This window comes from Arsukibacterium sp. (assembly GCF_033721375.1).
GTDB lineage: Bacteria > Pseudomonadota > Gammaproteobacteria > Enterobacterales > Alteromonadaceae > Alishewanella.
In genome coordinates this window covers 518,038-575,363 of sequence record NZ_JAWWAP010000001.1, presented here as the reverse complement: position 1 = coordinate 575,363, position 57,326 = coordinate 518,038, and the positions used below count along the sequence as shown (strand labels likewise).

The following is a 57,326-nucleotide window of genomic DNA, read 5'->3' as shown; positions in this document are numbered from 1 at the left end:
AAAACTGGCCAATAAATAAATTGGCGACATGTATCTCATCAATAATCAGCGGGCTTGAGCAATCTGTTAAGCCATTTCGGCATTTATATAAAGCATAATTGCTGCCTTGTTGCAGCTGGCTTGCCAGGTCGGTATCACTTTCAAGACAACGTTGCCGGCTGCTTTCATTTGCCCGGTGAAACTGGATACAGGCACGCTGCCATTTAGAAGAGGCGAGGATTTTGCCGTCCAGCCCAACCAGCGCAATAGCAATGCCCATGGCCTGCAAAAAGTGATCAAACAGGCTGTTTAAACGGGAAAAGTCAATTTCTGCCGCCAGAGTGTGTGCGGTATTGTCGGGGCCTGAACGCTGCGAGTTATTCCAGTCAGCGGACAGAGGATCAAGCATTTGAATTAAGCTGGATTCTTTTTGCAAATACTTACTGTGTTTGGCCATGGCACTTTAACTTTAGCCCGCGCTGTCAGACTTCACCAGTTTTCAGTATTTTTTAATGAAAAAAACCTCTGCCAGGCAGAGGTTTTCCAAAAGATGCTACAAATACAGCTAAGCATCAGCAGCAGTTAGTTAACACCGATTTCCTGCAACAACGCCTTCGCGTTATCCACCTGCTGCATTTGCCATAGCATAAAGCGCAAATCCACCTGAATAGAACGGGTATTAGCCGGATTGTAGTCCCAGTCTGAGATAATAGAGTCGAGTGTGCCATCAAAAGCCAGACCGACAAACTCAGCCTTACTGTTTAAAATGGCAGAGCCGGAATTACCACCGGTAATGTCCAGGGTAGCAAGGTAATTAACGGGTACTGAATTTAGCTCAGGTGCCAGATAGGGGCCGTAGTTTTTCGCTTTTATTGCCGCAAGTTGCTCCGCTGGCGCGTTGAATTCACCTTCACCCGTTGCCTTGGCGGTAATCCCGCGGAGCGTGGTGAACGGGGCCCAGGCGTTGCCATCTTCATTGCCATGGGCCCGACCTTTGACATTGCCGTAGGTAACCCGAAGCGTGCTGTTAGCATCAGGGTAAACTGCCTGACCTTTATTCTGCATAAAAGCAATTTTCGCTCGCATATAGCTGGCATAGGCCTGTTGAATTTTGCCGGCAAGTTCCTCTTCTGCCGCTTCCTGTTTTAAGTCAGATTTGTAAAGGGCAACTGCCGCCATCACAAACGGATCAGCGTTCTGGCTGAACTCAGCCGGGCTGGCATCGATCAACGCTTGCCGGCTGCTCAGGTCAGTTAAGCGGGTATCGGCATACCAGCTGTCAATCAGTGCTGTCAGTTCGCTCTGACTCATATTGCCTTTAATGCCAAGGGCGCTGTCAAACTCCGCATTACGTTGTTTTTTGGGCAGGGCAACGTATTTAGTCAGATTATGTAAGTCCAGCGCTTTTTCCACGCTGACATCAAAGTTTCGCTCCATGCCGGCAACAAAGGCTTTGTAACGTGGAATATCCCGTTGCTGATAGCCAGCTTTACGCTCTGGATCAGGTTTGGTGCTTTCCTGGGCTAACCGGTACAACGAGCGCGCCACATTTAACAGGCGCGGGGTGGCATTATTCAGAGCGTAATCTGCTCTTGATTGGCGATGTTGTTCAGCCAGCAGTTTCTCAATAGTGGCTAAATCTTTGGCATAGGCTTTTTTGTTTTCCCTGCTGCTGTTTACCCAGCTGGTCAGTGCCTGGTGCTCTGCTGTTTTGCGTTGTAAAAAGTCACTCTGAGCATAACTGTCCAGCATACCCTGACGGTTTTTCATATAGTTATTCAGTCCGGCAACCCGGCTGGCATATTTCAGCTCGGCGTCTTTATTGGTGGCCGTTACCCGGTCAATAATCGCCAGGGTATCTTTGAACTGTTGTACTGTATTCGGGTAGCTCCATTCGAAAGTTTCACTGACTTCAGAAGGTAGCCGGTGCCGGTTAGTGCGGCCCGGGTAACCCAATGCCATAACAAAATCACCTTCCTGCAAGCCTTCATTGGCCAGCTTCAGATAATGGTCCGGCTGATAAGGCACGTTATCAGCATGGTAGTCGGCAGATTTACCCTCCGGACTGACATAGGCCCGTAAAAAACCGTAATCGCCGGTATGGCGAGGCCACATCCAGTTATCGGTATCACCGCCAAATTTGCCTACACCCTCAGCAGGGGCATGGACCAGCCGGACGTCTTTTATTTCAAGTTGTTTTATCAGGTAATATTCCAGGCTGCCATAGTATGCGGCTACCCGGCAACGATGGCCTTCATCCTGCTCACATTCGGCGATTAATTTTTTCTGATTTGCTTCAATCGCATCAATTCGCAATTTGCCGCTTAATCTGGCCGTTGCTGCATCAATAATCTGTGGCGTAACGTTATCAACCGCTTTGGTCACATATACCCGGCTGCCTGGCGCCGCGGCAACCTCGTCAGCTTTAGTCGACGCCAGAAAACCGTTGGCAAGCAAATCGTTTTCCGGGGTAGAGTTGTGGGCGACGCTGTTATATATGCAATGGTGGTTAGTGACCACCAGGCCATCAGGGGAAATAAACGAGGCAGAACATCCGCCCAGACTGACAATAGCCGCCATCGGAAATTCAGTGAGTTTGGTCAGGTTAGCCGGGTCCAGTTCTAAACCGGCAGCTTTTAATTCGCTGGCAATGTCGGGCAGCTGTTGCGGCATCCACATGCCCTCGTCAGCCATAGCAAAACTGCTGGTCAGGGCCAGTATTAACAGAGATTTTTTCATAATTGCTCTTACTTTTTAGTTATAGCGCACCATACGCAGATCATCGTTATACTCGACGCCTGCCAGCAGCTTGTCAAGATGCCGGTCAGCACTGTTGTCTTATTATCAGTTAAGCATCCGGTTTTGCACGTCAGGTTGTCATCTTTAGGAAGGGGCATAATTACTTGCTCTAATTAAGTAGTATCTTAATTAATTTCAGTCTGGTTTGCGCTGGAACAAATAAATTTAATCAAAAGATATGCCTATTTTGCCGGTTATAGCCTAAGCTAGGTTTAGCAAGTACTGAAAATAGCCAGTTGTTTCATACTGGTAATGTCGACATCTGTTGCTGATGATGTTTGAAATCAGGCGTAAGTCCCGTTCAGTGAGGTAATAATGAGAAAAAGTTTGTTAGCCCTGTCCCTTGCAGTTGCTCTAATCCCCGCCACTGCGTATGCCAACACAACAATTAACGGTTTCGCTTCTATTAAAGCAGGTATGACTACCGGCAGTGATGAGCGATTGTATGGTTATGATGATACCCTTGATTTTAAAAACGAAAGCCTGATTGCGCTGCAGGTTAAATCCGATCTTGGTGACAAGTTATCGGTTACTGCGCAGCTACTGGGCAGGGGCCGGGACGACTTTGATGTCGGCTTTGAATGGGCTTTTATCAGTTATCAGCTCAGTGACAATATGACGATTAATGCCGGCCGGCTGCGTACCCCTTTTTATAAATACTCTGACTTTAAAGATGTTGGCTATGCCTACGACTGGTTACGGGTTCCGCAAGGGGTTTATGGGCTGGGGTTTGACACCATAGAGGGGCTGACCTTTTATCGCACTGCTCAGATCGGTAGTGTCGACTCGACCCTGCAACTGATTTTCGGTGGTTACGATGGTAATGCCAGTCTAAGCGGCGTCCAGGTCAGTGCTCAGATTGACAACGTAGCCGGGGTTACCTGGGAGCTGGCAAAAGATGCGTTCAGTGCCCGCTTTGCCTATTTAACCGGTAAAACCAGTATTGATACCTTACCTGTCACCCTGGCTCCGGGTTTTACTGTCGGCAATCTGTATCAGGCGCTGACGGCTAATGGCCTGACGCCGTTGGTTACCGCCATTGATATTGATGACGAGAGTTCAAATTTTATTGGGGTTGGCCTGACATACGATGACAGTGACTGGATCGCCGTCGCTGAATATACCCGGGTTGAAGTTGAGGACAGTTTTATCTCAATTCAGAAAAACTGGTATGCATCACTCGGTAAACGGTTTGATAGTTTTACCCCTTATATTTCCTATGAGCGCGAAAATAATGATGCCGTAGTCAGCATCTATCAGCCCTATACCACCGTATTACCACCACAGCTGCTGATGCCGGTGCAAGGTTTGGTGGCAACTCAGGAGCGGGATGCCAGCACCTGGAACCTTGGTGTTCGCTACGACTTTCACCCTTCTGCCGCGTTTAAAGCGCAATTCAGTTCAGAAGATAATGAGACAACCGGCCAGCGTAATGGCGTATTGGCATTTGGTGTTGATTTGGTTTTTTAAGGAGCCTATATGTTAAGCAGATTCTTAGCCATTGTTTTACTCCTTGCGGCTTCAGGCACGGTATTGCCGCTTAATGCTGACATCGCTGTTATCGTTAATCCGGCCAACGCTGTGACCGTTACGCCTGATGAACTGACCCGACTTTATACCGGTCGTTCCTCGGCACTTGCTGCAGTTAATATTGCCGAAAGTTCACCGCTGCGTGGTCAGTTTGATGAAAAAGGCGTCGGTCGTTCTTCCGCTCAGTTAAAAGCCCATTGGTCGAAACTGGTTTTCACCGGTAAGGGAACCCCGCCGCTGGAGCTGGCAACAGAAGCAGCAGTAATTGATTACGTAGCCCAAAACCCCAATGCGGTGGGCTATGTTGATGCCGCCAGCGTGACAGATGCTGTCAAAGTAGTCCTTACCCTTAACTGACAGCGGTTTTCCAGGCAGTTAGCTGGTGGGCATAAAAGAGTATTGTTATGAAAAATATGTCGATAGTAATGAAGATCTGGTTGGTTATCGGGCTGGCAGTTATCGCATTCTCAACGGTAGTGGCGGTCAGTGTTTATTTTACCGCTAAGAATAACGCAACCACTCAAAGTATGCGGGATTACATGTATGAAACATCAAAACTGGCTTCACAGGTGCATTCAGGGTTTAATTCGCTGGATGAGTTTTTTACCCAGGCAGTAACCTTATCAGATCCTGATTTGCTGGCGACTGCGCAACAACATAGTGCCAAGCTGCAGCAAAACCTGAACCGGCTGAAAACCCTGAATCCTTCTCAGCAGAGTTTACTTGATGAATTGCAGCGGGATGCAGCCGCCTATGCCGCGCTGGCCGGTGGTATCGCCCAGCAATTTATTGACGGTAATGTTGATTTCGCCAAAATTCAGGCCAGTGTGGCGACCAAAACTGAACAGTTTGAACGTCTGAACAGTCGGTTTGCTGAGTTTGAACAGCAGGCTGATGCGCGTTTTTCCCAGGCAATTGAAGATATGTCGGGCAATATGGATTTGGCTTTAACAGTTATTCTGGCACTGGGCAGCGTACTGATCCTGTTAACTGCAGGGTTGGGGCATTTTATTGCCAGCCGGATCAGCAATTCCGCCAAAACACTTGGGGTATCGCTGGCAGAACTTGCCAGTGGTAAAGGCAATCTGGGCAGCCGCTTGCCGGTAACCGGCAACGATGAGCTCGGGGTAGTAGCGAAACAATTTAATTTGTTTATCCAGATGCTGCAAACGTCGTTTAACGATCTGGCGAAAACGATAGAGCCGCTTAACCGCAGTGCTAAAGACCTGGCTTCAGGCATGAATAACATGGAGAAAATGACTCTGGAACAATCTGATAACTCTGAGACCGTCAGCCACAGCATGGCGGAGATGCAGTTATCGGTGCAGGATATCAGTCAGTCGGCCAACGATGCGGCCAGCGGCGCCGGCAAAGCTAACGAACTGGCGAAGCTGGGATTGGATAAAACCAGTCATGCCGTGAAATACTCGCAGGGTTTATCTGATGAAATAAAGCACGCGCAGGACGTTATTACTGAGCTGGCGGAGAAAACCAAAAACGTTACGGACATTCTGAAAAGTATTAATGATATTGCTGATCAAACCAATTTACTGGCATTGAATGCCGCCATTGAAGCTGCCAGGGCTGGTGAACACGGCAGGGGGTTTTCAGTGGTAGCAGATGAAGTGCGCAACTTATCGTCAAAAACAGCGAAATCAGTCACCATGGTGCAGGAAGTATTGCGCCAACTGAACGATAATGTCAGTGGTGCGGTCAGTATTATGAGTCAGGCGGTAAGTAATGCCGAACATTCAGCCAGTCTGGCTGCCGACGCAGGCAGCTCGATTGAGCAAATTAATCATGAAGTGCAGCAAATCAGCATGTTAAATGCGCAGATTGCTGCAGCGACGGAACAACAAACCATGGTTGCCGAGCAAATAGCCAGTAATACCGCTAAAATGATAGGATCATTTGCCCAAACCAAGAGCTTGCAGTTAAGTGTCCATGGTATATCAGACGACTTACGGGTACTGTCCGAATCGCTGGTAACGGTAAGTTCAAAATTTGAGACCTGATTTTAACGCAACCCAGGTTGCAGTGAGGAAGCACCATGAGTTCATTAATGAGTTCGGTCGACCAGAGAACCAATATTGTGGGTCAGAACCGTCTGGAATTACTGATTTTCCGCTTAACCGGTCAGCAACCCTATGGCATTAACGTATTTAAGGTGCGGGAGGTTATTCAGTGCCCGCAACTGACCGATATGCCCGGTGCAAATGCTCATGTCCGGGGTATTGCCCATTTGCGTGGTACACCGGTTACTGTTATCGATTTAAGTAAAGCCACGGGTGGCAAATCGATTGAAGATCTGAGCAAAGCTTATATTCTGGTGACTGAGTATAACCGTACCACTCAGGGCTTTCTGGTTGGTGGTATTGATCGCATCGTTAATATTAACTGGGAGCAGATACTGCCTCCACCAAAAGGGGCAGGGCGCAGTCACTATCTGACCGCGGTAACCCAGCTGGACGATAAACTTGTGCAGATATTGGATGTGGAAAAGGTATTTGCAGAAATATCTCCCCCCGATGAGGAAGTCAGTGAAACCATTAAGCAGCGCAAATCAGAGCGTGATTTATCTAAACTGACAGTACTGGTTGCAGATGACTCAGCTGTAGCGCGCAATCAGGTGAAACGGGCGCTCAGTTCAATTGGTATAAACGTTGAGCTGGTGAATGATGGCCGGCTGGCACTGGACTGGTTAACAGCCAAAGCAGAGGAAGTGGGCGGCGACATTTCCGACCAGGTACCGCTACTGATTTCTGATATTGAAATGCCGGAAATGGATGGGTACACCCTGACCGCGGAAGTTAAAGCGCATGAACATCTGAAAAATGTCCATATTGTGCTGCATTCATCACTGAGCGGTGTATTTAACGAAGCAATGGTGAAAAAAGTCGGCGCCGACCAGTTTATTGCCAAGTTTCACCCGGATGAGCTGGCTTCAGCAGTACAGCACTGGATGTCGATAGATTAAGTTAAGTTAGCAGGGTAGTGCTATTCAAGCGCTACCCTGCAGCGGCTTATTTATGCCGTTGTTGTAATACCTGGATGACATCATTCAGTTCTAATTTCTGGCTGCGCAACAATACCAGCAGGTGAAAGATTAGATCGGCCGCTTCATTGGCCAGCTCTTCCCGGTCACCGGCCATTGCCGCCAGCGCCGATTCCACGCCTTCTTCGCCGACTTTCTGGGCGATTCGTTTTACCCCTTTAGCAAACAGGCTGGCCGTGTAACTGCTGGCCGGATCCGCACCTTCGCGGCTTTGAATAACATGCTCTAAATCATACAAAAAACTCAGCTGCGGGCTGTTTGCTGCATTGTCATGCCAGCAGGTTTCAGTACCAACATGGCAGGTAGGGCCGTTGGGCTGAGCCAGCACTAAAATGCTGTCGGCATCGCAATCACTGGCAATGCTGACCAATTGCAACGTATTGCCGGAACTTTCGCCTTTGGTCCACAGCCGCTGTTTGCTGCGACTGAAAAAGGTCACCTGGCCGCTTTGCAGGGTATGTTCAAGTGCTTGCGGGTTCATATAGCCCTGCATCAGCACTTTACCGGAAACGGCGTGCTGCACTATTGCCGGCAGTAACTGGTTTTCGGGCCAGCTAAGCTGGCTGATTTGTTCTTGGTTCATAGGTAACCTTATATTTATTTTTTTGCCAATGTACAGCTGTTCTGGCTCTGAGGCTTAGTTGCACACAGAGACGCCGTAAATACATCCTTGTAGGCTCCTCTGTGGCATCCCTGCCACAGACGCTCTGTTTAGCAGCTAAGCCTCGACGCTGGAGACATTCGCTTTGCGGCTGGCACAAGCAAAGCAAGCGCGGATGTACTTTTTTCAGCGACCGTTGCAGGCCATGGATGGCCGGAACCGAGCTCCATGGACGGTTTATGGCGTGTCGCAGAAAAAATGTACGCAGCGATTGCGTTTTCGAAGCGCTTGCCTCAGTCCGCATCAGAGTCGTGTCAGAGAGCTTCAGCGTAAAACAAGGCGCTATGGCCTGATACTTACTCCATCGGCAATCAGTTTCGCTTTCAGCGCGGCAATCTCAATAATCGCTTTGTGAAATACACTGGCCGCCAACGCGCCGTCGACATCAGCTTGCTGAAACACCTGAGTAAAATGTTCCATAGTACCGGCACCGCCACTGGCAATTAACGGTACCCGGCAGACATCACGAATGCTTTTCAGCTGGGCAATATCATAACCCTGGCGCACGCCATCCTGATTCATGCAATTTAGCACAATTTCTCCGGCGCCCCGTGCCTGCACCTCAGCCACCCAGTCGCGGGTAAGCCAGCGGGTTTTCTGGGTACGGCTTTCATCACCGGTAAACTGGTATACCTGATACTGGCCCGAAGCGACATCAAAAAAGCTGTCGATGCCAACCACCACACACTGCTGGCCAAACACATGATTAAGCTCGCTGATAAGTTCAGGCCGCGCCAGGGCAGGGCTGTTAATCGAGACTTTATCAGCGCCCATTTCCAGGATTTTGCCGGCATCGACCACACTTTTAATGCCACCTGCGACACAAAACGGGATATCAATTACTTCAGCAATCCGCCGTACCCAGCTTTTATCCACCACCCGGCCATCGCTCGAGGCAGTAATATCGTAAAACACCAACTCATCAGCGCCGGCTTCGGCGTAGCGCTGGGCTAAGGGGACAATATCGCCGATAATTTCATGGTTACGGAACTGGACGCCTTTAACCACCTTGCCATCGCGCACATCTAAACAGGGAATTAACCGTTTTGCCAGCATGCAATGGCCTCCTTCAGGGTAAACTTACCTTCCAGTAACGAGCGGCCGAGGATAACGCCAGCCACGCCACTACCTGTTAACGCTTTAATATCATCCAGCGAGCCAATACCGCCGGATGCCTGCCACTGAATTTGCGGGTAATGGGCGGTAAGCTCACGGTAAAGCGCCACGTTTGAACCACTCAAGGTACCATCGCGGCTGATATCCGTGCATAGCACATGTTTTGCGCCAGCTCCGATGTAATCGTCCAGCACTTGCTCTAAGGTAATGTTAGATTGCTCAATCCAGCCGTGGGAGGGCAGGGTTTTCTGCCCTTTATCATTAATCGCTACATCAAGTGCCAGTACAATCTGCTCGCCACCGTATTTACCGATCCAGCTCTGCACCAGCTCTGGCTCACGAATAGCCAGGCTGCCAATGACTACCCGGCCGGCACCGGCGTCGAGTAAATCAATAACATCCTGCTCAGAGCGAACGCCGCCGCCAACCTGAATATGCAGCGGAGATGCTGTCATCAGCTCTGTTAACAGTGCCAGCTGTCGCTTGCTGGCATCTTTAGCACCGGATAAGTCGACAATATGCAGCCAGTCACTGCCATCCTGGGCATACTGGTTGCGTAAGCTAAGCGGGCTGAACTGGTATTCAGTGGTGCTGTCGTAACGCCCCTGATACAGGCGTACCACAGTACCGTCTATTAAATCTATTGCCGGGATAATCACAATTGCCACTCCAGAAAATTCTGTAATAAGCGGGCGCCCGTTTTACCGGAGCGCTCCGGGTGAAACTGCGCACCTGCAACGTTATCTTTGCCAATAACTGCGGCAAAATCGCTACCATAGTTACACAGTGCCAGCGCATGCTCACCCGGCGCGACCGCAAAACTATGGACAAAATACAGATAATCAATGCTGGTAAAACCCTTCATCAGTGGATGACTGCTGATATTATGCAGAGTATTCCAGCCCATATGCGGTAAGCGTAGACCGGCACTTTCCATTGGCAGTACCCGTCCCGGGATCAGGTTTAAACACGGCACGTCACCTTCCATACTGTGGCTGGTTAACATTTGCATACCTAAGCAAATCCCCAGCAGCGGTTGTTGTAAGCCCTGCAAAGTCTCGATAAGTTCGCCATGCTGCAGTTGCGCCATAGCATTGTGGGCGGTGCCGACACCCGGCAATACCACTTTATCGGCGGCTTTAATTACCGCCGCATCACGGCTGATCGTTGCCTCAACCGCAAGTCGTTTAAAGGCAAAATAAACCGAGCTGATATTGGCGCAGCCGGTATCAACAATCACCAACTGCATTACAGTACTCCTTTGGAGCTTGGCAATGCTTCACCAGAGATAGTAATGGCCTGGCGCAATGCCCGGCCAAAGGCTTTAAACAGGCCTTCTACCATGTGGTGTTTATTGCCGTCAGTAATAGACAAGTGCAGGCTGATTAACATGGCATCGCTGAGTGAACGGAAAAAGTGCGGCACCATTTCCAGATTAAGGCCACCGACACTGCCTTCGCCTAAGTTGGCATCGAATTTAAACAACGGCCGGCCCGATAAATCCAGCACGCACTCGGCCCGGCACTCATCCATTGGCAGCACAAAACCAAAGCGGTTAATACCACGCTTATTGCCAAGCGCCTGTTTCAGCGCCTGTCCCAGCGCCAGTGCAGTATCTTCGACACTGTGGTGATCATCAATATGCAGATCGCCCTCAACCTTTACCTGCAGCGAAAAGCCGCCATGAGTGGCAATTTGCTCCAGCATATGGTCAAAAAAGCCGACACCGGTATTAAAACTGTTGTTGCCGCTGCTATCCAGATCAACGCTGATTTCAATATCGGTTTCGCGGGTTGTCCGGCGCACGGTGGCCTGGCGGCCGCGGCTGAGCAGCCGTTTTGTTATCTCAGGCCAGCCCAGGGTATCACGGTTGTACAAAAATGATGGCAGCCCCATATTGTCAGCCAGTTGCACATCGGTTTGCCGGTCACCAATAACAAATGAATTGGTAAAGTCGATTTTTCCTTGCTGCAGGTAGTCTTTTACCAGCCCCAGCTTGGGTTTGCGACAGCTGCAGTTGTCCTGTTCAAAGTGCGGACAAATCAATACATCATCAAACTGAATGCCTTGCGAGGTTAACAGCTGCATCATTTTGTCGTGCGGCGCATCAAAGGTGTCGCGCGGGAAGCTACTGGTTCCCAGACCATCCTGATTGGTTACCATCACCAGGCGGTAGCCGGCGGCCTGCAGTTTGAGTAATGCAGGCACCAGACCGGGCTCGTAAGCCAGCTTTTCCAGGCTGTCGAGCTGCTTGTCTACCGGCGGCTCTTCCACCATGGTGCCATCGCGGTCAATAAATAAAATAGGCTGGCCACTCATGCATGTTCTCTCTTTGGTTGATTGTTTAAAGCGGTGTTGTCAGCTGAAAAATACTGTTGCATTGCCACTGTCAGGCGCTGCATCTCAGCGGCGTTGCCAACAGACACCCGCACTACCTGCGATAGCCCCAGCTGACTGGACTGATTGCGGATTAAAATGTCAGCCTTAATCAGCGCAGCGACACAGTCTGCCGCATCGGCCACCTGCAGCAATATGTAGTTGGCATTACTGGGCCATATTTTCTGCACGCCCGGCATCTGCCTGGCAGCGGTGATAAAGTCGGTTCGCAGCTGATTAATAGTGGTGACACTTTGCTGCATCTGCCGGATGCCAGCAGCTGATAACGCCTGAGCGGCAATTTGTGCCACCGGCTCAGCAATCGGGTAGGGCGCGATCATTTTTTTCAGCGCATTAATTATCTGAGGTGCGGCCAGGGTAAAGCCACAGCGCAGCCCGGCCAGGCCAAAGGCTTTAGACAGCGTCCTCAGCACCACTAAATGCGGGTAGCGACTAAGCAGTGGCACTACCGACGCTTCGGGGGCAAACTCAATATAAGCTTCGTCGACGACTACCAGTGCTTTGTCTTTAAAATGCTCCAGCACCGCGATAATCTGCTGGTGTGGAATCAGATCACCGGTCGGATTATTCGGGCTGCAGATAAACACCAGCTTAGGCCGGGTGGCAAAAATGCCGTCCAGATCGAGCTGCTCATTATCAAGCAGCACTTTATTCACCGCAGTCTGATTACTCTCGGCACTTATTGCATACATACCATAAGTGGGCGGGCAAATGGTAATGCTGTCGGTTTTTGGCTCGCAAAAGCTGCGGATTAACAGCTCAATGCCTTCATCGGCGCCGCGGCTGACCAGCACCTGGTCGGAGCTTACGCCGGCATAAGCCGCATAAGCGTTAATGACGGCTTTGGGCTGGCATGACGGATAGCGGTTAAAGGTGCCATCCAGCTGATAAGCCGGTGCCAGCGCATTTTCGTTGGCATTAAGCCAGACAGCGCCACCACTCATGCTGCTGCGGGCTGAAGCATACGGCACCAGATCTTTTACTAATTGCCGGGCCAGGCTGTTTACCTCAGAAGCGGTTACCTCAGAAGCGGTTACCTCAGAAACGGTTAGCTCAGACATGCTTTATCTCCGCCTTTGTTGTGTCCTGTGAATTGTTGTTGTCTGTAGTCTGGTTATCTGCAGTCAGGTTAGCAAGCGCCGCCAGGCGCAGCCGTACTGCATTAGCATGGGCTTGCAGACTTTCGGCCTCAGCCAGCGTTACAATAGCCGGGCCAATATTGCGCATACCTGTGGCTGATAATGTTTGTACCGTGTAACGCCGGTAGAAGTCAGTTAATGACAAACTGGATACCGTTTTGCTGTAGCCATAAGTTGGCAGCACATGGTTAGTACCACTGGCATAATCACCGGCCGATTCGGGGGTCCACTGGCCAACAAAAATGCTGGCGGCACTGCTGAACTGGTCAATAAGCTCTGCATCAATCGCTGTTTGCACAATTAAATGCTCCGGTGCATAGGCGTTGGTGACAGCGACAGCCTGCTCCAGATCGGCTGTTAAAATATAGCGGCTGTGACTGAGCGCCGCTGCGGCAATAGCCTGGCGCGGTAATTCAGCCAGTTGTCTGGCAACTTCCTGCTGCACGGCGTCAATTAACACGGCACTGTCACTGACTAAAATGACCTGGGAGTCGGGGCCATGTTCGGCCTGAGAGAGCAAGTCTGCAGCAACAAAAGCCGGATTTGCGGTATTATCAGCCAGCACCAGCACTTCAGATGGGCCGGCTGGCATATCAATCATGGCGCCTTTGACATCCTGACTTACCTGTTGCTTTGCCTCGGTGACAAAACGGTTGCCGGGGCCAAAAATTTTATCTACTTTGCCAATCGTTTCGGTGCCATAGGCCAGTGCGGCAATCGCCTGGGCGCCACCAATGGTATAAATTTCTGTAATACCGCATAGCTCTGCCGCATACAGAATTTCCGGTGCAATATCATCAGCGGCTGGTTTGCCAGGCGGTGTAACCAATACAGGGCGCGGGCAACCTGCCAGCTGCGCTGGTACGCCCAGCATCAGTACTGTAGACGGTAATGGCGCACTGCCACCCGGGATATAAAGACCAACAGCATTAATTGCCCGGCTTTTTAACTGACAAATCACACCGCTGCTGGTTTCCACTTCAATATCGCGGGGCAGCTGGGCCGCATGAAACTTGCGGATATTATCATACGCCAGCTCAATGGCGGCTTTGCGCTCCGGTAATAAGGTTGCCAGCACACTACGTTTTTTGCTGTCGCTTAACCGTAGCGGATTATCAGCCAAGCCATCAAACTGCCGGCTATACGCCCGAAGCGCGCTGTCGCCCTGCTGTTTAACGGTACCGATAATAGCGCGGACCTGGTCGGATAAACCCGCTGTGTCAGGCAGTTCAGGCCGGGCCAGCGCAGCGAGTCGCTGCTCAGCAGTAAGCTGTGGCCAGTTAAACAGGGACGCCGACGTTTTCGCCATGGTATCAGCCATCGTTACTCCATCATTTTTTCGATTGGCAACACTAAAATAGAGCTGGCACCCAGTGCCTTTAATTGCTCCATGGTTTCCCAGAACAGGGTTTCGCTGCTAACCACGTGAATGGCTACCATATTGTCATTGCCTGCCAGTGGCAGCATGGTCGGGTTTTCGGCGCCGGGCAGTAACGCAATCACCTCGTCCAGTTTGGCGCGTGGCGCATGCAGCATAATGTATTTACTTTCATTGGCCTGCATAACCCCGTTAATCCGCGGCATTAGTTTGTTTATCAGTTTAAGCTGTTTGCTGTCAGTTAAACCTTTACGTTGAATAAGCACGGCCTTGCTGCGATAAATCACATCCACTTCTTTTAAGCCGTTGGCTTCCAGCGTGGCACCGGTTGAAACCAGATCGCAGATGGCATCGGCCAGGCCGGCACGTGGCGCAACTTCAACCGAGCCTTTTAAATTGACCACCCGGGCATTCACACCCTGCTGCTTTAAGTAGCGGCCCAGCAACCTTGGGTAGGTTGTAGCAATGGTCTTGCCGTCTAATGAAGCAGGGCCCTGATATTCATCTTCCTGTGGCACGGCAATTGATAAGCGGCAGCCGCCAAAATCAAGCCGTTTTAATACGGTATAGTCATAGCTGTCGTTATCCAGTTGCCGTTGCAGTGATTCTTCTTCCAGCACGTTTTCGCCGACAATGCCCAGGTCACAAACCCCATCCATTACCAGACCCGGAATATCATCATCGCGCACCCGCAGAATATCAATGTCCATATTCTCGACATGGGCAATCAGTCGCTGCTCACGTAAGTTAATTTTTAAACCACAGCTGGTAAAAAGGGCCTGCGAATCAATCGATAACCGACCTGATTTCTGCATTGCAATACGTAAGCGTTTACTTTCTGTTGCCGGACTCATAACGGTCTCCAAGACGATAACTAAAATTGGTGAATATATTTTTAAATACATTAAACAAAAACCCCGGGCCTGGGCTCGGGGTTTTTGATACGTTACCACCGGAGCGCCAGACTGCAGCCCTCCGAAATATCGGACGGCTAGTGCCTATGATGGTGCTGCAGGGGGGTAACGTTAAACATATGCTGATTCTTGCTTATTAAGATGCTATACAAGTTACCGCTACAACAACGAAAGTGCAAGCATGTTATCTTTAGCGCTAAGCAATGAGTTAAGCATTAAGTGATTGAATATAATCATTTATAATTATGATGCTACTGTTTGCCGCTAATTTATTTTTTTGCAGCTGAACTGGTCAACTGAATTTATCGCTTTAAAAGTGGTCAACTTGTATAGTCAATAGTTGCCGGGTTCAAGGTTTTCGGCTTCAGGCCGATAACAACTTAATCAGTCTTGTAGGGGATTATGATGGACGCATTTATGCCATTTATGCCTAGGGTGCCCGGCACGCCGGTAGATCCTGATCCAAAGCAGGTGGTACCGGTATTTAAAGAAGCCAGGTTAAGCCCGTTGAAACAGCATGAGCAGAAGTTTCTTATTCTGCGCCCGCCTGTATCCCGCAAGAACGGGCGCAACGAGCAGTATCCTGAGCCACCTTACACTACCCCGGAAGAAGACCAGCACGTTGATAAAGACGGCCATCTGGATATTTTTGTCTGAATTTTTCTGCTGATAAAGGCATAATAACGCTCTTTTAACGAGCAGGTGCCGTCGTGACCCGTTTAAACTCCAGCCTGAACCAACAAAACCATGACCAATAGTCTCGCCAGACAGGTGCTGGCCGCCTTTGCGGTAAAGGGCAAACTGGCCAGTAATATAGCCGGTTTCAATCCGCGCCAGGCCCAGTTGCAAATGGCTGAAGCCGTGGCCGGCGCTATTACGGATAATACGGCGCTGGTCGTAGAAGCCGGTACCGGCACCGGTAAAACCTATGCTTATCTGGTACCGGCGTTACTGGCGGGCAAGAAGGTTATTCTGTCCACCGGTACTAAAAATCTGCAGGAACAGTTGTTTCTGCGTGATTTACCCAAAGTACAGCAGGCGCTGGCCAGTCCGCTGCATACAGCGCTGTTAAAAGGCCGGGCTAATTACCTTTGTCTGTTCCGGCTGGAGCAGCATTATAATCATGTGCCGCTGCAGGATGATCAGCTGATCCAGGATTTAAGCCTGATTAAAAAGTGGTCATCAGAAACCCAGTCTGGTGATATTGGCGAACTGAGTTATATTGCCGAAGACTCTAAAGCCCTGCCATATGTAACCAGCACCACCGATAATTGCCTGGGCAAAGACTGCCCGGTATATGAAGACTGCCATCTGCTGAAAGCCCGCAAAAATGCCCAGGCTGCTGATTTAGTGGTAGTGAACCATCATTTATTTTTCGCCGATTTAGCGTTAAAAGACACCGGCTTTGGTGAGCTGCTGCCGCAAATGGATGTGATTATTTTCGATGAAGCTCATCAATTACCTGATATTGCCAGTGATTATTTTGGCGAGCAGGTATCCAGCCGCTTATTGCTGGATTTATGCCGTGATTTGGAACTGGCTTGTAAGACCGAGCTTCGGGATCATCCGCAATTAGTCAAAGTTGCTGAAAAGCTGGCCAGTTTAGTCCGTGACTGGCGCCTGCAGTTTGCTGCCGACCCCGCTCGTGGTAACTGGCGTGATTTAGCGCAGCAGGCACCGATGCAAACTGCGCTTACCCGGGTAAACGATGCGATTGATATGCTGTATCAGGTATTAAAAAGCAGCCTGGGCCGCAGTGACACTGTTGACAGTGTGTTTGAGCGTCTGGCGCAATTAAAAAACCGCTTGCTGAAAATGCAGGATTTAACTCAGACCGGGGTAAGTCTGTGGTATGAAACCAGTCGTTTGCATGTCAGTTTGCATTTAACGCCGCTGAGTATTGCACAGCGGTTTAAAGCAATAGTAGCTGCGGAGCAGCGCAGCTGGATTTTTACCTCAGCTACTTTGTCGGTGAACGAGGGCTTCAGCCATTATACTGCGCAGATGGGGCTGGATGATGCCCAGACCCTGCTGCTCGAAAGCCCGTTCGATTACGCCAGCCAGGCAATGTTATGCCTGCCACGCTATTTACCAGAGCCGCATCAGCAGCAAATGGGGCCGGCGTTATTAGCACTGGCGGTAAAGCTGATTAAAGCCAACAACGGTCGTTGCTTCTTTTTATTTACCAGTCATCGGATGTTGCAGTGGATGGCGAATGCACTACCTGAGCAAATCAGTCAACCGGTGCTGGTGCAGGGGAGTACCGGCAAACGCCTGCTGCTGGAGCAGTTTGTTACCCTGGACAACGCGGTATTGCTCGGGACCGGTAGCTTCTGGGAAGGGGTTGATGTGCGTGGCGATACCCTGAGCTGTGTGATTATTGATAAACTGCCGTTCGCGTCGCCTGACGACCCTTTGCTGCAGGCACGCAGTGAAGATTGTCAGCGCCGCGGCCTTGACCCGTTCAGTACCGTGCAGTTACCGCAAGCGGTCATTACCTTAAAGCAAGGGGTAGGCCGGCTTATCCGTGATGTCACCGACCGCGGCGTGCTGGTGATTTGTGATAACCGCTTGGTCACCCGGCCTTACGGCAGCGTGTTTCTGAAGAGTCTGCCACCGATGCGGCGCACCCGCTCTCTGGACGATGCCGTGGCGTTTTTACAACAAACAAGACAGGAAAAGTAAGGTGAAGTTACTGGCATTAGATACCTCAACTGAAGCATGTTCAGTGGCCCTGCTATACCAGGGCAGTATTATTGCGCTGGACGAAGTGTGTCCGCAGCAGCACAGCAAAAGAGTGCTGCCAATGATTGATGGTTTACTGGCCGAAGCCGGGCTGAATTTAACCAGTCTGGACGGCATCGTGTTTGGCCGCGGTCCGGGCAGTTTTACCGGGGTAAGAATTGGCGTGTCAGTGGCACAAGGTCTGGCATTTGGTGCTGATTTGCCGGTATATGGTGTCTCTACATTAGCAGCAATGTCCCAGGCAGCGGTGCGCTTGCATCAGGCCAGTCAGATCGTCGCCGCTATTGATGCCCGGATGGCCGAAGTGTATCTGGCAAGCTATCGCTGCGACAGCGACGGTGTGGTGCAGCAATTGACTGCTGAGCAGGCGATTAAACCACACTTGCTGCCACCAATGGCGTTAAGTGGCCCGGTTATGGCGGTAGGAACCGGCTGGCAAACGTATGCCAGTGAATTACTGGCAGCTCAGCATGCTGAAATTGCCAGTGATATTCTTTATCCGTCGGCGCAGGATATGCTAACGCTGGCCCGGCCGGCGTTCTTTGAAGGACATTTTGTCAGCGCAGAGCAAGCCGAGCCCAGCTACGTGCGGGACGAGGTCAGTTGGAAAAAACTACCGGGCAGATAAAATACTTGGATAAAGTAGTAAAGCGGTTATAATTACACCAGTTTGCTTACTATGAAGATGTTATGAGCCTGACTGTAAACCAAAGCCTGAATGCCCCCGCTAACGTTGCCAGCGTATTTGCCGGCACTGAGCAGCGTCGTGTGCCGCAGGCTGAAGATAATCGATTGTCAGGTTTGGCAGGCGGCAATACCGGCACCGGTATCCGCGCCAGTCAGCAGGTGATTAATCAGCTGGATAACGAACGCAATCAGCGCAGTAACTTTCAGAACTTTAACACCAATAACAACAGCAACCGCGGCCAGCAAGCGGTTGCCGCCTACCAGAGCCAGCAAAACGAGCAGCGCCGGGCTGAAGTTCAGTCTTTATTGGGCGTTGATCTTTACGCCTGAACTAATCCAGTTATCGTCACTTTACGTACACACGTCATAATGAAGTCGTTATAAACTGCAACGCAGTTTCGATATAAGGATATATTATGACCAAAACCTGTTTGATCACCGGTGCCAGCTCTGGCATGGGTAAGGCAACTGCTTTACATTACGCGGCAAATGGCTGGCTGGTATATGCACTTGCCCGCTCCGCAGATAAGCTGGCTGAACTTGCCAGTCAGAACGACAATATTAAACCGGTCAGTTTAGATGTGACTGACAGCGTTGCTCTGGCAAGCTGGGCAGCCGCTTTACCCGCCGACCAGAAATTTGATGTGGCAATACTTAACGCCGGCACCTGTGAGTATGTTGATGTGGCAGATCTTGATCTGGCCGCCTTTGAACGTACCTTTGCGGTTAACGTGCAGGGAGTGGTTTGCTGCACCCGCTACCTGCTGCCTCTGCTGAACAAAGGAAATCATCCGTCTCTGGCTATTGTCAGTTCCATGTCGCATTTTTTTCCGTTTACCCGGGCCGAGGCGTATGGCGCCAGTAAGGCTGCAGTTGCATATTTTGCCGACAGTTTGCGGGTCGATTTAGCCGACACCGATATCAATGTCTGTTTAATTGAACCCGGTTTTATTGATACTCCACTGACCCGGAAAAACGATTTTGAGATGCCATTTCTGATGGCGCCTGAAAAAGCCGCCAGCCGGATTTTTGATGGTATTAACGCCGGCAAAAGCCGCTTACGTTTTCCGCGACGGTTAAGTTTTAGTTTGAAATTGCTGGGATTATTGCCCTATAACCTGCGCAATAAGCTAGCCAGCAAAATGAGGCAGCAATGAGTAGTATCGACACCAGCACCGACACCGCTACCGTAGCAGGATACTTATCGCCTCAGCGTGGCATCCACTGGCGGTCAATTATCGGCTTTGAGCTGGCCTGGCTGGCGCTGGTTTATTTTCAGAGCCTGGCGATAGTGCCGGCACTAGCCTATTTATTGTATGGCCTTTACAGACTGCCCAACCGGCCCCGACTGGCGGTAATGATTATTGCCGCAACCGGCATTGTGACCGATACCCTGCTGGTGTCGTTGCAGGTTATCTCGTTTAGCGAAACCATGCTGTTGCCCGGCTGGTTTTTATTAATCTGGCTACTGTTCGCGCTGGCTGCAGTGGAAACAATGGCAGGTTTTCTGCGCCCCTGGTGGCTGGGCATGCTGCTTGGCGCGACGGGCGGCCCGCTGTCTTATCTGGGGGGGGCTGCACTAAGCGGTGGGATATTGCAGTTTCCGTTGGCCAGCTGGTCATTTGTCGTGCTGGTTGCGGTATGGGGCGTTATTGGTGTGATACTGGGATACAGCAGGAGGTTTTATGCACAAACTGTTAAGTAGTGTTTTCGCTCTTGGCTTTGCCGGCATGGTGGCAGCGACACCGGATCTGACGACAGTGGGCGAGGGCAGTCACCGTTACTTATTCTGGCAGCTTTATGATGCCAGACTTGCCAGCGCAGATGGTACTTTTCGTGATTACCAGCAAAGTCGTCCATTGTTGCTGGAATTAACCTATAAACGCGACATCAGCAAACAAGAGTTTATCGAAGCTACAGTAGAGCAATGGCAAAGGCTGGATAACAGCACAGCGCAACAGCATCAGCAGTGGGCAGAAAGACTGAAAGTGTTATGGCGCGATGTCAAAGAGGGTGACCGGTTAGCGGCAGTGTTAACTGAGCAGGGCCAGGTACAGTTTTATTTTAACGACACCGATATCGGTGTGGTGGAAGATAAAGCATTTGCGTCGGCGTTCTTCGATATCTGGTTACACCCGGATACGATGGCGCCGAAATTACGGCGCCAATTGATTGCGGCAGAGTAGAGTTAAGTTAAAATATCGAATCTATTTGTTCACGCTAACACGCCGTAAACCCATCCCTGGGGGCTCGTTTCCGCCCGTCCGGGGCTTCAACGGTTAGCTTAGAACAAATTGATTCTCACTTCTGAGTTTTGACAAAATTACTTAGTCTGCTGAATATACTGGAACAGCTTTTTGGCGATAGCCGTGTTATCCATAAAACCGTTAAATTCGCCGGCATTTTTACCATAGGCCATTACCGGGACATCAGCCGCCGTGTGGCCGCCGCTGGTCCAGCCGGTTTGCGAGGCGTCGCTGATAAACTGCAGTATCTGATTGCGGCCTGCCTTTTCGTCAGCATCTTTCAGTGCCGTTAGCAGTAATTGTAATTGCGCTTCATCCAGACTTATTCCGGTAAGTTCAGTATAACGTTGGCTGATTTGCTGCGGGCTTTGCAGTTGCTGCAACTGGCGGGCGATTTCCCTGCCGGTTGCTTTAACTTGTTTGATGACATCTGTCCGCCATTCGTAAACACCGTTGGCGCCTAATGATAAACCACCGGTTTCATGGTCTGCAGTTATAACCAGTAAGGTATCCGGGTTAGCATCGACATAAGCTTTAGCAACACTGATGGCTTTGGCAAAGTCATTCATTTCAGCCATGGCACAGGCAATATCATTATCATGACCACACCAGTCAATCTGGCTGCCTTCGACCATTAATACAAAGCCCTTGTCGGCAGCTGATAATAACTGCAGCGCTTTTTCCGTTAACGGCGCCAGCATGCCGCCACCGGCCGAATTCAGTGCTGCAGGCAGGGCAGTCTCAGCCAGTAACGCCATTGCCGGTAACCGGGTTAAATTATCAAGCTGGTTATAGTCATCAGTATACTGGTAACCCAATTCAGTAAAGCCATCTACCAGGTTACGATCTTCACGGACAAAATACCTGGTGCCACCCCCGATAATTAAATCGGCAACCGGCTTGCCGTCAATCCGGTAGTCCAGATACATATCAGCAATATCATCCATATTGCGCCGGCTGCTGTTGTGGGCCAGAAATGAAGCCGGGGTAGCATGGTTAACCTGCGAGCTGGCGACAATACCATTGGCTTTGCCAAGGCGTTTGGCCAGCTGCATCATGGTGCCAATTGGGATATGTTGCCGGTTGACTGAAATAGCGCCATTGTAGCTTTTTACTCCGGTAGCCAGCGCCGTTGCGCCGGCCGCAGAATCTGTTACCAGGGTATCATCATCAGGATAAGTACTGGCCATTCCGGTTAGCAAGTCATCAAAAACGGTACTGGCTACCGTTGCTGATACCGGGTCATGCTGATAATAACGATAACCTGCGACATAAGCCGGCCCCATTCCATCACCTATCATATAGATAATATTTTTCGGCGCGGCAACGCTGACCACGGGGAATAAACTGACAACGGCCAGAGATAAGATGGCTGTACGCATTGGTGAAACCTGTACTTTAACTAATTTTGATTAGTGTACGTTAACTTCTCAGGCCAACCAAGCGCCATGCGACAGGCAGACTTTTTTTCAGGCAGATGATCAATGAAGTGTTTTGCTGGACAATTTTCAGCCTGACAGGCTATCTTAGAACGAATATCTTGTACCGTGGTCGTACAAGTATGATGTTTAGCATACTGAATTGTTGTAAAAGGAAGCTATGAAAAAAATAATAACAAACATAGTACTGACTGTTGGGCTTACTTTAGCCTGGCAATTACCGGCTACAGAGCCTGACCCACGCCAGAAAATTAGCGAGCTGGCGCTCAGTAGTGCCCGCACAGCCGAGCACATTAGTCGCAACCAGTATCGTCACCCGGCTGACACCCTGCACTTTTTTGGTATAGAGCCCGACATGGCAGTGCTGGAAGTCTGGCCTGGTCGCGGTTGGTATACTGAAATTCTGGCTCCCTACTTAAAAGATCAAGGTCATTTTACTATTGCCCAGTTCCGCCAGGACGATGGCACCTTAAAAGACGAGCGGGCAAAGTTCTGGGCCCGGCTTAGTGCAACATTGTCGGACAAAATATCTGAACAGGAAGATTATTTTGGTACCGTGCATCAGATTGAGCTTGAGCCCCCCTATTTTGAACCTGCTCTAGCGTCAGAGCAATTTGACATGGTGTTGTCATTTCGCAATGCCCACATCTGGGATGAAAGTGGCCATTTATCGGCTACCCTGCAAAGCTTGTATGATCTGCTTAAACCCGGCGGCGTATTGGGTTTAGTTGAACACCGGGCGGCGACCTTGTCTGATACAACGAGTGTGGCAGTGGAAGGGTATCTTGATGAAGCTTATGTGATTGCAGCAGCGGAACAAGTCGGCTTTGAGCTGGTTGCGCGCAGTGAAATTAATGCCAACCTGCTGGATAGTAAAGACCACCCGAAAGGCGTTTATACACTACCCCCCACTCTGGCATTAGGTAACTACAACCGGGACATGTATCTGGCAATTGGCGAAAGTGACCGGATGACCCTGAAGTTTATTAAACCCGTTGCGCAGCCCTGATAGCGCGCAACTGCTGTAAGTTAATTGTGCGGGACGGCTAATTATGGGATGATTAGCGCTAGAGTAAATACTCAATATTCGGCTTATTATCCGGCAGTAATGTATAGCCAGTTATTGCAGGCAGCCATATTTATAACTATAAAATAATAACCTTAACAGAAAGGAGAGGACGGTGGATAAAGTTTGGTTAAAACGTTACCCGTCAGGTGTGCCCGCAGAAATTGATGCTGATCATTACCCTTCGCTGCTCGATATCTTTTCCCAGAGCATTAGCCAGTTTGCCGACAAAACCGCTTTTATCAATATGGGTAAAAGTATCAGCTACCGGGAGCTGGACAAATTAAGTAAAGCATTTGCCGCCTATTTACAAAAAGATCTTGGCCTGAAAAAAGGTGATGCAGTCGCCATTATGATGCCGAATTTACTGCAATACCCGGTCGTATTAATGGGTGTACTGCGGGCTGGTTGTACTGTTGTTAATGTTAACCCGCTTTATACACCGCGCGAATTACAACACCAGCTGTCCGACTCTAAAGCAAAAGCGATTGTTATTGTTGATAACTTTGCCCATACCCTGGCTGCAGTAGAAAAGCAGCTTAACCTGGACCACATTATTCTGACCCGGATGGGTGACATGCTGGGTATGGTAAAAGGCACTGTTGTCAATCTGGTGGTTAAGCATATTAAAAAGCTGGTGCCCGCCTATTCGTTGAGCAAGTTTGTGATGTTTAATGCGGTACTGGAAAAAGGTCAGCATTTAAAATATCAGAAGCCAGAGGTAAGCGGCGATGATATTGCCTTTTTGCAATATACCGGTGGTACCACCGGGGTATCGAAAGGTGCCATGTTAACGCATCGCAATATGGTGGCTAACCTGGAGCAATGCAGTGCTTTTCTTGACTGCTTTCTCGACAAAGGTAAAGAGCATGTGGTTACCGCATTGCCGCTGTATCATATCTTTGCCTTAACCGCTAATTTCTTTACCTTTTTCAAGTACGGTGGCACTAATTTATTGATTACGAATCCACGGGATATGCCCGGTTTTGTTAAAGAACTGGCTAAATTTCCGTTTACTGCTATTACCGGCGTTAATACCCTGTTTAATGGCTTACTGAACACGTCAGGTTTTGCTGAGTTAGATTTCAGTCGCTTAAAGCTGTCATTAGGTGGCGGTATGGCAGTGCAGCGGCCGGTAGCAGAACGCTGGAAAAAAGTAACGAAAACCCGCCTGCTTGAAGGCTATGGTTTAACAGAATGCTGTCCGCTGGTTACTTTAAGCCCGTTTGATCTGGACGATTTTAACGGCAGTATTGGTTTACCGGCACCGTCGACGTTAATTCGTTTAGTCGATGAGGACGGTAATGATGTTGCAGCCGGGGAGCCGGGTGAAATGCTGGTTAAGGGCCCACAAGTAATGCTGGGCTATTTAAACCGGCCGGAAGAAACCGCCAAAACCCTGAAAGACGGTTGGTTGTACACCGGTGACATTGCCACTATGGATGACGAAGGCTTTTTCTATATTGTTGATCGTAAAAAAGACATGATTATTGTCTCGGGCTTCAACGTATTCCCGAATGAAATAGAAGAAGTTGTGGCGATGGACGAAAAAGTGTTGGAAGTGGCTGCCGTTGGCGTACCCAGCGACAGTTCCGGCGAGGTTGTGAAGGTGGTAATCGTTAAAAAAGATCCATCACTGACCCAAGAGCAGGTAATCGCCCATTGCAAACAACATTTAACGGGCTACAAGGTACCAAAACTGGTAGAATTCCGCGACGAATTACCGAAAACCAATGTTGGTAAAATTTTGCGGCGCGAGCTGCGGGATTAATCCAGAGCCGGCGTTTGCCGGCTTTGTTTTTTAGAGATGTATCGATGAGTTATTTGCTAACCGACAACCTGAGCCTGGCACAGTATTGCCAGAATGCTGCCGGCCAGAGCGTGCTGGCGGTCGATTCTGAATTTATCCGTCAAAGTACTCTGTACCCTAAGCTTGGCTTAATTCAGTTGTTTGATGGCAAGCAGCTGGCGCTGGTTGACCCGCTGACCATTACCGACTGGCAACCACTGGCGCAATTGTTAGCTGATGAAACCATAGTAAAAACGCTGCACTCCTGTACTGAAGATCTGGAAGCGCTGGCAACCATTGGCATTGTCCATATTCAACCGTTATTTGATACCCAGCTGGCAGCAGAGCTACTGGGGTGGGGCAGCAGTATTGGCTACGCCCGGCTGGTAGAGCAGGCAACCGGCGAGGTGCTGGATAAAAGTGAGTCGCGCACCGACTGGCTGGCCCGGCCACTGGCGGCAACGCAGCTGGAATATGCCGCCAATGACGTCACCTATTTGCTACCGCTGTATCAGCACTTAATGGCCCAGTTTACTAATCCGGCATTCTTACCGTTATTATTGGCCGAAGGACAGCAGTTGCAGCAGCGAAGGGCCAACCCTTTGCCATTGCGGTTAAAGTATCTGGAAGTTAAAAACAGTTCATTGCTGCGCAGTCGCGAGCTGGCGGTACTGCGCGAGCTGGTGGCCTGGCGTCTGGAATACGCAGCGAGCCGGGATTTAGCACTGGGCCTGGTCATTAAAGACTTTCAGATGCTGGAACTGGCGAAGCGCAAACCCGGCTCCGTTGAGAGCTTATTAAATATTCCCGGCATGACCGGGCGCGATCTGCGCCGCCATGCTAAAACCCTGATTGAATTAATTGAGCTGGCAAAGCAGTTACCGCAAGACAGTTGCCCACAGGCATTTTATTACCCGGAGCATTTTCCGGGTGAGAAAGTGGCGCTGGCTGAACTGACCCAGGCAATAAAGGATACCGCTGCAGAAACCGCTATACCGGCAGCGTTTTTATCGGTTCGGCGCCAGCTGCATGAATACTTTAACTGGTGTTGGCGGGTGACTGATCAAGAGCGAATGTTACTGCCGGTACCAGAATATTTAACCGGCTGGCGCCGGCAGTTGCTACTGCCAAAATTACCGGTACCGTCGCACGTGCAGGAAATTATCAAAAATCTTGTTTAAACGCTGTTAAGTTTAAAACAGATCAGTAGAAAAATTTGGTTAATACAGATAAAAATCTGCAATAAAAAAATCTGATCCTTTTCAGTTTTTAGTGGCGTACACCTTACGCAACTATTAACTGAAGGGTAATAACCATGAAAGGAATACTAAAATTTGCCGTACCGGCTGTTTTAACTTTATCACTTGCTGGTTGTTTTGACAGTGATTCAGAATTGCCAACGCCGGTCCCACCACCGCCACCGCCGCCAGTAGTTGATGCCACCTTACGGGTCGTGCATGCCTCATTTGATGCGCCAGCTGTGAATGTCAGTGTTAACGGCGATGTCGTTATTGAAAATCTGGCCTATGGTAACAGCTCTGAGAATTTCAGTTTGCCGCCAGCTGATTATGCAGTCGCGGTCGACGCAATACTGCCGGGTGAAGGTAATACTGCGACGGTGATAGATGTGCCTGAACTGGCCCTTGCCGAAGCAACCAACTACAAAGTCTTTGCAGTTGGCCTGGTGGCCGATGAAACCCTGGCGCCATTGGTAGTCACCTCAGATGTGGCTGAGCTGGCTGATGGCAACGTCCGGTTGCAGGTTGTGCATGCAGCGTCTGCTGCCCCTGCGGTAGATATTCATGTTACTGCGCCAGACGCAGAGCTGGGTGCGCCGCTTAACACACTGGCATTTACTGAATTTACCGAGGCATTGGACGTGCCGGCCGGCGATTACCGGGTGCGGATCACCTTACCAGGTACTGAGACGGTGGTATTTGACAGCAACACCCTGACGCTGGCTGGCGGTACTGATTTAGTCGTCGCGGCTATCAACAGCGAGTACTCAGGTGCATCACCGGTATCGCTTATCGCAGTAACACCTGAAGGCGAGGTGCTACCTATCCTGGACGATGGTTCAACCTCTTCGCTGCGGGTGGTGCACAATGTATCAGACGCACCGGCGGTTGATGTCGTGGTAAATGATAACTTCGCCGAGCCACTGGTATCAGACTTAGCTTTCCCTGATTTCACCGGCTATGTTTCGCCGGCACCGGGCGACTACAATGTTAAAGTTACAGTAGCAAACACCCAAACCGCAGTGATTGATGCTGATGTCACACTGGACCCAGGCGCGTTTTACACGGTACTGGCAGTAGGCTCATTAAGTGATGCTGACGACTTTGCGATTGAGCCGTTAATTCTGATAGACGATACCCGTACTGTAGCCACTGAAGCCCGGGTTCGGATCATCCATGGTTCTACTCTGGCCGGTAATGTTGATATCTATGTCACAGCCGATGGTAATATTGCCGATGTGATGCCTGCTTTTAGTGATGTACCTTTTAAAGCTGAAACCGGTTATGTGCCACTGGCCGCCGGTGAGTACTTTGTAACGGTAACCCCAACCGGTACCAAAACCGCTGCTATTGAAACCGGTGCCCTGATGCTGGAGGCCAATAAAATTTACACCGCTATTGCCCGCGATGGTGCTGGCTTAATGGGGGTAGGTTTAACGGTAATGGATGGTTTTGTTGCTGAGTAATCTGCCAGCAAATACGCCACTTTAACGGTTCTGATTAGACGGTTCTGAATAAGAACTGACACCAAAGCCCGCGTTGCGCGGGCTTTTTGTTGCAATAATTATCACTTTTTATAGAAAACATTTTGCCTGTTTACAGCCAATTTGCTACTTTGCAGCAGCAAAAATAATATAAAAAAGGAACATCAGGGATGAAATATTTAGTAGCCAGCGTAATGCTGTTCGTCACGGTATCGGCCTTTCACACCATTGCCAGCGAATTGCCGGTAGAGGCATTTGCCAGTGCGCCCTCTGTCGATATGTTGAAACTGTCACCAGACGGTACCAAGTTGTCGATGATCCAAACCATTGATACTGATGAGCAGCAACTGGTGTTAGTCAAGCTGGTTGACCTGACAACCGATGAGCAACGTTTTCTGGTAAAAGCCGATAGCCGGGATCTGACAATTTTTTCGGTGATTTGGGCTAACAATAAGCAGTTGCTGATGCGGGCGGCTTATGCCACCCATCGCTTTGGCACACCGGTTACTGAAACCCGGTTAATGGTTGTTGATGTGGAAACCGGTAAAAATAAAAGTATTGTCAGCGGCCAGTTAGCACGTCGCTTAGTGCGTACCCCGCAGTTTCAATCCAATATTGTCGATTTAATGCCCGCTGATGAGCACAATTTTTTACTGGCGTTGGACGGTTTCAATCAGGAATCAGGCGTCAGTGTGGTGAAAGTTAATCTTAACGGCGAGCGTTACAGTATCGTTGCCCATGGCCGTAAAGGGATCTATGACTGGGTGGCCGATCGCCAGCACCAGCCGCGCATTGCCATGTTTCGTGAGGACACCCTTTACGAAGTCAAAGAAAAGCTGGCCGACAGCAATGATTTTCGGACCTTATGGCAGTTTGAGATATTTTCCGGAGACGAAGTCTGGCCGATAGGCTTTGATAGCAATCCGAACATTTTGTATGTATCGGCTTACCATGATGGCCGCTTAGCAATATTCAGCACCGATATCTCAAAAGAAAAGCCGCAGCTGACCCTGGTAAAGGCAGACCCCAATTATGACGTGCCTGCTGATATTGATTATTCATGGCAGCATAATAAAGTTATTGCCATTGGTGGTGATTATGTTGATGACGCTCATCAGCTATTCCAGAAAGCCCTGGATGCCGCCATTCCTGACGCCGATAACCATATCCTCAGCATGAGCCATGATCAGAATCGCTACATTGTAAAATCAAGCAGCGCGACAATGGCCGGAAGTTATCTGCTGGGCGATCGCAACGAGAAATCGCTTGGCTATTTAATCGATAAGTACAAAGCGCTTGACCCCGCTTTAATGGTGGCGAAGCAGAAAATCAGCTATCAGGCGCGGGACGATTTGAAAATTGAAGGCTTTCTGACCACACCGCTGGGCTATCAGCAAGACGTTTCAGCTGCCTTACCAACCATTATTTTCCCGCATGGCGGCCCCATCTCTTTTGATGATGACGGCTTTGATTACTGGACCCAGTTTTTTGCCAATCGCGGCTTTGCCGTGCTGCAAATGAATTTTCGCGGCTCGCATGGTTATGGCTTCGATTTTATGCAAATGGGCTTACAAGGCTGGGGCCTGCAAATGCAGGACGATGTTGAAGATGGCACCCGCTGGCTGATAAAAAAGGGCATTGCTGATCCCAAGCGGATATGTATCGTTGGCGCCAGTTACGGTGGTTACGCCGCGCTGATGGGCGCGGTCAGAACGCCCGAGCTGTACCAGTGTGTAATAAGCTTTGCCGGCGTTACCGACGTTGAAGATTTGGTAAAATCGCATCGCAGATTCACCAATTATGAAATAGTCAAAAAACAGCTAGGGGATAATTTTGATTTGCTGGAGCAACGCTCGCCGCTGACTCATGCTGAAAAAATTCAGGTACCGGTGTTACTTATTCATGGCACCAAAGATCGCAGTGTCCCGGTCGATCAAAGTACCGCCATGTATAAAGCACTGCGTAAGCGCGATAAAAACGTGCAATACATTGAGCTGGAAGATGGCGATCATTACCTCAGTACCAACAGCCACCGTCTGCAAACATTTAAAGCGATGGATAGTTTTTTGAAAACCCATTTGCTAAGACCGATGCAGCAGGCCGCAATAAACTAGCGTTATTACTCTGTCTAACAAAAATGCCCGCAATAAGCGGGCGTTTTTGTTAATGTTAATTTTTTTCGTTGCTAAAATCACATTTTTACGACGACCCGGCCCTGTATTTTTCCCTCTAATAACGCGGAGGCGGTATCAATTACCTGATCTAACGAAATAACCTCGCTTATGGCGTCAAAATCTTCCGGGTTAAGCAGTTCAGATAAGTGCTGCCATGCCTGCACCCGATCAGCTAATGGCCGCATTACACTATCAATACCATATAACGTCACTCCGCGCAGAATAAACGGGGCAACGGATGACGGAAAATCCATCCCCTGAGCCAAACCACATGCCGCAACGGCACCGCCATAGCGGGTGCTGGCACAGGCATTCGCCAGGGTGTGGCTCCCCACACAATCTACCACACCGGCCCAGCGCTCTTTTTGCAATGGTTTGCCGGGCTCACTGAACTGTGAGCGAGGTAAAATATCCACTGCGCCTAATTTTTTCAGGTAGTCGCTTTCCTCTGGTCGGCCTGTTGCCGCTACTACCTGGTAACCCAATTTACTTAATATACGCACAGCATAGCTGCCTACGCCACCATTCGCTCCGGTTACCAGTATTTCACCATGCGCTGGCGTAATGCCATGCTTTTGTAGTGCTAATACAGACAGCATGGCGGTGTAACCAGCCGTACCTACTGCCATGGCCTGTTCCGGGGTTATGCCGGCTGGCAGTGGGATCAGCCAGTCGCTTTTCAGGCAGGCTTTCTCTGCCAGGCCACCCCAATGCCCTTCGCCTACGCCAAAGCCATTCAGCAGTACCTTATCGCCCACGTTAAAGCGATCGGCATCGGATTGCAGCACTTCACCCACCAGATCAATGCCCGGCACCATCGGGAAGCTACGCACCACCGGGGCCTTACCCGTTATCGCCAGCGCGTCTTTATAATTAATGGTACTGGCGATTACTTTAACAGTAACATCAGCTGCAGGCAGCTGTTGCTCGTCCACGTCGTTTAATACAGAGCGATACCCTTGTTCGTCTTTATTAATCAGAATGGCTTTAAACATATATTTCTCCGTTGAGATGGCTTGCTTGGATGTAATGTTAAAATCAGTTTTGCAGCTGCTCTAGAAAGAATTGGCAAAACTGGCGCAGCGGTAAGTCAGAGCTCAGTAAGCGGGCGCGTGATACGGCACCTTCCCAGCCGATCCAGAATACTTCTGCCAGATATTTACACTCTTTGTCGGCACTTATTTCGCCGCTTGTTTGCGCCTCGCGCAAACAAGCGGCAACCTTGTTTTGCCAGCTCGCATAAGTATCCATAATGGCCTGGCGAAAAGCCGTGGGTAACTTTGTTACTTCTAATTCTAAATTGCCAATAAGACAGCCGCGGTTGTAGTCGTATCTGGCCATACTTGCGCTAGCATCCGTCATAAAATTATTTAACCGCTGCAGCGGCGCCACACTGTCATCCGCAAGACTACGGTCTAACTTATTTTCAAAATACTGCCGATATTCCTTAAGCACCTGCAAACCAAAGTCTTCTTTGTTATCAAAATGATGATAAAAAGACCCTTTTGGAACCTGAACCGAACGTAAAATACTATCAAGGCTACTTTGATTAAAACCGGTTGCGGTTAACCATTCTAATCCGGCTCGAAGCAACACAGCTTTAGTGTCAGTGGGCGCGTCTACGCATGTTTTTGGCCTGCCGCGGCCGCGTTTTAGACTGTCCATAAATAGCCCTACTGGTTTTACTTTATTTAGACTGATTGGTCTAAAATAGGCTATGTTGTATTAGTTTGCAAGTGGGTAACGAAATGAGGTGGCGGTAAAACTGATGGGGTAAGCCAGAGCTGGCAGCTTAATGGAAGAGTAAAAACATAAAAAAACCCGCGTTGCGCGGGCTTTTCTCAATGCATTGTCAGACGCTTAGCGCTTATCATCCGGGAAGGTGACATTTAACTCCAGTACCGAGATCTGGTCGCCGCGCTGTTCAAGCGAGACGGCAATCTGGTCGGCCGGAATATCAACATATTTGCGGATAACTTCCAGGATATCGCGTTCTAATTGCGGCAGATAATCCGGGCCGTTACGCCGTTTGCGCTCGTGGGCGACGATAATCTGCAGCCGCTCTTTGGCGGTGCTGGCAGTGTTTTTCTTGGTTGAGCGAAAATAGTCCAGTAATGACATAGGTTAACCTCCAAAAATCCTTTTCATAAAGCCCTTTTTCTCCACAGTCAGAAAACGGAATGGCACTTGCTCGCCCAATAAGCGCTTTATCGTATCAAGATACGCCTGGCCGGCGTCGCTTTCTTTATCCAGAATAACCGGCTGGCCTGAGTTAGAGGCGTTAAGCACTGCTTGTGATTCCGGAATAACGCCAACTAATTCAATGGCCAGAATCTCTTTTACATCCTCGACGCTGAGCATTTCGCCTTTTTCTACCCGCTCCGGGTTATAGCGGGTGAGCAGTAGGTGCTCTTTAATACCTTCCAGGCCCTGCTCGGCGCGGCGTGATTTGCTGGATAACATGCCAAGAATGCGGTCTGAATCGCGCACTGATGAGACTTCCGGGTTAGTCACCACTACCGCTTCATCGGCAAAATACAGCGCCATCATTGCGCCTGATTCAATACCGGCCGGCGAGTCACAAATAATAAAGTCGAACTCTTTAGCCAGCTCGTTTAATACTTTTTCCACGCCTTCTTTCGTCAGGGCGTCTTTGTCACGGGTTTGCGATGCGGGCAGAATAAACAGATTATCGGTGCGTTTATCTTTAATCAGGGTTTGCTTTAAATTGGCTTCGCCGTTAATCACATTAACGAAGTCATATACCACCCGGCGCTCACAGCCCATAATTAAATCCAGGTTACGCAGGCCGATATCAAAATCGACAATAACGGTTTTATGGCCTGCCAGCGCCAGGCCGGTGCCAATTGCCGCACTGGATGTGGTTTTGCCAACACCGCCTTTACCCGATGTAACCACAATAATTTTTGCCATAGTGACGATCCTTACACTAATTCAGAGATGACTAAGCTATCGTCCTGCATCTTAATGCAGGCTGATTTGCCCCAAAATTTGTCCTGCAAACTGTCGCTGAGCCAGTAATTACCAGCGATAGACACCAGTTCTGCCTGCAGGTTATAACAATAAATGCGCTTGCTGGTATCGCCACTGGCACCGGCAATTGCCTTGCCCCTGAGCGAACCATAAATATGAATATTGCCATCAGCAATCACTTCGGCGCCGGCGCCAACAGCCCCTTTAACAATCAGGTCGGTGCCTTTGGCATAAATCTGCTGACCGGAGCGGACGGTTTGCTCGACAACTTTGCTGTCCATGGTCACCGTCACCGCCGCAGCGGGAGCAGTATCTGCTGCAGTAGCTGTAACCGCAGTTGCGCTGGCAGCTGGCTCTTTGGCTTTAACACCGGGCTTGCCCGCTTGTAATACTGCCAGGCCTGCGGCATGAGCTGCAGTTTTCTGCTCAGCATTAGCGGCCGTTACGCCAACTAATACCAGCTTTAGTTCAGTAAACAGGCTTTTTAACGCTGCAAAGTCAGGTGTGTCGCTTACATCGCTCAGGTTGAGGACAATCGGGGCCTGCAGGAAAAATGCAGGCGCTTGCGCCAGTTTGGCGCTTAGCAGTTTTTGCAGGGTTGCCGCGCTTAAATCAGCACAATGCAACACTGACATTGGGAATAAACTCCCTTTCAGTTCTAACGAATTATCAGACATAAAACACTTGGCGCACGCGTTATTTTTATCACTGCGATAAGCAGTATTATTTATGCACCTGACGCTTGAGCCAGTGCGCATTACCTGTGCTTCATGTTATAGTTTCGCCCTCTGTTAGGCAAGGTAGCGAAGACGTTTTATTGATGTTATGTGTTGTTTATAAAAGCCCGCGCAAAGAGGGCACTTATCTGTATGTTGAACGCCGTGACGATTTCAGCCCGGTACCGGCTGCTTTGCTGACTACTTTTGGTAAACCGCAGCTGGTTACGGTAATTAATCTGGCAAAGCGGGAACATTTAGCCCTGGTGGATATTCATAAGTTACGAACTGCGCTTAGTGAGCAGGGATTTTATCTGCAATTGCCACCTCCACCTGAAAACCTGCTGGCTCAGCATAAAGCCAGTATCCAGACAGAAAAAGGTTAATATGAAATTAAAATTTGCGCTAAAAAACATTGGCTTACCTGTAATAATGGCTAGCGGGCTGCTAACGGCTGGCGGCTGTTTCGCTGTCACCAGTCAAACCACTAATCAGCCTGAAGCCACTAGCCAGCCTGAAACCACGGCTGCTGAGCAACCGGCAAAACCAAGCTTTGAGCAATATACTGCTGCCCTGCGTCAGGAAGCTGAGCAGAAAGGCTATGACAAGGCCCTGCTTGATCAAGTGTTCAGCTCGTTAACTTTTCACGAACGGGTAGTAAAAGCCGATCAGAGTCAGCCTGAAGTTGTGGAAACACTGAGCACGTACTTACCGAAGCGGGTAAGTGACATCCGGATCACCATGGCCCGTGGTTTTTATCAGCAATACCTGCCACAGCTGGAAATAATTGGTGAAAAGTATGGTGTGCAACCGCGCTTTATCGTTGCCCTCTGGGGCCTGGAGAGCAGTTTTGGCCGCTTTATGGGTACTTATTCCATTCCATCGGCATTAGCTACACTGGCTTATGATGGCCGGCGCGAAACGTTTTTCCGCCAGGAGTTTTTTAATGCGCTGGATATTCTGGCCGAGGGCCATATCAGCTTTGCCGATATGAAAGGCTCCTGGGCCGGGGCGATGGGCCAGAGCCAGTTTATGCCAAGCTCATTTTTAGCCTATGCTCAGGACGGTGATGGTGATGGCAAAAAAGATATCTGGACCAATCAGCTGGATGTGTTTGCCTCTATTGCCAATTATCTGAAACAACAGGATTGGGATAACAGCATTACCTGGGGCCGGGAGGTTGTCTTACCGGAAGGGTTTGATACCAGTTTGGCTATTCAGCGCGGCAGTCTGGCGCGCAGTGCCTGGTTAGGCCGCTGGAACGACTCTGCCCGCAGTCTGGCGAAATGGAATGAATTAGGTGTCCGGCGCTTAAATGGCACTGAGTTACCTAAACGTGACATGCAGGCGGCATTAATTCTGCCTGATGGCGATGCAGGGCGGGCTTTTTTAGGTTATGACAACTATAAAAGCCTGATGCACTGGAATCGCTCTTATTATTTTGTTACCAGTGTCGGCTACCTGGCCGACCTGATTATCGCTGAGTAAAGTATGATTTATTCGCATCAGCACGTTGATGGTGGGCTTATTGGCCTGCCAGCGGGAAAAGTGGTCTGTATTGGTCAGAACTACCAGGACCATATCGCCGAAATGCAAAGCAAGACGGCGGCAGAACCGCTATTTTTTATTAAGCCGGCAACTGCCTTATGCGCGCTGGCGCCTGGTTTTGCCATTCCTGCCGGACGGGGCGCGGTGCATAACGAGCTGGAACTTGCTGTTTTAATCAGTCAGCCATTAACGCAGGCCTCAGCAGAGCAGGTTGCCAATGCCATTTGGGGTTACAGTCTGGCGCTGGATTTAACCCTGCGCGAGGTACAGGCCAGCCTGAAACAACTGGGCCGGCCCTGGGAAATTGCCAAAGGCTTTGATGGCGCCTGCCCGGTGGCAGGGTTTGTGCCGGCAAGTGATATCGATCACCCGCAGCAACTGGATTTCAGTTTAACGGTGAACGGGGTTCAGCGACAGCACGGTAACAGCGCGAATATGATCCGCGGTATCAGTCAGTTAATCAGTGAAATGTCGCAGCATTTTACCTTGTTGCCCGGTGATATGGTGCTAACCGGCACCCCGGCTGGCGTCGGACCCTTGCAAACAGGAGACCAGCTGCAGCTGCAACTGGCCGACTATTTTACTGTAACTAGCAGAGTAAGCTGAGCATGGCACTAGCAGAGCGTTACTGGGAAACTAAAACCCTGGATGAGATGAACACCGAGGAATGGGAAGCACTGTGCGATGGCTGCGCAAAATGCTGTCTGAATAAATTTATTGAGGATGATGACGAGCAGGGCCCAACCGATGTGCTGCATGCCGATGAGCAGGTGCACTATACCAATATTGCCTGTCGCTACCTGAACAGCCACAAGTGTGAATGCACCGAATACAGCCAGCGTAGTGTATTGGTGCCCGACTGTATTCAGTTAACCAAAGCGAACTTAAAAGACATTTTCTTTATGCCAACCAGCTGTGCTTACCGGCGGTTGCATGAAGGGCGGGGCCTGCCCGGCTGGCATCCGCTGCTGAATGGTGGCAAAAAAAGCCTGATGCATAAAAAGCAAATGTCGGTGCGCAATAAAACCCTCTGCGAAACCAAGGTAGATATGGAAAATTTTGAAGACTATATCGTCCGCTGGCCGTTAAACGATTTAGATTAAGCAGCAGAGGAATAAAGGTGTCTTTTCTTGAATACAGTCAGCAACTGGTGCGTCATTTTAATCCGGTTACTTTGCAGCTGATTATCAGTGTATCGGTAGTAATATTGTATTTTATAGTCAGTTACCGGGTTATGCCGCTGCTGTATCAGGTTATCGCCAATAGCCGCCTGAAAGCCGATATGAATAAACGCGCGGCCGCAGTATTTCATATTTTGCTGGTATTGCTGCTGATTGTCGTGCTCAGTATTATATGGGGCGTAGATATTCGCGGTTTACTGGTGCTGGCGTCTTCTATGATTGCCGTGATCGGTGTCGCATTATTTGCCGCCTGGAGTTTACTCAGTAATATTACTGCTTTTTTTATTCTGCTTGGACAAAAGGCTTTTGCCAAGGGCATGGAAGTGCGGGTAATCGACGGCGCAAATTACCTGGAAGGGCGGATTGTCGAAATTAACCTGTTCAGTACCGTACTGCAAACTAAAGACAACGAGCAGGTGATCTACCCGAATAACCTGCTGGTGTCACGGCCGGTGGTGGTCGCTGCCAGAAAAAGCCGCAATACGGCAAAAATTACAGTAGCCGAAAAAGCACAGCGCTGGCGCCGCAAGACCTTCAGCACGCCTAAGGCCGACTGATTATTCCGTGACAGCTGATTTTGCTGCTGTTACATTCAGCTAAAACGGCTACTAAAAACAATAATACCGGGCACTAATGCGCTTAAAACACATTAAACTGGCGGGCTTTAAGTCCTTTGTTGACCCAACCCTGGTTCCTTTTCCTGAGCAAATGACGGCGGTGGTCGGGCCGAACGGCTGCGGTAAATCCAACGTCATTGATGCGGTGCGCTGGGTGCTGGGTGAAAGCTCGGCCAAAAATCTGCGCGGCGATGCCATGACCGACGTTATTTTTAATGGCTCAGGCCAGCGCAAGCCGGTATCCCAGGCATCGGTTGAGCTGGTGTTTGAAAATACCGAAGGCCGGCTAAGCGGCAATATGGCCGATCGCAGTGAAATTTCGATTAAGCGGCTGGTCACCCGCGAAGCGCAATCAACCTATTTTTTAAATGGCAGTAAATGCCGGCGGCGGGATATTACTGACATATTTCTGGGGACGGGGCTGGGGCCCCGCAGCTACGCCATCATTGAGCAGGGTATGATCTCGCGGCTGATCGAGTCTAAGCCACAGGAGCTACGGGTATTTATTGAAGAAGCTGCTGGCATTTCCAAATATAAAGAGCGGCGGCGCGAAACCGAAAACCGGATTAAACACACCCGCGAAAACCTCGAGCGGCTGGCTGATGTGCGTGAAGAGCTGGCGAAAAATATCGATAAGTTAAAACGTCAGGCCAGCACGGCCCAGCGCTATAAAGAATTAAAAGCGCAGGAGCGCAAATTAAAAGCAGAACTGACGACGTTAAAATGGCTGCGCTTTAATAACCAGTTAACAGCACTGGAGCAACAGGTCGCCACCGCGGAAACAGAGCTGGAAAAATATCAGGCCGGCATGCAGGGCGAACAACGAATACTGGTTGAGTTAAAAGAACAAACCAGTGACGCCAGGCAGCAAGCCGAGCAGCAGCAAAGTCGCTTTTATCAGCTGGGCAATACCATCAGCCGGTTGGAGCAGCAAATATTGCATCAACGTCAGCAACAGCAGATGCTGAGCAGTCAGTTGCAGCAAAAACAGCAGGCGCTGGCGGACAGTGAGCAATTTATTGCAGCCGAGCAACAACAACTGGCAGAACTGATAAGCCAGCAGCAACAGTACAGCCCCGAGTTAGCGCTTAGCGAAGAGCAGCTGGTTGAACTGGAGCAGCAGTTGCAGCTGGCTCAGGATGAGCTGGCAACTCAGCAGCGGCTATGGCAGCAATGGCAGCAGCAGCATTTTAACCTGCGTCAGCAGCAACAGCAGGCGCAGTTAGAGTGGCAAAATGCTACCCATCAGGCTGAACAGTATCAGAGCCAGTTAACCCGACGCCAGCAACAGTTAAACCAGTTGCAGCAGCAACAACCTGCACAGCATGATGAAGCGCTGGCAGCCAGGCAGCAGCAGCTGACAACGCAAAGTAACGCCGCAATCCAGCAACTGGAGCAGGCTGAGTTAAACGCAGAGCAAACAGCACAGTACAGCGCCGCCTTTAAGCAGCAACTGGCTGCGCTTAGCCCCCGGCAGCAGATGTTAAAACAGGAGCAGCAACGGCTCAGTGCACTTGACGCCCGCCAGCAGCAAAACCAGCAGGCATTGCTGGCGCAGTTAGCGGTGCAACCGGGTTGGGCAGCGGCGGTTGCCACTGCGCTGGGTGCGCTGCAACACGCTATGGTAAATAATGATGCTGCCAAGTCAGGTTCAGAACCTGATAATTTCTGTTATGTCAGCGCGATAAGCCAGCAAGCCCGGCCCGGCACATTGGCCAGCGTAATAACAGACGGCTGTTATCCGGATTATTTTCAGACGATTTTACTGGCAGATAATCTGGCGGCGGCACTACGCCTTGCTACCGACCTGACGCCAGGGCAGTCGGTAATGACTGCAGACGGCCACTGGTTGGGACAAAACTGGGGGCAAAGTAGCAACAGCGATAGTAACGACTCCGGTTTGCTGCGCCGCGAGCGGTTAACAGTTATTGCCAGCGAACTGACTGAGCTGGCTGCTGAGCAGGCACTGCTGACTGAGCAACTAACAGAAGCACAGCAGACAGCTAACGACGCCCGCCAGGCCCTGGCCGAACAGCAACAATATCTGAGCGAATTACGCCAGCAACTGCAGCAGCTGGATACTGAGCGTCAATTGCAAGCTCAGGCCGCACAAATGGCCAGACAACAACAACTTCAGCTGGCAGCGGAATGCGAGCAACTGAGTAACCGGCTAAGTGCACTGGCAACAGAGCAGGCTGTGCTTGACGAGCGCCGCCAGCAAGCCGGATTCAGTCTGGCTGAACATGCCGATGCTGAGCAGTCCCTGCAGCAGGCGCAGCAACAGGCACAACTTGCACTGCAGCAGCGCTCTCAGCGCTATGAGCAGCAAAAAGAGCAGTGCCGGCAACTGCAAACCCAGTTAATCCTGGCCGAGCGGCAGCAGCAGAGTCTGGCGCAGAACCTGAACCGGGCGCAGTTACAGCTGGCGCAATTGCGCGAGCAAATCGTTGAATTACAGCAGCAACGTGATGACAATAATGAGCCGGAAATTCTGTTGCAGGAGCAATTACAGGAAGCGCTGTTAAACCGCGAAGATGCCGAGCAGGCGATGATTGCCGCCAATGATTTACTTGCCGGCTTTGAGCAACAAATGAGGGAACTCGAGCAGGGCCAGCAGGGAATTATGCAGCAGCTTAACCTGAAGCGGCAGCAAATAGAGGCGTTGCGTCTTGATGCCGAGGGTTGCCGGATCCGAGCTAATAATATGCTGGAACTGCTGCGCGAACAGCAGGTCAATATTAAGGATGTGTTACCGCAACTACAGGCTGATGCCGACGAAAGCCAGTGGCAACAACAATTGGATAAAACCAGCGAAGCGGTAGCGCGGTTAGGCGCGATTAACCTGGCAGCAATTGATGAATACGAGCAACAGGCAGAGCGCAAGCGTTATCTGGATAGTCAGCATGATGATTTAACCTCGGCGCTGGATACCCTGGAAAACGCCATGCGTAAAATTGACAAAGAAACCCGGCAGAAGTTTAAAGACACTTTTGAGCAGGTAAACGAGGGCTTAAAAGGATTGTTTCCGAAGGTATTTGGCGGTGGTAGTGCTTATCTGGATCTGACCGAAGATGATTTACTGGAAACCGGTGTTACTATCATGGCCAGGCCGCCGGGCAAAAAAAACAGTACAATTCATTTATTATCGGGTGGTGAAAAAGCGCTAACGGCCTTATCATTGGTGTTTTCAATATTCAGACTGAATCCGGCACCGTTTTGTATGCTGGATGAGGTAGATGCACCGTTAGATGACGCTAACGTCGGCCGGTTTTGTAATCTGGTGCGGGAAATGTCAGAAACGGTGCAGTTTATATATATTAGCCACAATAAAATTGCCATGGAGATGGCAGCACAGCTGATGGGCGTGACCATGCAAGAGCCTGGGGTATCGCGGGTGGTGGCTGTGGATGTGGATGATGCTGTCAAGCTGGCAGTAGCCTGATAACATAATAAGGTACAACTATGGCTAGTGAGTTGAGATTAGTATTAATTATTTTAGGGGCGCTGGTACTGGGCGGCCTGTTTATTCATGGGCTTTGGACAGTACGGAAAAATAACCGCCAGGCCGGACATCGCTATCATCCCGATAACACACCAGCGGCGGCGCCGGAGCAGACAGAAGGCTTTGACGATTTAGGCGTGGGCCCGGTACGGGTTGTGAAATCCCGGACAGCTGCTGCCGGCACGTCCGCTCGAACCGAACCTGAAGTCAGAGCAGCGTCACAGGCAGCGCCCGGGGCCAGTCAGGTGCGGCAGCAGCCGGAGCTGGACTTTGGCGAGCCAGAGGCAAAAACCGAACCGAGTATTAATTTCAGTGCGCTGGCTGATGATGAAACCCCGCGCAGCCCGCAACGTGACAGCGCATACCGTACCGGACCACAACACGATTTCGATGAGCAGGCCACAGCAGGCGCTGCTGAGCCTGAGCAAAAATCAGCGCATCAGCCCTCTGAAGTGCTTATTTTGTATGTGCTGTTGCCGGAAGGGCGTGATATTAAAGGCCCGGATTTATTATCAGCGTTATTGCCACTTGGCTTTAAATACGGCGATATGGATATTTTCCACCGGCACCTGGATAGCGCCGGCGGCGGTGAGGTGTTATTCAGCCTGGCCAATATGTTTAACCCCGGCACCTTTGATTTAGAGCAGATAGATAAAATCAGCACCCGTGGTTTAAGTTTGTTTATGACCTTACCTGGCCCGGGCGAGCCGCTGCAGAATTTTAATTTAATGCATAATGCCGCCAAAAAGCTGGCCGAAGAATTCGGCGGCCAGGTACTGGATGGTCAGCGTAGCGTATTAACGGTGCAAACCGTGCGGCATTATGTCGACAAAATTCGTGAGTTTCAGCGCCAGCAACTTATTCACGGATAAGTACAGTGTTTATCCTATACGGCAGGGCAACCCCTGCCGTTTTTCATTCGGTATTAAAAACTAATGAGCCAAGCAGACCAAGCAGATAAAGCCAGAATTGTTGCGTTAAGGGCGTTACTGCATAAATACTCGCACGCCTACTATAACCTGAACACCACCCTGGTGCCCGATGCGGAATACGACCAGCTATTTGATGAGCTGGTAGCGCTGGAGGCAAAACATCCTGAATTAGCCGATGAGCATTCGCCTACCCGCAGAGTAGGGCAAACCCCGCTGGATAAATTTGTCCAGTTTCAGCATACCCTGCCAATGCTATCACTGGAAAAAGCCAAAACAGAAGACGAACTGACCCAGTTTAATAAACGAATAGCCGATAGCCTGGATGCCAGTGCAGAAATTGAATTCTGTTGTGAACCTAAACTTGATGGCGTGGCGCTGAGCTTACATTATCAGCATGGCCTGCTGATAAGAGCTGTGACCCGCGGCGATGGCTTTACCGGTGAGGATGTTACCCAGAATGCGAAAACGATTAAATCGGTGCCGCTGAAGTTATTTGGTGACACGCATCCGGCATTTCTGGAGGTAAGAGGCGAGGCTTATATTCCGCTGCAGGATTTTAGCCAGATGAATGCACGAATGGCGCAAAATGGTGAAAAACTGTTCGCTAATCCGCGTAATGCGGCCTCTGGCAGCTTGCGGCAACTTGACCCGAAGATAGCAGCAGAGCGGCCGCTTTTTTTCAGTGCCTATGCGGTAGGGGATTACGATGATGCCTCCGGCCAGCTGGATCAAGCCAGTCACTATACCCGCCTGCAGCAGTTGCAACAGATGGGCTTGGCAGTAAGCCCGCTGCTGCAAAAAGTAACCGGCATTGCTGCGGTAATTGACTACTGCCATGCTCTTTTTACCAGACGGGATCGTCTGGATTATGAAATTGATGGTGTCGTTATCAAGGTTAACCGGCTGGCCCAGCAACAGGCACTGGGTTTTGTGGCCCGGGCACCGCGCTGGGCCATTGCTTTTAAATTTCCGGCCCAGGAGCAGCTGACCACGCTGCTGGATGTTGAGTTTCAGGTGGGCCGTACCGGCGCCATCACCCCGGTGGCACGGTTAGCGCCAGTCGAGGTCGGCGGAGTCACTGTCAGTAACGCCACCTTACATAATCAGGATGAAATTACCCGGCTGGGTATCAAAATAGGCGATACCGTCACCGTGCGCCGGGCAGGCGATGTCATTCCGCAAGTTGTTGCAATATTACCTGAGCGGCGACCTGTGGACGCGCGGGATATTTTATTTCCTGTCAGTTGCCCGGTTTGCGGTTCAGCAATAGAGCGGGTTAGCGGCGAAGCGGTGGCCCGCTGCAGTGGCGGCTTATTTTGCCCGGCACAGCTGAAAGAGTCGATTAAACATTTTGTCAGCCGTAAAGCCATCGATATTGATGGCCTGGGTGACAAGCTGGTAGAGCAGTTGGTTGATCAGCAACTTATCCGCACCCCGGCTGATATTTACAAACTGGATATGCCAGCATTAATTGGCCTGGAACGAATGGCCGAAAAGTCGGCGTTAAAGCTGCTAAATGCGATAAAAGCATCGTGTCAGACCACGCTGCCGCGGTTTATTTATGCATTAGGTATTCGCGAGGTCGGCGAAGCAACGGCGCTTAATCTGGCGCAGCATTTTGGCAGCTTGCCAGCGATCGCTGATGCCAGTCTGGAGCAACTGCTGGCGGTCAATGATGTTGGCAACGTGGTGGCAGAGCATCTGCAAAGCTTTTTTGCCGAGCCGCATAATCAGCAGGTTATTGCGACGCTGCAACAGGTGGGTATTCACTGGCCGGATATTAGCGTGCAGCAGGCCTCAGCGCAGCCACTGGCTGGCCAGACGGTGGTATTAACCGGCACGCTTAGCAGCATGGGGCGGGATGATGCCAAAGCCCGGCTGCAACAGCTGGGGGCCAAGGTATCCGGTTCAGTGTCGGCGAAAACCCATGCGGTGATAGCCGGTGATAATGCCGGCTCAAAACTGACCAAAGCCAACGAGCTTAATGTGCCGGTGTGGACTGAGCAGCAAATGTTAGATTTATTCAGTAGTAACGGAGTGGCCTGATGCGCGAGCTGTTGTATCAGTTATTAACAGACTGGGGGTTATTGTTCCGCCCTTATATCCGGGATATTGCGCTGGCAATGGTCGCGACCTGTCTGGTGGTGTTTGGTGATGATATCAACCGGTTTATCCGCCGCCAGATTAACAGCCTGCATTTTATCTGGCGCACTACTATTTTTATTCTGGTGTGTGCTTTTGGCTATGGCGCTATTACTATTTTTCTGACCCCGGTAGTCGCCGGTTTGCTGGTGCGGCTGACCAATATTGAGCTGCCCTGGGTTTGTCTGGCAATTTTTATTGCTCTGGGTATGCTGGCCCAGCGCAAGCGTCAGGTTTAAGCTGCCGATGGCACCGTTACTATGAGCGCCCCACAGTACTGGCCGTTACTGGATAACAATGGCTTATTGCAAATTCCAATGCGCTTTTATGCGTTGCTGCTGCTGTTGCTGCGACCTTATATCTGCTGGGTGGCTGAGCTCAGTATGATGCGCTCGCAGCACAGTTTACTTAGTCAGTTTTACCCACGCCAGCATGATTTTTTAGTGGCCTGTCTGATCGCATTACCGCTGTTGCTGCTGGTGGCAGCACTGAGTCAGCGCCGGCCAAAAGGCCACAAGTTCTGGTTTTATTTGTGGCGGCCGGGCCTTTGGCTGCTGTGGCTGGTAACGCTGGCAGATTTTGCTCACAGTATCAGCGGCCTGGATGCTGATGTTATTCTGGACGCCCCCTGGCGCCTGATAGCCCCCGGATTGTTACTGCTGGCGATGATCTGGCTGGCAGGTAGTAAAACCCTGCCGGCTATTTTCAAAGAATGGCCAGGGCCGGTAAGCAGTACTGATTCTAAGACAGATTAAGCAGGCTGGTTCAGGTGCTTTTGTTTAAGTTGCTGATAACGCTGTTGCTGTTCAGGCTTTAAGTTGCTGGTTTCAATTAACTGCTGGCATTGATCCAGTAATTGCTGTTTGCTGGATGGCGCACACAGTGGCCGCGGGCTGGTTAGCAGGGTTTGCCATAAATTCAGGGCGATGCCGGCATTTTTTGGCATTACTTTCCAGGCCAGTTTAAAGGCATCAAATGCTTCCTGCCAGTTGCCGTGTTTGTATAAGGTAACCGCATTGTTGTTCAATTCACGCGGGCCAAGCCGCATTGCCAGGCGTTCCTGCTGTTCTTGTTGCAAATAGGCTTTAAATAACGGATCGGCCAGTTGCTGCTGACAGTGCTGACTTATTTGGGCAAATAAATCGGCGGACGCCTGACTTAAACCCACTTCGTGCAGGGCTTTGGCCCGGTCGAGCGCTCCTTCCACCGACTCAATTTTCTGGATCGGATCCAGCGAGCTTAGCATTGCCTGGGCTTTGTCTTTATGATCCTGCAGATATAACAACCTGGCTTGCAACACCTGTTGCTGACTTTCCAGACCCCCTGAGCTGCTGGCATACTGACGCTGCATGGTACTGAGTGACACCGCAGCCTGGCGGTTTAAACGGCTGCTTTGCTCTTCATCATCCACGCTTAAAGCGTAATCAATACTGGCGCGGGCCAGGGTTAAATATAAGTCGGGCTGTTCGTACATCGAGTAACGGGCGTACTTCACCATATCGCGCGCTGCCCGGTACTGGTTTTCATAATCATGATTAAGCCGCGACAGTTGCAGTAATTTCTGCTGACGGAACATATTGCGTGGTGCCAGCTCAGCGGCTTCCAGCACATGTTGCTGAGCCTGCTGATAATGTTGCTGTTTAAACTCCAGCTCTGCCAGTAAGTCCAGCGCAAACAAGCGGCTTTCTGAGCGCTGCAGCAATGCTTCCAACTCCGTAAAAGCCTGCTGCTCTTTGCCCTGAGCTAAATGGCAACGCACCAGGCCCATTCTGGCCCAGCTGAACGGCTGAATATTTAACATCGCGATGAAAAACTTCTCCGCAACGCTGTAAGCACGCTGACTTAATAACACATCGCCTTTCAGGCGTAACAGCAGCGGGAATAACTTGTGCTGGTTGGCATCAGCCAGTTGTTTATCAATCGCGGCCAGCGCTTTGCTGTCGTCCTTGGCATCCAGCGCCTGGTACACCTCACGTAACTGCTGTTTACGGCGTAATACCCGCTCTATTCGCAGCTGTAAATCTTTAATAACAAAGGGTTTTGCCAGAAACTCGTCGGGCTGCAGCTCAATAACACTGTGTACCAGCGACGGGTCAGTTTCGGCACTGATAAAAATAATGGCGCAGCTAAGTTGTTGCAGACCTTTGGCTTTAATCTCTTCATATAACTGAAAGCCGTCTTTACCCTGCTGCTGGTTATGGGCACAGATTATTAAATCAAACTGATTATCCCGGCACAGGGTCAACGCCACATTCGCCCGCTCGGCCACAAAAATATTTTGATAACCCAGCTGCTCCAGGGCAAAACGGAAAAAGCCCTGAGCCAGACTTTGATCGTCTATCACCAGAATACGTTCATCGCGGCGCGGTGCTGTGTTCATGCAGTAAAGGGTTCCAGCCGGGGGTAAAACACTTTGTTTACTATAGCAAGTTTTGGCTGTGGCCACAGCATAACAATGGGATAAGCTTATGGGTTAAAATACACCAGATAACCTGAACTAGTTGCCGGTGATCCAATCGTATCTGGTATGGCTACTACTTAGTCTTGGAGACAGCCGGCAAAGTTAGTAGCCAATATGGGCGATAACTGCGGTTTAATGGAGGATTGATGAAAAAAGTACTGATATTTTTAACCAACCACGGCACCCTGGGTGATACCGATGAAGCCAACGGCACTTTCTCTCCTGAACTTACTCATGCGCTGGATGTGTTTTTAAAAGCTGATGTTTATTATGATCTGGCTTCTATCAAAGGCGGAACAGCGCCGTTATACGGAACCGACATTGCAGATGATGAGGTGAATACTGCTATTCTGGCTAATGACGAGTTTCAGAACCGGATCAATAATACCCTGGTGGCCGCGAAAGTTAATATTGATGATTACGATGCGATTTTTTATCCGGGAGGCTTTGGCTTGTTATCCGATCTGGCCAGTGATGAAAGCGTCGCAGTGTTAAGTGCCCGCCATTATGAACAAGGGGGCATATTGGCGGCGGTTTGTCATGGTCCGGCGGGCTTATTGCCGATTACCCTGAGCGATGGCAGAAAACTGCTTGAAGATGTGGTCGTCACCGGTTTTACCCGCGAAGAAGAAGTTGACTACGGTACCATCGACAAGATCCCGTTTTTACTGGAAGAGTCGTTAACCCGAAATGCAAAACAGTATCGTAAAGGGCAACCCTGGCATGAACTGGTTATTAAAGATAACCGGGTGATTACCGGCCAGAACCCGGCCAGTGCCCATGCCGTAGCTGCAGCACTGGTAAAACATCTGGCATAGTGGGTGCAAACCAACTTTTGAAAGCTAGATTGTGAAGATAAAACGTCCCGCTCCGGGACGTTTTTTTGTAGGGTACTTTCAATCTGCTGGGTTAAAGTGTCATAGTTAAATAAAAAATCAGGTACAAATTATGTCGCTAACGGCAATTATGAGCAAAAAAGTGCGGGTAACCACCGAGGATGCCAGCATGGCGAGTTTGCGTACCCTGTTTGCTGAAACAAAATTTCAGCATGTCCCGGTAGTAAACAGCATGCAGCAACCAATCGGTATTGTCTCGGTAAAAGATTATTTTAAAGCGGTAAGTTCGCTGATGGATACCGCGTCTGACAGCACTACTGAGCTTTATATGCAAAAGCGAAAGGTTGGCCAGATTATGTCGTCCCCGGTGTTCAGTGTGTCACAGGAGACCGGCATTCTGCAGGCGGCCAGTATTCTGGTTGACCGCAATATCAGCTGTTTGCTGGTTGTCGATGCCCAGAAGCGGTTAGTTGGTATAGTGTCCTGGAAAGATATTCTGCGGCGCATTGTGCTGGCACAGCAGCAAAAGAAACAACAACCAGATCAAAAGAAAACGTAGAAAATTGGTGGATTGTACTGGGGCGACATGCAATGTTTCGGGCTAGGGGCAACTGTGTCTTGGTAAAGAGAGGGCGGTGCTTTTTTATGGTATCAGATAAGGAAGTGGTGGATTGTACTGGGTTCGGGCTAGGGGCAACCGTGTCTTGGTAAAGAGAGGGCGGTGCTTTTTTATGGGTTTTAACAAAGGAAGTGGTGGATTGTACTGGGTTCGAACCAGTGACCCCCGCCTTGTAAGGGCGGTGCTCTCCCAGCTGAGCTAACAATCCACGGGAGAAAAAGTGTGGCATCAAATTGGTGGATTGTACTGGGTTCGAACCAGTGACCCCCGCCTTGTAAGGGCGGTGCTCTCCCAGCTGAGCTAACAATCCACGCTGTTTGATGGCGCTCATTATAGGGAGCATGAATTTACTGTCAACTTTATTTTTTAAAAAACGGTTTGATTGCTGTAAAAGTAAACATCAGCGGTTTTTGGGGTGAAATGGCCGATGAATGGCTGCTCGCAGGTGGTGCATCATTTCGTCAGCATTGTTACAATAGCGTCATCTGCGTTTTCGCCTATTTTTGGATTAATTATGTCGTTAGTTACCCGTTTTGCGCCAAGCCCTACCGGCTATCTGCATGTTGGCGGTGCCCGTACTGCGTTATACAGCTGGCTTTACGCTAAAAAGCGCGGCGGTACCTTTATTCTGCGAATTGAAGACACTGATTTAGAGCGCTCAAATCAGGCATCGGTTGACGCTATTTTACAGGGTATGCGCTGGCTCGGCCTGGAGCATGATGAAGGCCCGTATTACCAGACCCAGCGGTTTGATTTATACAAAGAAGTGGTCGCGCAGTTACTGGCAGAAGGCAAAGCCTATAAATGTTTCTGCACGGTAGAAGAAGTTGACGCGATGCGCGAAGCCCAGACTGCTGCTGGCGAAAAACCGAAATATAATGGTATGTGGCGCGATCGCACTGACCACCCGGCTGACAAGCCTTTCGTTATCCGCTTTAAAAACCCGCAGCAGGGCGTGGTAGTGATTGACGACATGATCAAAGGCCGGATTGAAATAGCTAACAGTGAGCTGGACGATCTTATCATCGCCCGCAGTGATGGCACACCGACTTATAATCTGACCGTCGTGGTGGATGACTGGAAAATGGGCATTACCCACGTTATCCGTGGCGATGATCATGTCAATAACACACCACGGCAGATGAACATACTGGCAGCACTGGGCGCCGATATTCCTAAGTATGCCCATGTGCCGATGATTCTCGGTGATGACGGCAAACGTCTGTCAAAGCGCCACGGTGCGGTTGGCGTTATGCAATACCGGGACAATGGTTTTCTGCCCGAAGCATTAATTAACTATCTGGTGCGGTTGGGCTGGTCGCATGGCGATCAGGAAATCTTCAGTAAAGACGAGTTAATTGAGCTATTTGATCTGACCGATTGCAACCGGGCGCCCTCAGCCTTTAATACTGAAAAACTGTTGTGGTTAAATCAGCACTATATTAAAACCCTGCCGCCAGCGCGGGTAGCTGCAGAACTGCAGTGGCATCTGACAGCACAGCAACTGGATACCAGTAACGGGCCAGCAATTGCTGCTGTAATCAGTGTGCAGGCAGAGCGGGTGAAAACCTTAAAAGAGCTGGTGGAAGTCAGTCGTTATTTTTATGAAGACTTTAGTGAGTTTGAAGAAAATGCGGCCAAAAAACACTTGCGGCCGGTTGCCGCTGAGCCACTGGCATTGGTCAGACAAAAGCTGGCTGAGCTAACCGACTGGCAGTTAGAACCTATCCATAATGCTATTAATGCTGCCGCTGAGCAGTTGGGCCTGGGGATGGGTAAAGTGGGAATGCCTATGCGGGTTGCGGTTACCGGTGGCGGTAATTCACCGGCATTAGATCAAACCCTGTTGTTGGTCGGCCGTGAGCGCACCTTAGCCAGAATTGATATGGCACTGGATTTTATCAGTAAACGGGCAGAGGCAAACTAACACAGTGTTAAACCGGCCAACTGTAATATTGCTGTTAGTTGTCATATTTGCGACCATTTTGCCAGTGTGGGCCGATGCTGACTCTAATTCTGACACTAACTCTGACGGAGACGGTGTTGCTACCGGTGATTCCCCGACTTTTCAGTTACCGCTGGAGTTTCTGGGCACCATAGGTGGTGACATTGAACTGGGTTTGCTGGTTAATACCGGCAATACCGAAGCCCACTCGGTCAGAATCGCCAGTCAGCTGGTGCATGAACTAGAATATTTTCGTAACCGCTATGAGCTTTATGGCCGTGTTCAGCGCAGTAAAGTGCCCGATCCTGATACTCAGCACAAAGACAGTGTTACTACGGCGAAGCGGTACGGTATTACCGGCCAGAGTAATTACAAGTTTTTAGTGGGTCGGCAGTCGCTGTTTGGCCGCGGCGCCTATCAGTACGATATGTTTGGGGCCTTCCGGGTGCAGAGCTCGCTGGCAGTTGGTTATGCCAACCGGGTATATGAAATGCAAACCAACTACATTGATCTGGAAACCGGCCCGGGTTTTGCCCACCAGCGCAGCAATAGTGGCAGAGTCAATACCGGTTTAATCTGGTTTCTGGCCTTTAATATGGAGCAGAAAATATACAAAGGCAGTAATTTCCGGCAAACCTTTGAAGGCTCGGTGTCGCTGGATGGCGCTAACTCGACCTTTGTCAGTCGCAGCAGTATTACCTCACAGTTGTTTGATAAATTATCGATGCGTTTCAGCTTTACTGCCCGGCATAACTCGCGGCCAGAAGGCAATCTAAAAACCATGGATACCGAAACTGCCGCATCAGTGGTTTATACGTTTTAATTTTTCAATAAGCGGGCTGCCAGAGCGCAGGCAGCCCGGTTTATCCGTTAGTGCAGCACCCGCGCCCGTAACGTACCCGGAATGGCTTTTAACTCGTTTAATGCCAGTTCATGATCCTCAGAATCTACATCAATAACCACATAACCAATGTCCTGCACCGTTTGTAAGTACTGGCCGGAAATATTGATATTATGCTTGGCAAAAGTCTCGTTAATCTTGGTCATCATACCTGGCTGGTTTTTATGGATATGCAGCAGCCGTGAGCGGCCTTTATGCTCAGGCAGCGATACTTCCGGGAAATTAACCGCCGACAGGGTGGAGCCATTGTCGCTGTATTTGACCATTTTACCGGCCACTTCATAACCTATGTTTTCCTGTGCTTCCTGGGTAGAACCACCAATATGCGGGGTCAGCAATACATTGTCAAAGGCACGCAGTGGCGAGATAAATTCTTCATCATTACCCTTGGGTTCAACCGGGAACACATCGATGGCAGCGCCAGCCAGCTTTTTGCTTTGCAAACTGGCGGTTAGGGCGTCGATATCAACCACAGTGCCGCGCGAGGCATTAATTAAAATGGCCCCCTGTTTCATTTGCGCCAGCTCCGCTGTCGCGATCATATTTTTAGTTTGCGGTGTTTCCGGGACATGCAGACTGATCACATCTGAGCTAGCAAGCAGGGTCGTTAAATCCACCTGATTGGCATTGCCCAGCACCAGTTTGCTTTCAATATCGTAAAACTGTACCCGCATGCCGATATGTTCGGCCATAATACTTAGCTGCGTACCAATGTGACCATAACCAATAATACCCAGTGTTTTGCCGCGCGCTTCGTAAGAGTTATCGGCGGTTTTTAACCATTCGCCGCGATGGGCAGCAGCATTACGCTGTGGAATACCCCGCAGCAGCATAATGATCTGGCCAAGCACTAATTCTGCTACCGAACGGGTATTAGAAAACGGCGCATTAAATACCGGAATAGCCCGTTTCAACGCCGCGTCTAAATCGACCTGATTGGTACCAATACAAAAGCAGCCAATTGCCATCAGTTTGTTGGCCGCCTCCAGCACCCGCTCGGTTAACTGGGTACGGGAGCGGATACCGACAAAATGCGCTTCGCTGATCCGCTCGATTAGCTGATCCTCAGGTAACGAGGTTTTCAGGTATTCAATATTGGTATAGCCCTGGTCAGTAAAGGTCTTCACTGCACTCTGGTGCAAGCCCTCCAGCAGCAGTATTTTTATTTTGTCTTTGGCCAGCGAATATTTTTCCATGATTTTCTCGTTGCTTTAATTTATAAAATGATCTGCTAATTAACTGCAGTGGCTGCCACGGTGGCTTATTTCATGTTCTTATCGAAGACTTCTTATTTAAGGACGCGGGTGCCGCTGTCGCTGCCAACCAGCACTATGTCAGCCGGTCTGCGGGCAAACAAGCCGTTGGTCACTACGCCGACGATATTATTCAGCTGCTGCTCCAGTGCCAGCGGATCAATAATCTGCAGGCCATGGGCATCGATAATCTGGTTACCATTGTCGGTTATCACACCCTCGCGCAATACCGGCTTTGCCCCCAGCTTTTCCAGCTCGCGACTGACATAGCTGCTGGCCATCGGGATCACTTCAATGGGCAGGGGAAAGCGACCTAACAGCTCAACTTGTTTAGTGCTATCAACAATGCAAACAAAGGTGTCAGCGACCGCCGCGACAATTTTTTCGCGGGTAAGGGCTGCGCCGCCGCCTTTGATCATCTGCTTCTGGCTGTTAATTTCATCAGCACCATCAATATAAATACTCAGCTCGCTGATGTCATTTAAGTCAAATACCGTTATTCCCAGCTGTTTTAATCTGGCAGTCGATTGCTCCGAGCTGGATACGGCACCGCGAATGTCATCTTTGATAGTGGCCAGGGCATCGATAAAATGATTGACGGTTGAACCTGTGCCCACCCCGACAATGCTGTCTTTACTGATAAATTCCAGGGCTGCCCAGGCAGCATCACGTTTCATTTCATCTTGGGTCATGGCAGTTCTCTTGTTTGAACAGGGTGTTTTTGGCGTTTAGCCGTACAGATGGATATTATATCGAAAGCGACCACAGACTAAAGGGCAAAAGCCAAAAAAATGGAAAACAGTTTAACCGATGGTTCATTGTACTGAACGCTGGCCACAATACCCGCCCTGGCTCATCACAGCAACTCGCAGGGCTCAGACACTCTGTGATGACCAGATCGGGTTTCTGGCCTGCTTTCTTATGGTAGATAACAAGTTATCAGCGAAAATCAAAATACTTAGCCGGCGTTATCAGTTGTTGCAGCGGCACATCCCAGCTTTCAGTCGGTATCTGGTCTACCTGCTGGCAGTTATGGGCCAGGCCAATCACCTGACAAGGGCTGTTGGCGGGCAGTTGCGACAAGGTCCGGTCATAAAAACCGCCGCCCATGCCCAGCCGGTTGCCTTTGGCGTCAAACGCCACCAGCGGGGTGAAGACGATATCCAGCGCGGCTACCGGCATTACGTTGGCGCAGTTAAGCTGTGGCTCGGGAATACCAAAGCGGTTTGGTTGCAATTCGGTGGTTTGCTGGTAATGAACAAACAGTAAATAGCCCGGGCAAAAAGGGTGCAACACCGGCAAATAAACATCTTTACCGGCCTGCCATAATGCCTGAATTAATGGTCCGGTGGCCAGTTCAGCGTCGTTGGCCAGATAAACGGCAAAATGTTGTTTTGCCATAATACCGGGCTGGTTTAAAACCTGCTCTGCCAGCTGGCTGGCGGCCTGGGATTGTATGGTGGTAGCTAACTGCTGGCGTAACTTTCGAACATGCTGGCGAATAGCCTGCCGGGAGGGGGGCACTGAGGCTAAATCGGTGTGCTGCAGTAGTGACATCAGAATACCTTTGCTGCCCTGACGCTGAATTACTGAAGAATAAAAGAAGGGTTCTCCAGGTTGCCGTTTGTTATTTAAGCCCTTGAACCCACGGTTCAAGGCGGAAGTCTCATGGTTACCGTAGGCTTCCCGGTACAAGCCGGGCCTGCACAAAAGTAACGCAGAAGAATTCCTGGATAAAACAATTATCGGCTCAGGGACGTCAATAACATTACAAACAACCCAGAGAACGCCTTAAGTATAGCAGCTGAGTTGTCAGCTTATAAGGGGGCGACTGATAATTGCCAACTGTTTGCCCAGATATCCGGCAATGCCAGAACGGGCCGCGGCATACTGGCAGTTGGCTTGCGGCAGTGGTAGGATATTGCCGTGTAAATTTGTGAAGACTATCCTATGACGCATCCTCTTATTCAAAGTTACGACCGCTGGAGCACTGAGCTGGAGCAGGCTCATGTCATGGCATCGGCTGCTGAGCTGCATGGTTTAATTGCCGGTATGTTAAGTGCCGGGGTAAAAGCAGATGCCCGCTCGTTACTGCCGGTGCTGTACGATTTTCTGAACGATGGCCAGGCATTGCCACTGGCATTAGAGAAGCAGGTGCAGTTACTTATTGATGCCACTGCAAAGAGCCTTAATCAGCAGGATTTTTCTTTTAGTGTGTTACTGCCCAGCGATGATGATGCCTTATTTGAGCGCTTAGAAGCGCTGGTTGAATGGTCACAGGCTTTTTTAGTGGGGTTTGCCGTGCAGCAAACGGATTTATCGCTGGTGTCAGAAGATGTGCGCGAAGCACTGGACCAGCTGACTGAAGTGACCCGGGTCGATATTCATACCGTAACCGATGGCAGCAAAGATGAAAACGAAGAAGCCTATTATCTGGTGCTGGAACATGTACGGATCATGGTGTTGTGTTGTTTTAATGAAGTCGGCCTGAAATACAGCCCGCAGCCACCTCATGGCAAAACGCTGCACTAATGTCGGCTTGCCCGCTGACTATCAGCTTTGAAGGATTGTGATGGAAAACTCTGTATTCGTTCAGCGTCGCCAGCAATTAATCGCTGCGCTTAAGCCCGGTTCAGTTGCTCTGTTAAGTGCTGCCAGCGAGCAAAGCCGCAGCCGGGATACTGAATATCCGTTTCGACAGCATAGCGACTTTTGGTATTACAGCGGCTTTAACGAGCCCGATGCATTACTGATTATTACTAACCGCGCTGATCTGCCCGCTGTTCAGCTGTTATGCCGGGAAAAAGACCCGGCGCAGGAAGTCTGGCATGGCCGCAGGCTGGGGCCGGCTGTCGCAGCTGAGCAACTGCAGTTGCAGGCCGTGGCGCTAAGTGAGAAAAGCCAGTTGTTGCAACAAGCCATTAATGGCAGCACGGCGGTCTATCTGCATTTAACTGAAAGCAGTGCGCTGCTGCAGCAGGTTACTGAGCAGATGCAGCACTTAAAGCAACGGGAAAAACGTGGCGATAAAGCACCAAGCCAGCTTATTGATTTAGCCCCTGTTACCGCCGAAAAGCGCTTGGTAAAAGACCAAAATGAAATAGCGATAATGCGCCGGGCCGGCCAAATCAGCGCCGAAGCCCATAGCCGGGCTATGCAGCTGTGCCGGCCGGGACGGTTTGAATATCAGCTGGAAGCAGAGATTTTGCACCATTTTGCTATGAACGGCGCCCGCCATCCGGCCTATAACAGCATTGTCGGCAGTGGTGACAATGGCTGTATTTTGCATTACACCGCTAACAGCAGCGAACTGAAGGCCGGTGATTTAGTGCTGATTGATGCCGGCTGTGAATTAGCAGGCTATGCCGCTGATATCAGCCGGACCTTTCCGGTATCGGGCAAATTCAGTAAAGCTCAGGCTGAGCTGTATCAGCTGGTGCTGGATGCCCAGTATGCCGCCTGTAATGCGGTAGCTCCGGGCAGCAATTTTGCAAAAGTCACTGCAGCCGCTGAGCAGGTACTGACGGAAGGGCTATTGGGGCTGGGCATTTTACAGGGCGAGCTGGAGCAGCTGATCAGCGATAAAGCCTGCAAACAGTATTTTATTCATGGCATTGGTCACTGGCTGGGCTTAGATGTGCACGATGTCGGCGCTTATAAAATAGCGGGCGCGGCTGGCGACATGGCAGAGCAGCCGTTTGTGCCTGGTATGGTATTAACTATCGAGCCCGGTTTGTATATCCCGGCCGGCAGCCCGACAGATCGGTGCTGGTGGGACTTAGCGATCCGGATTGAAGATAATCTGCTGGTAACGGCCGAAGGCCACGACAACCTGACCACCGGCGTGCCAAAAGAAATAGAGGCAATCGAGCAACTGATGGCAGCAGCTGATGCCGGTAACTAAGCCGCAGCATTTTGATATTGTTATTGCCGGTGGTGGCATGGCCGGCAGCCTGCTGGCCTGGTGTCTGCTGCGCGCCCGGCCAGAGCTGCGCTTAGCCCTGATTGAAAGACAAGCCAGCGAAAGACAAGGCGGCGACAAGCAAAGTGCTGAGCAGGCACAACGGCCGCAGCCGGCCAGTTTTGACAGTCGCAGTATCGCGCTGGCAGCTGGTAGTGTCAGCTTATTAAAGCGCTGGGGCCTGTGGCAAAGTCTCGCTGCTAATGCCTGCCCGTTACAGCAAATCTGGGTGTCAGATCGCGGCCATTTTGGTAAAACCCGGTTAACAGCCGCCGAATACCAGCAAGCCGCGCTGGGGCAGGTATTAGAAGTTGAGTATCTGGGCAATTTACTTAGCGCTAAGCTGGCTGAGCAGGCTAACCTTAGCTATTTTCAGCCCGATTTTATTACCGCCATTACCCCGGCAATTGAGTCTCAGACGGTGCAGCTTAATAGTGGCACTGTGTTAAGTAGCAGTTTATTGATTATTGCCGAGGGCGGCTTATCGCAGAGCCGGCAGTTGGCCGGCTTTAAGGTCAGCAGTGATGATTATCAGCAAAGCGCCGTTATTGCCAATCTGGCGCTGGCACAGCCTCATAATAATACCGCTTTTGAGCGCTTTACTGAGCATGGGCCTATTGCGCTGTTGCCGCTGACCGGGCAGCGCTATTCGCTGGTCTGGACGGTGGCACGTGATGCGGCCGAAGGCTTGCTGGCCCTTGATGAGCCGCAATTTACGGCCGCTGTACAGCAGGCGTTTGGTTACCGGGCAGGGCTGTTTACCGGCGCCGGCGCCCGGGCCCAGTATCCGCTGCTGCTGCGCCGGCCGGATGAAATAGTGCGCCATCGTACCGCCCTGCTGGGTAACAGCCTGCATAATTTACATCCTATTGCCGGTCAGGGGTTTAATCTGGCTATCCGTGATATCCAGGCCATGCTGCTGGCACTTGATGACACAAGCGAACCCGGCAGCTATCAGATGCTGCGCACTTATCAGCAACTGCGCGAGCAGGATATTAAACGGGTTATCTGGTTTACCGATGCGTTGGTGCGCGGCTTTTCCAATAATTCACGGCTGGTGGCACTGGCCCGCAATGCCGGCCTGGCAGCAATGCTGCTATGCGATCCATTAAAGCGGCCACTTGCCATGCAGGCGATGGGCCGGGGGCAATCCTATGCAAAATACTGATGTCACCATTGTTGGCGGCGGTAGCGCCGGCCTGACGCTGGCCTTATTACTGGCCCGTTTGCAGCTGCGGGTGGTGCTGGTCGAAAAAGGCCCGGCACCCTCATTAACAGCTGCGCCAGCACAAACCGGGGCGAAACCGGATTACCAGCGGGTTAGTGCGCTGAATATGGCCTCGCGTAATCTGTTTCAGCAATTAGGGATCTGGCCGCAACTGCTGGCGGGCGCGGCAGCCTATACCGATATGCAGGTGTGGGAAGCCGACAGTTTTGGCCGCATCGGTTTTTCAGCCGCTGAGCAGCAGCTTGAGGCGCTGGGTTATATTTGCGATAACGAACAAATCCGCCAGCTGCTGTATAGCCAGTTGCAGCAGTACAGTAACGTGCACTGCTACTTTGACGTGGCGATAAGCCAGTTAAAGCAGGGTGAGCGGGAAGTGATGCTGCAACTGGATAACAGCGAGCTGATTTTAAGTCAGTTACTGGTGGGCGCCGATGGCGTTAACTCGTTTGTGCGGCAGCATATGCAGCTGCCGTTAACTCACTGGGACTATCAGCATACGGCGATTGTGGCCAAAATCCGCTGCACTGAAGCTCATCAGCTTACGGCCCGCCAGGTGTTTTTAACCAGCGGTCCGCTGGCACTGCTGCCGCTGCCAGAGCCTGATCTGTGCTCTATTGTCTGGAGTGCTGAAACGAGCGAAGCTAACAGATTAAT

The 57,326-nt window shown here is 50.3% G+C and carries 54 protein-coding genes, 2 tRNA genes and 1 other RNA gene (2 of these 57 only partly in view); 34 read left to right on the top strand and 23 right to left on the bottom strand.

What is annotated here, in order from left to right:
* A protein-coding gene (locus tag R3187_RS02690) for a PocR ligand-binding domain-containing protein (protein ID WP_318965153.1) crosses the window boundary here: on the bottom strand, window positions 1–388 show its 5' end (the start). The gene continues 1,268 nt to the left of window position 1, outside the view; 388 of the gene's 1,656 nt are visible here — the first part of the coding sequence; the start codon lies at window positions 386–388; its stop codon lies off the left edge, out of view.
* A gap of 173 nt (window positions 389–561) precedes the next feature.
* Window positions 562–2,718 carry a S46 family peptidase gene (locus R3187_RS02685; protein ID WP_318965152.1) on the bottom strand — a complete coding sequence of 719 codons (2,157 nt, stop codon included), beginning with the start codon at window positions 2,716–2,718 and terminating at the stop codon, window positions 562–564.
* Window positions 2,719–3,093: 375 nt separating this feature from the next.
* Here R3187_RS02685 and R3187_RS02680 point away from each other — a divergent pair, with 375 nt between their 5' ends.
* From R3187_RS02680 to R3187_RS02665, 4 genes are read left to right on the top strand one after another with little or no spacing between them, the layout of a single operon-like run.
* Window positions 3,094–4,248, top strand: a complete 1,155-nt coding sequence (locus R3187_RS02680) for a porin (protein WP_318965151.1) — start codon at window positions 3,094–3,096, stop codon at window positions 4,246–4,248.
* 9 nt (window positions 4,249–4,257) lie between these two features.
* Window positions 4,258–4,665 carry a phosphate ABC transporter substrate-binding protein gene (locus R3187_RS02675; RefSeq protein ID WP_318965150.1) on the top strand — a complete coding sequence of 136 codons (408 nt, stop codon included), beginning with the start codon at window positions 4,258–4,260 and terminating at the stop codon, window positions 4,663–4,665.
* Window positions 4,666–4,712: 47 nt separating this feature from the next.
* On the top strand, window positions 4,713–6,323 hold the full coding sequence (locus R3187_RS02670; RefSeq protein WP_318965149.1) for a methyl-accepting chemotaxis protein: 1,611 nt from the start codon (window positions 4,713–4,715) through the stop codon (window positions 6,321–6,323).
* 35 nt (window positions 6,324–6,358) lie between these two features.
* Window positions 6,359–7,285 (top strand): chemotaxis protein, encoded by a 927-nt coding sequence (locus R3187_RS02665; protein WP_318965148.1) that lies wholly within the window; start codon window positions 6,359–6,361, stop codon window positions 7,283–7,285.
* A gap of 46 nt (window positions 7,286–7,331) precedes the next feature.
* On the opposite strand, the gene hisIE is transcribed toward R3187_RS02665, so the two are convergent.
* The 8 genes from hisIE to hisG form a co-directional block, all read right to left on the bottom strand.
* Window positions 7,332–7,946: a bifunctional phosphoribosyl-AMP cyclohydrolase/phosphoribosyl-ATP diphosphatase HisIE gene (hisIE, locus tag R3187_RS02660; RefSeq protein ID WP_318965147.1), complete on the bottom strand. Its 615-nt coding sequence runs from the start codon at window positions 7,944–7,946 to the stop codon at window positions 7,332–7,334.
* A 360-nt stretch (window positions 7,947–8,306) separates the two neighbouring features.
* Entirely contained in the window at window positions 8,307–9,080 is a 774-nt protein-coding gene (gene hisF, locus R3187_RS02655) for an imidazole glycerol phosphate synthase subunit HisF (protein WP_318965146.1), read from the bottom strand.
* A complete protein-coding gene (hisA, locus tag R3187_RS02650; protein ID WP_318965145.1) occupies window positions 9,062–9,808 on the bottom strand; it encodes a 1-(5-phosphoribosyl)-5-[(5-phosphoribosylamino)methylideneamino]imidazole-4-carboxamide isomerase in 747 nt (248 codons plus the stop codon). The genes hisF and hisA overlap by 19 nt, the downstream gene beginning before the upstream one ends.
* On the bottom strand, window positions 9,796–10,389 hold the full coding sequence (gene hisH, locus R3187_RS02645; RefSeq protein WP_318965144.1) for an imidazole glycerol phosphate synthase subunit HisH: 594 nt from the start codon (window positions 10,387–10,389) through the stop codon (window positions 9,796–9,798). The genes hisA and hisH overlap by 13 nt, the downstream gene beginning before the upstream one ends.
* Window positions 10,389–11,459: a bifunctional histidinol-phosphatase/imidazoleglycerol-phosphate dehydratase HisB gene (gene hisB / locus R3187_RS02640; RefSeq protein WP_318965143.1), complete on the bottom strand. Its 1,071-nt coding sequence runs from the start codon at window positions 11,457–11,459 to the stop codon at window positions 10,389–10,391. Before hisB ends, hisH begins: the two co-directional genes overlap by 1 nt.
* A complete protein-coding gene (gene hisC / locus R3187_RS02635; protein ID WP_318965142.1) occupies window positions 11,456–12,598 on the bottom strand; it encodes a histidinol-phosphate transaminase in 1,143 nt (380 codons plus the stop codon). The genes hisB and hisC overlap by 4 nt, the downstream gene beginning before the upstream one ends.
* On the bottom strand, window positions 12,591–13,997 hold the full coding sequence (gene hisD / locus R3187_RS02630; RefSeq protein ID WP_318965141.1) for a histidinol dehydrogenase: 1,407 nt from the start codon (window positions 13,995–13,997) through the stop codon (window positions 12,591–12,593). The genes hisC and hisD overlap by 8 nt, the downstream gene beginning before the upstream one ends.
* 2 nt (window positions 13,998–13,999) lie before the next feature.
* Window positions 14,000–14,908: an ATP phosphoribosyltransferase gene (hisG, locus tag R3187_RS02625; protein ID WP_318965140.1), complete on the bottom strand. Its 909-nt coding sequence runs from the start codon at window positions 14,906–14,908 to the stop codon at window positions 14,000–14,002.
* 462 nt (window positions 14,909–15,370) lie between these two features.
* Here hisG and R3187_RS02620 point away from each other — a divergent pair, with 462 nt between their 5' ends.
* The 7 genes from R3187_RS02620 (at window position 15,371) to R3187_RS02590 (ending at window position 20,586) form a co-directional block, all read left to right on the top strand.
* Window positions 15,371–15,625: a hypothetical protein gene (locus R3187_RS02620; RefSeq protein ID WP_318965139.1), complete on the top strand. Its 255-nt coding sequence runs from the start codon at window positions 15,371–15,373 to the stop codon at window positions 15,623–15,625.
* 90 nt (window positions 15,626–15,715) lie between these two features.
* Entirely contained in the window at window positions 15,716–17,653 is a 1,938-nt protein-coding gene (locus R3187_RS02615; RefSeq protein WP_318965138.1) for an ATP-dependent DNA helicase, read from the top strand.
* 1 nt (window position 17,654) lies between these two features.
* On the top strand, window positions 17,655–18,341 hold the full coding sequence (gene tsaB, locus R3187_RS02610) for a tRNA (adenosine(37)-N6)-threonylcarbamoyltransferase complex dimerization subunit type 1 TsaB (protein WP_318965137.1): 687 nt from the start codon (window positions 17,655–17,657) through the stop codon (window positions 18,339–18,341).
* 62 nt (window positions 18,342–18,403) lie between these two features.
* On the top strand, window positions 18,404–18,730 hold the full coding sequence (locus R3187_RS02605; RefSeq protein ID WP_318965136.1) for a hypothetical protein: 327 nt from the start codon (window positions 18,404–18,406) through the stop codon (window positions 18,728–18,730).
* Window positions 18,731–18,816: 86 nt separating this feature from the next.
* The gene (locus tag R3187_RS02600; protein WP_318965135.1) at window positions 18,817–19,557 is read left to right on the top strand and encodes an SDR family NAD(P)-dependent oxidoreductase; all 741 of its coding nucleotides are present in this window, start codon (window positions 18,817–18,819) and stop codon (window positions 19,555–19,557) included.
* Window positions 19,554–20,105: a DUF2878 domain-containing protein gene (locus tag R3187_RS02595; RefSeq protein WP_318965134.1), complete on the top strand. Its 552-nt coding sequence runs from the start codon at window positions 19,554–19,556 to the stop codon at window positions 20,103–20,105. Before R3187_RS02600 ends, R3187_RS02595 begins: the two co-directional genes overlap by 4 nt.
* On the top strand, window positions 20,086–20,586 hold the full coding sequence (locus tag R3187_RS02590) for a chalcone isomerase family protein (RefSeq protein WP_318965133.1): 501 nt from the start codon (window positions 20,086–20,088) through the stop codon (window positions 20,584–20,586). The genes R3187_RS02595 and R3187_RS02590 overlap by 20 nt, the downstream gene beginning before the upstream one ends.
* A gap of 137 nt (window positions 20,587–20,723) precedes the next feature.
* Here the strand turns inward: R3187_RS02590 and R3187_RS02585 are convergent, their stop codons facing one another.
* A complete protein-coding gene (locus R3187_RS02585) occupies window positions 20,724–22,028 on the bottom strand; it encodes an alkaline phosphatase (protein ID WP_318965132.1) in 1,305 nt (434 codons plus the stop codon).
* 217 nt (window positions 22,029–22,245) lie between these two features.
* On the opposite strand from R3187_RS02585, the gene R3187_RS02580 reads away from it, so the two are divergent.
* The 5 genes from R3187_RS02580 (at window position 22,246) to R3187_RS02560 (ending at window position 29,776) form a co-directional block, all read left to right on the top strand.
* Window positions 22,246–23,094, top strand: coding sequence for a methyltransferase (locus tag R3187_RS02580; RefSeq protein WP_318965131.1), 849 nt, complete (start codon window positions 22,246–22,248; stop codon window positions 23,092–23,094).
* A 172-nt stretch (window positions 23,095–23,266) separates the two neighbouring features.
* Complete coding sequence (gene fadD, locus R3187_RS02575; RefSeq protein ID WP_318965130.1) at window positions 23,267–24,922, top strand: long-chain-fatty-acid--CoA ligase FadD; 1,656 nt, start codon at window positions 23,267–23,269, stop codon at window positions 24,920–24,922.
* A 44-nt stretch (window positions 24,923–24,966) separates the two neighbouring features.
* A complete protein-coding gene (gene rnd, locus R3187_RS02570) occupies window positions 24,967–26,121 on the top strand; it encodes a ribonuclease D (protein ID WP_318965129.1) in 1,155 nt (384 codons plus the stop codon).
* Window positions 26,122–26,255: 134 nt separating this feature from the next.
* A complete protein-coding gene (locus R3187_RS02565; RefSeq protein WP_318965128.1) occupies window positions 26,256–27,644 on the top strand; it encodes a DUF4397 domain-containing protein in 1,389 nt (462 codons plus the stop codon).
* A 188-nt stretch (window positions 27,645–27,832) separates the two neighbouring features.
* Window positions 27,833–29,776 (top strand): S9 family peptidase, encoded by a 1,944-nt coding sequence (locus R3187_RS02560; RefSeq protein ID WP_318965127.1) that lies wholly within the window; start codon window positions 27,833–27,835, stop codon window positions 29,774–29,776.
* A 77-nt stretch (window positions 29,777–29,853) separates the two neighbouring features.
* On the opposite strand, the gene R3187_RS02555 is transcribed toward R3187_RS02560, so the two are convergent.
* From R3187_RS02555 to minC, 5 genes are all read right to left on the bottom strand, one after another.
* Window positions 29,854–30,831, bottom strand: a complete 978-nt coding sequence (locus R3187_RS02555; protein WP_318965126.1) for an MDR family oxidoreductase — start codon at window positions 30,829–30,831, stop codon at window positions 29,854–29,856.
* Window positions 30,832–30,874: 43 nt separating this feature from the next.
* On the bottom strand, window positions 30,875–31,501 hold the full coding sequence (locus R3187_RS02550; protein ID WP_318965125.1) for a TetR/AcrR family transcriptional regulator: 627 nt from the start codon (window positions 31,499–31,501) through the stop codon (window positions 30,875–30,877).
* A gap of 195 nt (window positions 31,502–31,696) precedes the next feature.
* A complete protein-coding gene (minE, locus tag R3187_RS02545; protein ID WP_019675453.1) occupies window positions 31,697–31,957 on the bottom strand; it encodes a cell division topological specificity factor MinE in 261 nt (86 codons plus the stop codon).
* A 3-nt stretch (window positions 31,958–31,960) separates the two neighbouring features.
* Complete coding sequence (minD, locus tag R3187_RS02540) at window positions 31,961–32,770, bottom strand: septum site-determining protein MinD (RefSeq protein WP_318965124.1); 810 nt, start codon at window positions 32,768–32,770, stop codon at window positions 31,961–31,963.
* 11 nt (window positions 32,771–32,781) lie between these two features.
* Window positions 32,782–33,507, bottom strand: coding sequence for a septum site-determining protein MinC (minC, locus tag R3187_RS02535; RefSeq protein ID WP_318965123.1), 726 nt, complete (start codon window positions 33,505–33,507; stop codon window positions 32,782–32,784).
* A gap of 143 nt (window positions 33,508–33,650) precedes the next feature.
* Between minC and R3187_RS02530 the strand changes: the two genes are divergently transcribed.
* From R3187_RS02530 to R3187_RS02485, 10 genes are all read left to right on the top strand, one after another.
* The gene (locus R3187_RS02530) at window positions 33,651–33,932 is read left to right on the top strand and encodes a YcgL domain-containing protein (protein ID WP_318965244.1); all 282 of its coding nucleotides are present in this window, start codon (window positions 33,651–33,653) and stop codon (window positions 33,930–33,932) included.
* Between the two features lies 1 nt (window position 33,933).
* On the top strand, window positions 33,934–35,034 hold the full coding sequence (locus R3187_RS02525; protein ID WP_318965122.1) for a lytic murein transglycosylase: 1,101 nt from the start codon (window positions 33,934–33,936) through the stop codon (window positions 35,032–35,034).
* A 3-nt stretch (window positions 35,035–35,037) separates the two neighbouring features.
* Complete coding sequence (locus tag R3187_RS02520) at window positions 35,038–35,700, top strand: fumarylacetoacetate hydrolase family protein (protein ID WP_318965121.1); 663 nt, start codon at window positions 35,038–35,040, stop codon at window positions 35,698–35,700.
* A gap of 2 nt (window positions 35,701–35,702) precedes the next feature.
* A complete protein-coding gene (locus R3187_RS02515; RefSeq protein WP_318965120.1) occupies window positions 35,703–36,197 on the top strand; it encodes a YcgN family cysteine cluster protein in 495 nt (164 codons plus the stop codon).
* Window positions 36,198–36,214: 17 nt separating this feature from the next.
* Entirely contained in the window at window positions 36,215–36,832 is a 618-nt protein-coding gene (locus tag R3187_RS02510; protein WP_318965119.1) for a mechanosensitive ion channel domain-containing protein, read from the top strand.
* 76 nt (window positions 36,833–36,908) lie between these two features.
* Window positions 36,909–40,334: a chromosome segregation protein SMC gene (gene smc, locus R3187_RS02505; RefSeq protein WP_318965118.1), complete on the top strand. Its 3,426-nt coding sequence runs from the start codon at window positions 36,909–36,911 to the stop codon at window positions 40,332–40,334.
* A 20-nt stretch (window positions 40,335–40,354) separates the two neighbouring features.
* Complete coding sequence (gene zipA / locus R3187_RS02500) at window positions 40,355–41,266, top strand: cell division protein ZipA (RefSeq protein ID WP_318965117.1); 912 nt, start codon at window positions 40,355–40,357, stop codon at window positions 41,264–41,266.
* Window positions 41,267–41,329: 63 nt separating this feature from the next.
* Window positions 41,330–43,372 (top strand): NAD-dependent DNA ligase LigA, encoded by a 2,043-nt coding sequence (gene ligA / locus R3187_RS02495; protein WP_318965116.1) that lies wholly within the window; start codon window positions 41,330–41,332, stop codon window positions 43,370–43,372.
* Window positions 43,372–43,707, top strand: coding sequence for a DUF3392 domain-containing protein (locus R3187_RS02490; protein ID WP_318965115.1), 336 nt, complete (start codon window positions 43,372–43,374; stop codon window positions 43,705–43,707). The genes ligA and R3187_RS02490 overlap by 1 nt, the downstream gene beginning before the upstream one ends.
* 21 nt (window positions 43,708–43,728) lie before the next feature.
* On the top strand, window positions 43,729–44,223 hold the full coding sequence (locus R3187_RS02485; RefSeq protein ID WP_318965114.1) for a DUF2919 family protein: 495 nt from the start codon (window positions 43,729–43,731) through the stop codon (window positions 44,221–44,223).
* Here the strand turns inward: R3187_RS02485 and R3187_RS02480 are convergent.
* Window positions 44,220–45,848: a response regulator gene (locus tag R3187_RS02480; protein WP_318965113.1), complete on the bottom strand. Its 1,629-nt coding sequence runs from the start codon at window positions 45,846–45,848 to the stop codon at window positions 44,220–44,222. The genes R3187_RS02485 and R3187_RS02480 overlap by 4 nt on opposite strands.
* A 227-nt stretch (window positions 45,849–46,075) precedes the next feature.
* Here R3187_RS02480 and R3187_RS02475 point away from each other — a divergent pair, with 227 nt between their 5' ends.
* Together R3187_RS02475 and R3187_RS02470 are read left to right on the top strand one after the other, a co-directional pair.
* Window positions 46,076–46,747 carry a type 1 glutamine amidotransferase domain-containing protein gene (locus tag R3187_RS02475; protein ID WP_318965112.1) on the top strand — a complete coding sequence of 224 codons (672 nt, stop codon included), beginning with the start codon at window positions 46,076–46,078 and terminating at the stop codon, window positions 46,745–46,747.
* A 130-nt stretch (window positions 46,748–46,877) separates the two neighbouring features.
* Window positions 46,878–47,324 carry a CBS domain-containing protein gene (locus R3187_RS02470; RefSeq protein ID WP_318965111.1) on the top strand — a complete coding sequence of 149 codons (447 nt, stop codon included), beginning with the start codon at window positions 46,878–46,880 and terminating at the stop codon, window positions 47,322–47,324.
* 192 nt (window positions 47,325–47,516) lie between these two features.
* Here the strand turns inward: R3187_RS02470 and R3187_RS02465 are convergent.
* Together R3187_RS02465 and R3187_RS02460 are read right to left on the bottom strand one after the other, a co-directional pair.
* A tRNA-Val gene (locus R3187_RS02465) sits at window positions 47,517–47,592 on the bottom strand.
* Window positions 47,593–47,618: 26 nt separating this feature from the next.
* Window positions 47,619–47,694, bottom strand: a tRNA-Val gene (locus tag R3187_RS02460).
* A 204-nt stretch (window positions 47,695–47,898) separates the two neighbouring features.
* Between R3187_RS02460 and gltX the strand changes: the two genes are divergently transcribed.
* Window positions 47,899–49,311: a glutamate--tRNA ligase gene (gene gltX, locus R3187_RS02455; protein WP_318965110.1), complete on the top strand. Its 1,413-nt coding sequence runs from the start codon at window positions 47,899–47,901 to the stop codon at window positions 49,309–49,311.
* 28 nt (window positions 49,312–49,339) lie between these two features.
* The gene (locus R3187_RS02450) at window positions 49,340–50,152 is read left to right on the top strand and encodes a YdiY family protein (protein ID WP_318965109.1); all 813 of its coding nucleotides are present in this window, start codon (window positions 49,340–49,342) and stop codon (window positions 50,150–50,152) included.
* A gap of 47 nt (window positions 50,153–50,199) precedes the next feature.
* Here the strand turns inward: R3187_RS02450 and serA are convergent, their stop codons facing one another.
* The 4 genes from serA to ssrS all read right to left on the bottom strand — a co-directional run bounded on the left by serA (window position 50,200) and on the right by ssrS (window position 53,272).
* Window positions 50,200–51,426, bottom strand: coding sequence for a phosphoglycerate dehydrogenase (gene serA / locus R3187_RS02445; protein WP_318965108.1), 1,227 nt, complete (start codon window positions 51,424–51,426; stop codon window positions 50,200–50,202).
* 92 nt (window positions 51,427–51,518) lie between these two features.
* Window positions 51,519–52,175 carry a ribose-5-phosphate isomerase RpiA gene (gene rpiA, locus R3187_RS02440; RefSeq protein WP_318965107.1) on the bottom strand — a complete coding sequence of 219 codons (657 nt, stop codon included), beginning with the start codon at window positions 52,173–52,175 and terminating at the stop codon, window positions 51,519–51,521.
* A 247-nt stretch (window positions 52,176–52,422) separates the two neighbouring features.
* Window positions 52,423–53,040 carry a 5-formyltetrahydrofolate cyclo-ligase gene (locus R3187_RS02435; RefSeq protein WP_318965106.1) on the bottom strand — a complete coding sequence of 206 codons (618 nt, stop codon included), beginning with the start codon at window positions 53,038–53,040 and terminating at the stop codon, window positions 52,423–52,425.
* Window positions 53,041–53,088: 48 nt separating this feature from the next.
* A non-coding RNA gene (gene ssrS, locus R3187_RS02430) (6S RNA) lies at window positions 53,089–53,272 on the bottom strand.
* A gap of 161 nt (window positions 53,273–53,433) precedes the next feature.
* Between ssrS and R3187_RS02425 the strand changes: the two genes are divergently transcribed.
* The 4 genes in view from R3187_RS02425 to R3187_RS02410 are tightly spaced (at most 40 nt apart) and all read left to right on the top strand, a layout consistent with a single transcriptional unit that may run on beyond the window.
* The gene (locus R3187_RS02425) at window positions 53,434–54,015 is read left to right on the top strand and encodes a UPF0149 family protein (RefSeq protein WP_318965105.1); all 582 of its coding nucleotides are present in this window, start codon (window positions 53,434–53,436) and stop codon (window positions 54,013–54,015) included.
* Between the two features lie 40 nt (window positions 54,016–54,055).
* On the top strand, window positions 54,056–55,387 hold the full coding sequence (pepP, locus tag R3187_RS02420) for a Xaa-Pro aminopeptidase (RefSeq protein ID WP_318965104.1): 1,332 nt from the start codon (window positions 54,056–54,058) through the stop codon (window positions 55,385–55,387).
* Window positions 55,374–56,612, top strand: coding sequence for a 2-octaprenyl-6-methoxyphenyl hydroxylase (ubiH, locus tag R3187_RS02415; RefSeq protein ID WP_318965103.1), 1,239 nt, complete (start codon window positions 55,374–55,376; stop codon window positions 56,610–56,612). Before pepP ends, ubiH begins: the two co-directional genes overlap by 14 nt.
* Window positions 56,599–57,326, top strand: the 5' portion of a protein-coding gene (locus tag R3187_RS02410; protein WP_318965102.1) for an FAD-dependent oxidoreductase. The gene runs 529 nt beyond the window's last position; only the first 728 of its 1,257 coding nucleotides appear in the window; its start codon is at window positions 56,599–56,601; the stop codon falls past the right edge of the window. The genes ubiH and R3187_RS02410 overlap by 14 nt, the downstream gene beginning before the upstream one ends.

Excerpts from the sequence above, each read along its gene's own strand:
- R3187_RS02685 (WP_318965152.1), bottom strand. The coding sequence starts at position 2,718 with ATGAAAAAATCTCTGTTAATACTGGCCCTGACCAGCAGTTTTGCTATG.
- R3187_RS02680 (WP_318965151.1), top strand. The coding sequence starts at position 3,094 with ATGAGAAAAAGTTTGTTAGCCCTGTCCCTTGCAGTTGCTCTAATCCCC.
- R3187_RS02675 (WP_318965150.1), top strand. The coding sequence starts at position 4,258 with ATGTTAAGCAGATTCTTAGCCATTGTTTTACTCCTTGCGGCTTCAGGC.
- R3187_RS02670 (WP_318965149.1), top strand. The coding sequence starts at position 4,713 with ATGAAAAATATGTCGATAGTAATGAAGATCTGGTTGGTTATCGGGCTG.
- R3187_RS02665 (WP_318965148.1), top strand. The coding sequence starts at position 6,359 with ATGAGTTCATTAATGAGTTCGGTCGACCAGAGAACCAATATTGTGGGT.
- hisIE (WP_318965147.1), bottom strand. The coding sequence starts at position 7,946 with ATGAACCAAGAACAAATCAGCCAGCTTAGCTGGCCCGAAAACCAGTTA.
- hisF (WP_318965146.1), bottom strand. The coding sequence starts at position 9,080 with ATGCTGGCAAAACGGTTAATTCCCTGTTTAGATGTGCGCGATGGCAAG.
- hisH (WP_318965144.1), bottom strand. The coding sequence starts at position 10,389 with ATGCAGTTGGTGATTGTTGATACCGGCTGCGCCAATATCAGCTCGGTT.
- hisB (WP_318965143.1), bottom strand. The coding sequence starts at position 11,459 with ATGAGTGGCCAGCCTATTTTATTTATTGACCGCGATGGCACCATGGTG.
- hisC (WP_318965142.1), bottom strand. The coding sequence starts at position 12,598 with ATGTCTGAGCTAACCGTTTCTGAGGTAACCGCTTCTGAGGTAACCGCT.
- hisD (WP_318965141.1), bottom strand. The coding sequence starts at position 13,997 with ATGGCTGATACCATGGCGAAAACGTCGGCGTCCCTGTTTAACTGGCCA.
- hisG (WP_318965140.1), bottom strand. The coding sequence starts at position 14,908 with ATGAGTCCGGCAACAGAAAGTAAACGCTTACGTATTGCAATGCAGAAA.
- R3187_RS02620 (WP_318965139.1), top strand. The coding sequence starts at position 15,371 with ATGATGGACGCATTTATGCCATTTATGCCTAGGGTGCCCGGCACGCCG.
- R3187_RS02615 (WP_318965138.1), top strand. The coding sequence starts at position 15,716 with ATGACCAATAGTCTCGCCAGACAGGTGCTGGCCGCCTTTGCGGTAAAG.
- R3187_RS02605 (WP_318965136.1), top strand. The coding sequence starts at position 18,404 with ATGAGCCTGACTGTAAACCAAAGCCTGAATGCCCCCGCTAACGTTGCC.
- R3187_RS02600 (WP_318965135.1), top strand. The coding sequence starts at position 18,817 with ATGACCAAAACCTGTTTGATCACCGGTGCCAGCTCTGGCATGGGTAAG.
- R3187_RS02595 (WP_318965134.1), top strand. The coding sequence starts at position 19,554 with ATGAGTAGTATCGACACCAGCACCGACACCGCTACCGTAGCAGGATAC.
- R3187_RS02590 (WP_318965133.1), top strand. The coding sequence starts at position 20,086 with ATGCACAAACTGTTAAGTAGTGTTTTCGCTCTTGGCTTTGCCGGCATG.
- R3187_RS02585 (WP_318965132.1), bottom strand. The coding sequence starts at position 22,028 with ATGCGTACAGCCATCTTATCTCTGGCCGTTGTCAGTTTATTCCCCGTG.
- R3187_RS02580 (WP_318965131.1), top strand. The coding sequence starts at position 22,246 with ATGAAAAAAATAATAACAAACATAGTACTGACTGTTGGGCTTACTTTA.
- rnd (WP_318965129.1), top strand. The coding sequence starts at position 24,967 with ATGAGTTATTTGCTAACCGACAACCTGAGCCTGGCACAGTATTGCCAG.
- R3187_RS02565 (WP_318965128.1), top strand. The coding sequence starts at position 26,256 with ATGAAAGGAATACTAAAATTTGCCGTACCGGCTGTTTTAACTTTATCA.
- R3187_RS02560 (WP_318965127.1), top strand. The coding sequence starts at position 27,833 with ATGAAATATTTAGTAGCCAGCGTAATGCTGTTCGTCACGGTATCGGCC.
- R3187_RS02555 (WP_318965126.1), bottom strand. The coding sequence starts at position 30,831 with ATGTTTAAAGCCATTCTGATTAATAAAGACGAACAAGGGTATCGCTCT.
- R3187_RS02550 (WP_318965125.1), bottom strand. The coding sequence starts at position 31,501 with ATGGACAGTCTAAAACGCGGCCGCGGCAGGCCAAAAACATGCGTAGAC.
- minE (WP_019675453.1), bottom strand. The coding sequence starts at position 31,957 with ATGTCATTACTGGACTATTTTCGCTCAACCAAGAAAAACACTGCCAGC.
- minD (WP_318965124.1), bottom strand. The coding sequence starts at position 32,770 with ATGGCAAAAATTATTGTGGTTACATCGGGTAAAGGCGGTGTTGGCAAA.
- minC (WP_318965123.1), bottom strand. The coding sequence starts at position 33,507 with ATGTCTGATAATTCGTTAGAACTGAAAGGGAGTTTATTCCCAATGTCA.
- R3187_RS02530 (WP_318965244.1), top strand. The coding sequence starts at position 33,651 with ATGTTATGTGTTGTTTATAAAAGCCCGCGCAAAGAGGGCACTTATCTG.
- R3187_RS02525 (WP_318965122.1), top strand. The coding sequence starts at position 33,934 with ATGAAATTAAAATTTGCGCTAAAAAACATTGGCTTACCTGTAATAATG.
- R3187_RS02520 (WP_318965121.1), top strand. The coding sequence starts at position 35,038 with ATGATTTATTCGCATCAGCACGTTGATGGTGGGCTTATTGGCCTGCCA.
- R3187_RS02515 (WP_318965120.1), top strand. The coding sequence starts at position 35,703 with ATGGCACTAGCAGAGCGTTACTGGGAAACTAAAACCCTGGATGAGATG.
- smc (WP_318965118.1), top strand. The coding sequence starts at position 36,909 with ATGCGCTTAAAACACATTAAACTGGCGGGCTTTAAGTCCTTTGTTGAC.
- zipA (WP_318965117.1), top strand. The coding sequence starts at position 40,355 with ATGGCTAGTGAGTTGAGATTAGTATTAATTATTTTAGGGGCGCTGGTA.
- ligA (WP_318965116.1), top strand. The coding sequence starts at position 41,330 with ATGAGCCAAGCAGACCAAGCAGATAAAGCCAGAATTGTTGCGTTAAGG.
- R3187_RS02490 (WP_318965115.1), top strand. The coding sequence starts at position 43,372 with ATGCGCGAGCTGTTGTATCAGTTATTAACAGACTGGGGGTTATTGTTC.
- R3187_RS02485 (WP_318965114.1), top strand. The coding sequence starts at position 43,729 with ATGAGCGCCCCACAGTACTGGCCGTTACTGGATAACAATGGCTTATTG.
- R3187_RS02480 (WP_318965113.1), bottom strand. The coding sequence starts at position 45,848 with ATGAACACAGCACCGCGCCGCGATGAACGTATTCTGGTGATAGACGAT.
- R3187_RS02475 (WP_318965112.1), top strand. The coding sequence starts at position 46,076 with ATGAAAAAAGTACTGATATTTTTAACCAACCACGGCACCCTGGGTGAT.
- R3187_RS02470 (WP_318965111.1), top strand. The coding sequence starts at position 46,878 with ATGTCGCTAACGGCAATTATGAGCAAAAAAGTGCGGGTAACCACCGAG.
- gltX (WP_318965110.1), top strand. The coding sequence starts at position 47,899 with ATGTCGTTAGTTACCCGTTTTGCGCCAAGCCCTACCGGCTATCTGCAT.
- serA (WP_318965108.1), bottom strand. The coding sequence starts at position 51,426 with ATGGAAAAATATTCGCTGGCCAAAGACAAAATAAAAATACTGCTGCTG.
- rpiA (WP_318965107.1), bottom strand. The coding sequence starts at position 52,175 with ATGACCCAAGATGAAATGAAACGTGATGCTGCCTGGGCAGCCCTGGAA.
- R3187_RS02435 (WP_318965106.1), bottom strand. The coding sequence starts at position 53,040 with ATGTCACTACTGCAGCACACCGATTTAGCCTCAGTGCCCCCCTCCCGG.
- R3187_RS02425 (WP_318965105.1), top strand. The coding sequence starts at position 53,434 with ATGACGCATCCTCTTATTCAAAGTTACGACCGCTGGAGCACTGAGCTG.
- pepP (WP_318965104.1), top strand. The coding sequence starts at position 54,056 with ATGGAAAACTCTGTATTCGTTCAGCGTCGCCAGCAATTAATCGCTGCG.
- ubiH (WP_318965103.1), top strand. The coding sequence starts at position 55,374 with ATGCCGGTAACTAAGCCGCAGCATTTTGATATTGTTATTGCCGGTGGT.